The following is a 57,671-nucleotide window of genomic DNA, read 5'->3' as shown; positions in this document are numbered from 1 at the left end:
GATCTTCTCTAAATCATGATTCGTAACAACTTTTTCAGGAACATAATGACCTAAACCTAAAACACCAACATCCATATTTCCATCTCCTTAAAAAATAATCTAAAATTATTATTATCTATTATTATTACTTGGTACTAATTTTAATGTATCGTGATTTTTTTTGCAAGTTACAGGCTGATAATCTTACCTAGCTTTTAAATGATGGTTCGTAGGAAGGTTTCTTTTAATCTTACTACTTTTTCATGGCATTAGCGAAAATTATCTTATCGTCCATTCTTTATAACATCAAACGCTTTGTCTATTTTTCTATGGTTCGTTTAAATTCTCTGTCAATACTTGTTACGGCATAGAAGTTTATGCGAAGAGCTTTAATCTACTGTAGACTTGTCCAATTAAGCGTGATCTTACAGCAGCTTATATTCAGCTTAAAAAGGGGGAGAGGTCACTTTCAATACCGAATAGTAATCGATATGAATAACATAACTACATTTCAGGGAGCAATCCCGTATTTGTATAATGTTCCATTGCTTGGTTCATCTCATATTGATAAGAAAGGGGCACTTGGTCACTAAAAGGCGCTAAAGAAATAGCACCATCTTGAAAATCAAAGCTTTTTAATTGTCCGGTTAATTTGCGATCATTCACATGTTCCACTGCATATTCATACAGTTTCTCTACATGATGGACAGTCGAAGTTAAAACTGTATTCTCTGCTAACTCTGCTTGATTAGTCCTATACCCAATGGCATAAACCTCATCTCTTTTTGCATACTTAATAATCTCTTCACTAAAAGTATCACCTATTGGATAAAATACATCTACACCCGTTGATTTCATTTGTTGGTAAATCCTTTGTGCTGTTTGCACCTCATTCCAGTCATTTAAAAAAGCTAATTCTATTTCCGCTTTCGGGTTTACATTTTTAACTCCCTCAAAAAAGCCTTCAATCTCTGACTGCCATTCATAAGTAGCAATGATGCTCACTTTATTTGCAACTGTCATTTTACCAGATAACATACCAGCAAAATATCCAGCCGCATACGTATCAAATGTAAAACTAGTTACATTTTTTGCAACATATGAACCATTAAAATAAACAAACTGTATATGGGAATAATTCTCAGCAACATCTGTAAAGTGTTTTCCATAAAAAGAACTATGGCCAAATATAAGATTTACTCCTTGATTGGAAAATTCCTCAATCGCTTTAATAATTTCCTTCTCAGTTGCCACATTTTCTTTATAATAAACATCCATTCCATACTTTTCTCCTAATGAAACAAGTCCTTGGTACCCTATTCATTCCATACGTGATCAGAGATGTTTCCGTTTAATAACATACCCACATTCTGTATTCGCTGTTCTGTTTGCAAGGGGCTACTACAGCTACCTAGTATCATTAACACGCTAATAATGACAAAAACATTTCGCAATAGAAACACCTCCCACTCTATTTTCGTATGAAGACAACCGCCTTTTTTATGCTATAGGAAAGTTTAAAGGTTTATAGTATAAGAAAAACGACAGCTTTCACGATAAAGATTTGCATTAAGACATGTTTTCATAAAATCACTTTACAAATACGTGTACTTATAATTGTTGCTCACCTAACGCTGGCTATGGAACAAAAAGTCCACGTATTCAAAAATTTACCGTTCGCTTACAAGTCCGTTAATCTACGTCCTTTGGTCAGAACCTCTTCCCTAATCGTTGATTTCGAAAGTGTTGAATGACCTGATTAACTGTCGCCTCTTTAGGTCTATTGTCCTTAATATCTATATAATTATCAAGTTTTATTTTGTTTACGTTTTGCTTCTCCTCACCTACCTCGTACATTTCTAACCAATTAAGAAAAACGTCTATAAAATCATGAATATATACGGCATATTGAAGAAAATAATCCGATGAAAAAGGAACAAGTTCTCCTTGAAAATACATACCATTCTCTGACATAGGCATCCATTCACCAAATAAAAGAGGTAATTCAATAAATACGCCATTTAGGCTTGTAGATCCATGTACTGTACTTGGATGTGCTAGTGTTACACATACTTCCGCAGAAATATTGACATCTTCATGGATGGAACCAAGGCAAATGAATTGTTCATATATTTCGTTTTTATCACCTGAATAAAAAGAAAAATTACTATTTCTCCCCAAAAAAAGAGACAGTGAATCATCTTTCTTACAGTCTACAATCCCTTCCACTTTCATGCCTTGTTCCAATAATTGATTCGTGATATGAAAACCAATCCAATGATTACAATTTGCAACCGCCGTAACCAAAGACACCACTCCTGTTCGTAATTTTTTTCATATATACGGTATACAGAAAAGCTTCTAGCAGAGCTCCCCGCAACATTTGAACGGCTGACTTGCAAGGGCAGTACTTCAATTTCTTTCTGCAAATAATGCATTTAAGCCCTGTTATCTCCGAGGAAGCTTCTCTAGCATACGTGTTCCTTACTTCCATTAACTTTCTTTTCAAATACATGACTGGATATAGAATAAGTATTCATTGTTCCATAATATTCTTATGGAGAAAAGAACTCTTCCATTCGTTACATTAATGTTATGATTTTCAATAAATGCAAGTTATACTTTTTTTTTCATCTTTGTTTTGGTAAACTAGAAAGAGATATTTCTATAAAGTTACTGTGAAAAACGAGGTGTTATCATGCGATACATTGTTACACTTTTCTGGTCATGTTTAATTGGCGCAGTGGTTTCCTATGTTTTATCAAGTATGGGAAGTGAACCATTCAACTTAACAGCAACCATCGGATTATCAGTCGTCTTTTTTGTTATGGTATCCGTACTAGGTGACGGTATTTTAAAAGAAGATAACTAAGTCCATTTATAATGACACTGCAACTGTGTGGCAAGCCCACACCGTTGCTTTAGTTTATTCTCCATACATAGCTAGTTTCAGGATTGTACGTTTGTACCGTACCCACAGTTGCCTAATTGAAGAAAAGGGAAAGCCCTTGCCTCTTTTTAACGTATAAGGCAAGGGTTTTTTCTTGTTTCCATTAATACCATGGTAAAATGCTGAGTGCAGCTAAAGCAGTTAATGGTAAAATAAGCCTTCGAAATCGGTTAGGAGGGTACCCATATCCTCCGTAACCATAACCAGGCCCACCGTATCCTGGATAGCCATAACCAAATTGTCTGTGATGTTGGCTATGCCCTTGCTGCATATGTGAGTGATGTTGTTCATGCGCTTCTATTGGTACTGCTAAATATACAGATTCGTGATCCAAACCAGTTATTATCCCGTCAACGCTAGAACCATCTACTAACTCAATAAGCACATAAGCATGCATATGATCCTTACAAACATCGTATATATGTTGATGACTGTGACTCATATTATCTGCCTCCTCACCACACAGCCTATTCATTTGCCCATAGGTTGGTGACTTGTATAGTGGTCAAAATCTACTATTGCAACAAGTTTTATCGCAAGGCTCTGAGGTTTCTTAAAGGGATATGAGTATAAATCGCCCTTCTTAACGTTTTGTTTTCTATAGTACAGCTAAAGAGCTTACAAAATTGTAAGCTTCCTGTAAGGTAAATGAATACCTTGATTTTCCATTTAAGTTTAATCTTACAAAAGAGAAATATTGGAGAGGATTTTTTCATGGACGCTATATCTAGCTTAAGTATCATTTTAAAATATTTATTACTCGGTTTATTTCAAGGTTTCACGGAACCAATACCTATTTCATCAAGCGGACATTTAGTTATGCTTCGTGATCTCCTTCATTTACAAGTCGAATTAACAGGATTGTCATTTGAAATTTTAGTAAATTTCGGATCACTAATCGCTGTCCTGGTCGTTTTCCGTAAAGATTTAATTCGGTTAACAAAAAATGGGCTTCGATTTGTTTTACAAAAAGATAGAGATAATGAAGCAACGGCTGACTTTCAATTTATCGTATTTCTAATTGTAGCAACCATTCCTACGGGAGTTTTAGGCTTCTTATTAAACGACTATATAAGTGACATTAAAGCTGTTGCTGTCGGATACACCTTGCTGATTACTGGGGCAGCTTTATGGATAATTCGTAATCTTCACGGGAAGAAAAATGACGGAGATTTAACGATAAAAGACGTACTTATTGTCGGTGCAGCACAAGCCGTCTCATTAGTTCCTGGGATTAGCCGTTCAGGTGCTACTATTGTTGCTGCTATGCTTGTCGGCATGAAGCGGGAAACTGCTTTTCGTTTTTCATTTTTACTTTATATTCCCGTTAGCCTTGGGGTAACGATTTTAGGAGTAAGTGATATTGTCAAAGATGAAAGGTTTAATGAATTAATGATTCCTTATGCTATTGCCTTTTTAGCTTCCATTATTGCTACATATTTTGCCCTTAAATGGTTCGCTAACATCATGGCTAAAGGCAACCTGAAGTATTTTAGTTTCTATTGTTTCGTAGTTGGAATCCTAGCAATTATTATCTTTACACGATAAAAACACAATGGATTCCATGGAATAAAAAAAGCAGTTGTCTATGTCAGGCAACTGCTTTTGATTTATTTCCACGGTAATAAATTAATCCGGAATACCTAGTGCAATTTTAGCATAACGTGACATTCTTTCCTTGCCCCATGGAGGGTTCCAAACAATGCTAACTTCCGTTTCTTTCACTTCAGGAATATCAGATAATGCGTGTTTCACATCTTGCTCAATATGTCCAGCAAGCGGACATCCCATAGAAGTTAGTGTCATGGTAACCTTACATATACCTTCTTCATCTAATTCTACATCATATACTAAACCTAAATTAACAATATCTATGCCTAATTCAGGATCAATAACATTTTCTAATGCACCAAAAAGATTCTCCTTTAATGCTTCATCCATACATTTTCCCTCCTCCAATATGTTATTACTATTTAAACATATTTTTGTGTATATTTAAAGAAAACAACGCTTGTTACAAACAGTTTGAAAACGGTTTGAATGAATTCCTATGCTTGTAAGCTGGGAATATTTATGTAAAATAGCGTATAACTTGATTATAAATGATCTACAAACCACTTTACCGTTTCAAGTGTGGCAAATCTTCCTACTTTATGACCACGATTTGCTTCTCCTAGAAAAACAATATCTTTAGAGTTAGCATAAGTTGGTGCTACTTGTTTATAAAAAGAGTAAGCATGATTAAACGGTACAATTTCATCTACTTCCCCATGCCAGATAAACAACGGGCGTCCATTTAACTTCTCTGGTTGCTGAGACAAATCATACTTAGATAGCTGATCCAACAAGTTCGTAATTTCTTTTTGTTCTACAGGCAGATCGCCTCTTTGTTTAAACGCATCAATAATTTCCTGAGCAAAGGTTGTAATCTTCGGTGTACCCATTAAGATAGCAGCTGCTTTAACCCATTCATATTGGGTAATGGCAGCAGAAGTCGTTATTCCTCCCATGCTTGTCCCCGCTACGCCAAAGCGATCATCTAATAATAATCCAGCTTCATCTACATAATCCTTTATATATTGTAATTCAGTTACATTTTGTACTACAATATCCCAAAAGGATAGTTGTCTTTCCTCCGCATGAATGCCATTTTCTCGGGCGCCATGATACTTGCTATCTGGCAAAATAACCCGGTATCCTTTTTGAGCAAGTAAAAATGCTAGGGGCAAATTATGCTCTTTTGCGCTGGTAAACCCGTGGAAATAAGTAATTACGGGCAAAGCGACGCCGTTTTTTTCTGCATCCACTATAATTAAGCTTGGAATGGTGTCAATTTTCTCTTCATATATTCCGATCATGCTACACTGTCCCCTTATGTACGTATTCGTATATTTTTCATTCTACTATCACAAAGAATGCCTATCAACTTTTAATCATTACACCGTTCATTCTTTAATTAAAAAACTTACATTATTATTGGATTATAATTGATAAAGCATCTTTCTCCCAATTGTTTGGGCACCGAATAAGCCATCTAAATATATATGTTTTTAATTTTTTAATCTAACAGTACTTTATGTGCAGAATAGAGCAAGACACATAGATGTTAGGACAAGTTTTAACTTTACATTCCTTCGTTTCGACTATACACTATGAACAGATGAGGTGATTGTAAATATGCAAACAAACAGACACTTAATAGCATTAGATCTTGATGGAACACTGTTAACCGATAAAAAAGAAATCAGCCCTAAAACAAAACAAGCCGTTTTAAGAGCAATGGACGAAGGTCATATCGTTGTTATTGCAACAGGCAGACCACATCGGGCAAGTATTGGTTATTATAAAACATTAGGGTTAACTACTCCGATGGTAAACTTTAATGGTGCACTTATTCACCATCCAAATGATAAGAAATGGGATGCTCTGCACAGTCCGATGTCCATTCGAACAGCTCATAAAATTATCGGAACGTGTTATGAGTTAAATGTACGAAATATTTTGGCTGAAGTTATGGATGATGTGTATTTAGATCAATATGATCAGGCCATTATTGATATATTTCATATGTCACAAAATGACCCCCCTTTTACAATAGGGAGTCTGAGAAATAAATTAACAGAAGACCCTACTTCTATCTTAATTCATCCGAAAGATGAACATATTTCCACATTGCGAAAGAATCTCGATGACTTTCATGCTGACCTTATTGAACACAGAAATTGGGGAGCACCATGGAACATTATTGAAATTGTTCGCAAAGGAATGAATAAGGCTGTTGGTTTACAGAAGATTGCTCATTATTTCCATATCCCCGCAGACCGCATTATCGCTTTTGGTGACGAAGATAATGATTTAGAAATGATTGATTACGCGGGGGTAGGTGTAGCTATGGGCAATGCAATTGATGAATTAAAATCCATAAGTAAATACGTGACAGATTCTAATGAAGAAAACGGAATAGCAAATTTCTTACAAACCTATTTAAAACTAGGCTAAAATCTGTTTCTTATGGCGTTGTTATTCTTTTACAGTGGCACTTTTACTGCTTAAAAATATCTTATTATCGCTAAAAATTCAATTATTTCCATTTATAATTATGGAGAACAAGATCACACTAAGGGTGAGCACAATTCATGTGTTCACCTTTTTTGCTTTCGAATAGCAGGAGACGTAATAAAACGCCTAGGATAACTTCAATCATGATTTTTCAAAAAGTGCATATGCACAAAGGAGGAAATATCGTGAGTAAAGCAAGTAAATCAAAGCGTTTTGCCCAACAGAGCGCAGATTCTGTAAAAAAGCATGCTGAACGCTTCCCTTATCGAAGCAGATTCTCTGAGGTGCAGAGAAAACAAGATGAAGCTGATAACCATACAGTAGGAGGGTTTTAGGTTGGAAAACAATCAAAATAATTTATTTCAACAAGCAAGAAATGCTGTGATGAACTTTATGAATCAGCAAAACAATGCTTCTAATGCAGAAGATAAACAAGCTGCACAAAATGCGATTCAAGCTGCTTATCAGGATGCTACACCTGAAGAAAAACAGCAATTACAGCAATTGGAAAATCAATTGAGACAACATAATCAAATACAGTAACCTCTGCAATTAGTAACTTGTATTTGGTTAACCCCCTCTAGAAAGTCCCTTAACAGGGGCTTTCTTATGGATAAGTTAATAACTCCCATTACCAATTTTAGCTTCGAACTGCCTAACATACATTGATGTTACGAACAAAATACGAAAAGACACGCCTTTAACACATATGCTTAGCGACAAAATACTTTTTAATCCTTCTTATATCTGCTATTATTGAGAATAAGTATGATTTAGGAGGGATGAAATTTGAGTATTCGTGCTGAAGCCACCCCGAATCCAAATGCAATGAAATTTACTACAGATAAAATAATATTTGAAGGAACAAACAGTATATCCATAATGCCTGGAGATACGAGTGAATATGACATTTTAAATGACTTAATGCAAGTAGAAGGTGTAGATAATGTTTTTGGATATCAAAACTTTATTACCGTAAATAAGCAATTCGATACAGAATGGGATGATTTAATACCAAAGGTAACGGAAGTAATAGAAAAAAATGGATTTTAAAAGGCCAGCATCCTTATTGCTTGGCCTTTTCTTACATGATAGAAATATAAAAAAGTTTTTGCTGCTTTCGCCATATTGGCTTGGCGACAAGCCAAGTTTTTCTAACTTACACGCCCTTTTGGTTATTTGTTTTCAACATCTACAGGGAAATAATTCGGGTTTATTTTTTCACCATCATGATTCTTTCCATATATAACAATTACTGGAGGTTCCTCCGCATTCAATGTTTCCTCTGGCAGTTCAACCTCTACCATAAACTTCTCCCATTGCCCTTTCTTCTTCTCTAAAGGTAAAGCCGTTTCGTCACTAAGAGACTCTCCTTCATGTTCCAATTGGTAGAATACATTCGTTTCATTCGCATGCACTTCACCTTGTAAAACAGCTATTCCACCTTTCACTTCCATATCCAAGTTTTCAAAACGAACGCCGTTTGTCTGTGCTTCTCGTGTTGAAGTGTCTTTGGCTGTAGTGCCAGCCTTTTCATTCTTCGTACTACATCCAAAAAGTACTAATGATATAGCTAAAAACAAGAAAACTTTTTTCCACATAGCTCCCGCTTCCTCTCTTGTTTAATCTCTGCGAAAAAAACCAAATATACCTGTCGTTTGAACGATATTTGTAAATGCGTTCGGGTCTACTTCATTAATAATTCTTTCTAAATCATACAATTCATACCGAGTGATGACCAGATAAAGCATATCCTTATCTGTTTTCGTATAAGCTCCTTTAGCTGGAAGAATCGTAATACCACGTACCATAGTTTGGTGAATAGCAGCCTGCAGTTCATCCGCTTTACGAGTAATGATCATAGCTGTAACCTTTTCATGACGTGTATGAAGAGCGTCAATTACACGTGTCGTTACGTATAAAGTAAGTAAGGTATACAAAGCATTTTCTGGTTCATATAAAATACCAGCGAATGCTATAATAATCGCATTTAACATTAAAAAATACGTACCTATCGGTTTATCTTTCATTCTCGATAGAACCATCGCCACAATGTCCATTCCTCCAGTGGAAGCACCGACTTTAAGTGTAATCCCTACACCAGTACCACCAACAACACCACCAAAGACAGCATTTAAAATAATGTCTTCTGATATTTGAACCATAGGAATAAATTCTAGAAAAAGAGTCGTGCAAAATACAGAAACGACACTATAAATCGTAAACCCTTTACCTACTTTAAACCAACCCAATATAGCAACAGGGATATTAAATAGAGCTAATAAAATTCCCGTACTAATTCCGATGCCAACGAAATCATTAAAAACGCTAGATGCTAATTGAGCAGCACCAGTAAACCCACTAGCATACACATTTGCTTCAATTAAGAAAAAGTTCAGAGATATTGCATTAAGCAACGCTCCAAAAATGACTACTGCAATTCGTTTTGCTTCAAAAATGAACATAGAGGCCTCCTTCTTCGTTTACAGATAATTAGTCTGTCATCATACACACACCCAAACGCTAGATGTCATTAACTTTTTTATTTGAAAATTATTAAAATTAAACATTCCTTTTTTTTGACTAACTACATAAACAACTATAAACTAAAAGAAAGATTACTAAAAGGAATGTAGGTGAATAAACGATGGATATTAAAATCCTTGCCGATTCAGCTTGCGATTTAACAGCAGATTATTATAATAAATACGACATAGCATTTATACCATTAACCGTCCGGCTTGATGATAAGGATTACGAAGATGTCAAAACAATAGATCCTAAAACAGTTTACCACGCAATGCGTGATGGGAAAACCCCAAAAACATCGCAAGCTTCAGCTCAACGTTTTAAGTCTATTTTTACATCTCATGCTGAAGCAAATCAACCTTTAGTTTACCTTGCTTTTTCTTCTCAACTATCTGGTACATATCAAGCAGCAAAAATGATGGAACAAGAAGTAAAAGAAAGCTATCCCGATGCACCTATTCACGTAATTGATACGAAATGTGCTTCACTAGGGTATGGGCTTGTTGTACTTCATGCAGCAAAGCTTGCCAAGCAAGGAGCGGCGTTACAAAGAATCGTAGAATCAAGTAAGTCCTGCGCTCTTCATATGGAGCACATCTTTACTGTTGATAACCTAGAATATCTATATCGAGGTGGCCGTGTAAGCAGAACAGCAGCGTTTGTTGGTTCTTTGTTAAAGATTAAACCAATTCTTCACGTAGAAGATGGGAAGTTAATTCCTTTAGAAAAGATACGCGGTTCAAAAAAATTGTTCCACCGTATGCTAGAAATCATGGAAGAACGCGGTGATGATTTATCAAACCAAACCATTGCAATCTCCCATGGCGATGACTTCGAGCGAGCAGAACAACTTGCTTCCATGATTAAGGAGAAATTTCACGTAAAAGATGTTATTATTGAGATGGTTGGGTCGGTTATAGGTGCGCATTCAGGGCCTGGAACGATTGCACTCTTCTTTTTAAATGATACCGATTTTGATCGCCCTGCATAAATGGAAGCACCAAGCAGAAAAGGGACTTTACATCCCTCTTCGCAAAGTAACAATACGAAGAGGGCAAAATCCCTTTGTGAAATGCGCAAATAAAATATTCGATTTTTTCTATTGTAATAAATGTCACCAAGGATCGCCTGCTTTGTAGTCTCCTTTACCCCTCATTTTTCTTTTGTTTTCTAGATAACACCACTATCCCAACGATAAACAATAAAAATATACCGATTATAAAACCAATAAACCACCAGTTAAGTCCTGTGTCTTCTTCTACAGAGAATATTTCTACCATCTCTCTATCTAAACCAACCCGATATTCTCCGTTGCCATTAGCTCGAAAGGTTTGATCACTTAAATATCCTCGCAATTCTTTTCCTTCTTCTACATCTGAAATGGTAACAGAACGTGTTTTTACATCGTTATTAATAGCAATATACATCGTTTGCCCATCATAAGTACGTTTAAACACACTCATTGCTCCATCTGTCCCTACCATTTCGTAGTTTCCTCTTCGTAAGGCGGGAAACTCTTGACGTAAGGAAGATATCCTATTAAAAAACTCCGTTAATTCTTTATCTCCACTGTTAAACTCTACCATCCGTTGTACTTCATCCAATGTGGAACCATACATCGGCAGATGAGAACCTTGATAGATGACGGGGACATCTGGCATGGAATATAAAAAGGTTAAAGCTAATTTCCAAGCTGTCAATGGATTTCTGCCATTTTCCGCTAAAGTTTGTGTAAAACGCTCCATGGATTGGTCATCCATAAATAGCATATCAACAACACTATCCTGCATTGTTGCTTCAAATATATTTTCCGGTGAGACACCGGGTTTAGAAAAAACATCACGCATTGCTTGCTGTGCATTATGGTTCTCAACAGCATCAATATGTTGATTTTCCTGTAAAGTAGTTACATCAGATTTTCCCTCTAGTACATCTGCTAACAAATAAAAATTTTCATCAGATTGTTTTATTTCATTTGAAAGTAGTTTTAAAAACGATGGTGAAGCTTGGTCTGCAGCGTGTAATTGGAAACCGTCAACATCCGTTTCTTCTTTCCAATACTTTGCTACATCGACTAAATAATCTTGTACTGCTTCATTTTCTTGATTCAATGCAACAACATTTTCCCCCCAAGCTGTGTTTACTTGTGCATCTCGATCGATCCAATCCGCTTTAGATGGATTAGTAACAATCGGATGGCTTTTAGCAACATACTTCGTGACAAGCTCCAAAACAACTTTTATCTCTCTTTCATGAGCTTCATCAATTAACTTTTGCAAACTTTCCATATCACCAAATTGCTGTTCTACGTTATAAAAGTCTTCTATCCAATAACCATGATAACCGTCTGGTGCGTTTGCCATAATAGGTGACAGGATGATGGAAGTATACCCCAATTCCTCAAAAGTATCCAACCTATCTGTAATCCCTTCCAAATCACCACCATGATATGCTTTTGGATTATCAAGATCAATTTGTTTATCACGTTCAACATTTAAATTATTATAGCGGTCAACTAAGATACGATAAAAAACTTCATCTTGAATGCTTGTTTCATCAGCTTGAACCATAGTTGGTACATAAATAAAAAACATGAAACTAACTATTAAAAAAGCAATTACTTTCTTCATCACTTCTCTTTCCCCCGTCCATCTTTTTCTTGTCCGATTATTTTTCGCTTTATCCAGTTAAAACTTTATGATGAAAAACTGTAGTTTCGCCTATTCTAAAGCCATTATAGTATAAAAAAGGCTGTCCTACGTTCATAAGGACAACCTTTTATTTTTGTTCATTCTTAACCTAATTGAATTCCCATAGGTAAACGAACGAATCCTAATACAAGCAGAATAATAAGCGCAATGACAAACTGTATCCACAGTACTTTTAATGGTTTCTCCTTTGGTAAGCGAACGAGTATCATTTCCATAATAGCAATCATCCATATACCCGCAACCCCTTTAACAATTGCTTCTGCCATTAACGATCCACCATTAAAGTAAGGGGTGATTAAGTCTCCTCCAGAATATAGTATAAGTAAATAATCCAAGCGCAAAATCATATGTACGATTTTCCCTGCTTTTGTATTACCTTTCTTATACATAGCATAAGAGATTGCTAATAAAATAAACCCTAATACCCATCCCGTTATATGCAAATGTGTCATGAAACAATCTACCTCCTATTTCCAATTCAACTAATGCTATCATATCATGATCCTAGTAACTTTTCATTTTTAACACTCTATCGTTTAACAAATATGTAACAGCTACTCTATTATGATAAAAATTACTTTCTAATTAGGAAAGCTTCCCATCTATCAGCTAGGTTTAAATTTAATAGATTCATTTTTTTATAGCTGGCAGTTGCAATAAAAACTGTTATACTGTATTTGTAGATTATTTTTAAAATTCGGAGGGATCATATGGGACAAACAAGTCAACAAATTATTGATCAAACACAGGAATACGGTGCTAAAAATTACCACCCTCTGCCTGTGGTCATCTCTAAGGCAGATGGAGTGTGGGTAGAAGATCCTGAAGGAAACCGCTACATGGATATGCTCAGTGCTTATTCAGCTGTTAATCAGGGACATCGCCACCCACAAATTATTAAAGCGCTAAAAGATCAAGCAGATCGCTTAACTTTAACATCCCGAGCTTTTCATAATGATCAGCTTGGGCCTTGGTTTGAAAAAATTTGTAAGCTTACAAATAAAGAGATGGTATTGCCGATGAATACAGGCGCAGAAGCAGTAGAAACGGCTATTAAAGCAGCTAGAAGGTGGGCTTATGACGTAAAAGGAGTGGCGGAAAACAAAGCTGAAATTATTGCTTGTGAAGGTAACTTCCACGGTCGAACAATGACCGCTGTCTCTTTATCATCTGAAGCCGAATACAAACGTGGCTTCGGACCAATGTTACCAGGTATTAAAATTATCCCTTACGGAGATGCAGAAGCTCTAAAGGCTGCAATCAATGAAAATACCGCTGGATTTCTATTTGAACCAATTCAAGGAGAAGCTGGTATTGTTATCCCACCAGATGGGTTTTTACAAGAAGCATATCAGATTTGTAAAGAAAACAATGTACTATATATTGCGGATGAAATTCAGTCTGGACTAGCTCGCACAGGAAAAATGTTTGCATGTGACTGGGAGAATGTAACACCTGACGTACAAATTCTTGGAAAAGCCTTAGGTGGAGGCGTCTTTCCAATCTCATGTGTAGTTGCTAACAAAGATATTCTCGGTGTATTCAATCCTGGTTCTCACGGTTCCACATTTGGAGGTAATCCACTAGCATGTGCTGTCTCTATTGCTGCATTAGATGTATTAGAAGAAGAGAATTTAGCTGATCGTTCTTTAGAATTAGGAACATACATGATGAATGAATTAAAGTCCATCCCTAATCCAAAAATAAAAGAAGTTCGTGGTAAAGGGTTGTTTATCGGTGTGGAGCTTACCGAACCAGCCCGTCCATATTGTGAAGCGTTAAAGGAAAAAGGACTGCTTTGTAAAGAGACACATGAAAACGTCATTCGATTTGCACCTCCATTAATTATTAAACAAGAAGATTTAGAATGGGCTGTTTCTCATATTAAAGAAGTATTAACACCATAAGAACAAAGGCTCGGGGCGCCCGGTTAGCAACGTAGCGAGTGGAACGAAGCAACGAAAGTTTTAGGAATCATGCTCCTGCAACAGGAGTATGCCGGCGCCCTCCGGTAAACCCGTCTTTAGTCGGTCTTCCTACTTAGAACGAACCGATGATGATTTAGCTTCGGGCAATGGAGTGAAGTCGCCTAGTTGCTGGCGCTGGAGCCGGACGTGGCTAAGTTTATCCATAGATATAAAATTTTATGATATACCAGACCATAAAAAAGCAGCTTGGCACTGTTCCAAGCTGCTTTTTCAGTGTTTCATGATTTATTTGCCCATAAGTTGCATCTTTCCATAAGTAAGACTTCTCCATAACCACTCCAAAGGCCCATAACGGAACTTCCTTAACCATATACTACTATATATCATTTGCAAACCATAAATAATAATGGCTATACCTACACCTTGTAACGGGGGAGTTTGACCATACCAACCTAATCCAATCCCATAAAACAAGAGAACACAAAGGATAGATTGCATAATATAGTTGGTAAATGCCATTCTCCCAACATAGTTAAATGGTTGCATCAATTTAGCACCTAATTCTGTTTGTCCCAATAGTGTAATGGACAAAATATAAAACAAGGCAGAGAACAAGCCTCCAATACTATCTTGGGCAATTTCAAACCACAATGGGTTACCAAAGAAATACGGCCCTAATTTAAACACTAAAAACAAAATAAGCGAATACACCCATAACTTTTTTAGTACTGATTTATGTTGCATTGGATGATGTAACCAACGTTTTCTTGCAAAATACATACCCACTAAAAATAATGGCAAGAGTAAAAAGGGAAGAAAGAAGAGACCTAATCCACTCCCAAACAGCCAATCTTGCGCATTTTGTGACCAAATAGTAGTAAAGGAGTTACTTTGATAATTTGCAATAATAGGTTCAACTGGCTTTAATGGCTCTTGTCCATACATAGCTATCCATGTTCTCGCCAAATAGGAAATAAATGTAATAAAGCCAACAAACCCTCCTAATAGCCCCACAGCCCAATAAATTAAAGTCCTCTCCTTTACTTTCAAAAATAACAATGCAAGTAAACCGACTAGAGCATAGGTAATTAAGATATCACCATACCAAATTACAAATGCATGAATCACTCCAAATAATAACAAAAATAAAAGTCTTCGAGTTAGAAGCGGAACAGCTTCTAACTTTTTTAATTGGAGACGATCCGTCATTAATTGGAGGCCAAATCCAAATAAAAAAGAAAATAAACTGTAAAAGCTCGCTTGAAAAACGATATCAATAACAGCAAGCGTTACCTCATCTTCAGGATTATTCCAAACTAACCCTTCTCCTCTGTATGTAAAGTAAGGAGAGCTAAATGACAGCATATTAACAATTAGTATGCCAAAAATGGCAAATCCCCTTGCAGCATCTACCCAATGCAGTCTGTCTTTTGTTTGCACAGGTGAAGCTTGTTGATTCATAAACACATCCCTTTCCTTTATTAGTTTAATTGTCATTAGAAAAAACAATCATTCTTTATGGTGAAAAACACCTATAATACCTTAAACAATAAAAAATCGCTTGTGGGCAAATCAAAAACATTTTATGTATTCTTAACACAAGAAGCTTCGAAATGGATTTACGAATGTTCCTTTTATTTAACTATAAGAAAAGAAACAACAAATCACAAGCTAAATTTTTAAACAAATGTAACATATTTCTTCTTTTAATTCCTCAACAATTTATTTTTTATACATAACTTAATAATAAGCGAAATTACCTAAAGTAAACTTCTCCTTATTGTTAGAAAAACTTAATTCATACTATAAAGCGAAAGTTGTACACTTTCCTATAGTGAAAAAAAGCTTTGTCTCGTTAAAGAGGAGGTATTGAAATGCCAGCGAAAGTAGGGGCAGTGAAAGTCGTTAACTTATCATCTTCCAGTATTTTTAATATTGGTGACGTTTACTCGATGTCTCCGAATAGTACTGCTAAAACATTTGCTGGTGGAGGGTCCTTTAATACCGGCAACGGGATTCGCGTAAACTTAGGAAATGCTAAAACATATATATACGATTCAGATAAAGTAGATATGTCTTATAACTAAAAGGTGACAGGAGTGATGTAAATGCCTTTAACCGTGCATCAAACCATAAGTATTTATATGATTAAAGTTGGAGCTATTACGAATTCATCTGTTCTACAAATTGGTAGTACGGGAAGTGTTCAATCCCAATCTGACATTTACAATACCGGTGGTTATACGGAACCTGCGCCAACAGCCGAAGTTATTCAAGAAGCAGTTCCATTGGTTCCTTTAGCTCCCTAAACTGCACATTTCTCGACTTTTAGCATATAGTAAACATAGGCATTCGTCTAGGTATGGCAGAGGAGGGAGTTCCATGAACCATTCAAACTGGTCCGCTTATATGTACGATATACATGAATACATGAGACAGCAGGAAGCGTTAATTCAACAATTAACAGCACGAGTAAATGAATTAGAAGAAAAGCTACAGAACACAAAATCTAATCATATCGAAAAAGTAGAATATCATTTTGACCAACTAAAAATTGAACAATTAGATGGAACACTTCATATTGGTTTATCTCCACAAGATTTGGCTAATCTAGACGGCAGCTTTATTGATCAACCGAAACCTCCAAACTATCAAGCCCCTTTAAAACAAACGATACAAGCAGAATTAAATGATTATTTGCATCAAAACGGCACAAATATAATTAATCAAATGGCAGCAGAATATAATGTAAATATGGATGACGGTTATCCTCCCATTTTGATTCAAGATATGATCAAACAGTTACCAGGACGAATTGCCTTTTACGAAAACGAAGCATATAACGAAAAAAACTTACAAACAAGAGATGACATCCACCAATTTATATCCGACAACGTAAAACATGAAATTAAACAATCGCTACGAAAATATATGGATACCCAAAGATCTAAAGGAGAATAGCTATGAATATGGAAGTTCATAATTGGGGATTAAATATTGGTAATGTTCAAGTTGACAACGTATCCTCATCATCTGTGTTTCTAATTGGGGACAATGAGCAATTTCTTCTTTCATCCTTTTTCGATACACCGCCCGAAGCATTTACGTTAGGAAATATCGTACCGTTAGCACTTACGTAAAAGGGGGGAGGGAAATGAAAAAAAGAACATCCATTGTTGATAATTTGTTTACTAACTCTGTATCCACAAGTAGTATACTTTCCATTGGGGATACAGAAAATGCTGCGTTAAAATTTAAAGGCATTGCTATTCAAAAACAAACCCCTGTTTTTTCTAAACGTGATGAAGAAACATTCAATTACCCACTATTTAAGCGAGATACGTATTGGCCAGTAACAAAAATGCTCGTAAACAAGTCAACGACCCACCACAAAGGGAGCATTCATGTGGCGAATGTTGCAAGTATCGGCGTAAGTAGTTCTTCTTTACTACAAATTGGTAATTTAACAAGAGTCTATGCAGAGGCTCGTGTGAAGCATTTCCGTAAGCTAAAAGATACAAGTGAATCTTATGAATAAAAATTGGGGATTTAGCTGCTGTTATCTCCCGTTTAGATTTATCAAGGCAAAATCTTTCCATTTTTGAAGAGTCTTACAGCATCTTATATCCGAAACAAACCATACGCACCAATAGCTAATAAAGTCATACGCTATAGAAACAGAATTTTTTCAAAAGGTGGTTTCCTATGCCTTCTATTGTTGGTCCGATTAAAATTGTTAGTGTGAGTGGTGGGGTCGTAAATTTTGGTGATTCCTTTTATGTTGCTCCAAAAGAATCCACAAAAACAAATGCTGGTTCTGGTTCCTTAAACACTGGAGATTTCACATGCACAAATAATGGTGTAAGTTCAACCAATCCATTTGACCCAGATATAAACGACCAAAATTTAACTGCAAATGCTTAAAGACTATGCCGTGGATGTAGCAAACTCCACGGCATAGTCTTTCATCGCCCGCGGATCAGTAGTACTAATCCGCATGCAATACAAAATAGAGTATCTAAGGGCTATTATTTCTCACCATTGCTTGTCCATTCTACAAAGAATCTTAGAATAAATAGGAGCAACGTTTATAAATATCATTATCTTCTGGACGGCACCTGAACAAGCGCCTGTTTTGTAAAGAAATAAAGATATGTTTCCAATACTGGCTGTCTCCAAATCGTTTCAACTGCATGGCGGTAAAGATCCATTTGTGTTTGATATCTTCGCAACAACTTTTCCTCTACTAACTCGGACCATTCTCCGTGAATGGAGTCCGTTTTATAGTCCAGTATAATCCAACCATCCTTTGTCGAAATAATCGCATCGATTACACCTTGTATTAATACATCATCTTCTTTTCCTTGCCAATCATGATATACTTCTGTGGCTGGAATGGTTAAACTAAACGGAATTTCTCGTTGCACATAAGGAGCTGTTGCCATTTTCTGAGCAATTGGCGTTTGATAAAAATGTTCAATAGCTGTAATATCTATTTCTTCGACAGCCTCTCGACCAATCATTTCTTTTTCCACCATTTTTTCTAATTCCGCTTCAATCTCCTCATACGTCAACGAACGATGCAGTGGTAAATGTTGCATTACTTTATGCATAAAGGTACCCTTTTCAGCAGCTGATACTTTCTTTTCCTTTTGCATAAAAACAGGGCGTTTCATAATTGGTCTTTGCCTAGGTGTAATTAAATGATCACTACTATATTCATCTTTTAGTTCCTGCTGCCGCTTTAATTCGGTTACCGTTTGTTTCGCTCTGGATTGCGCAGCGTGTATATAAGGATACGTATCACTCAAACGTTGTTGCACCTTTTTTGCTAACTTGTCGCTGGATAATGTAAACGGAGTCCATTCAGAAATGTGTTGATAAAGCTGATCTAATTCACCATCAGCTTGCTTCCCTGTTACTTCAAGCTCGTTAGCGTGAATGATGTGAATTTCCCAACTAGAAGGGTCTTGTTGAATTTCTTCTTTTACTTGTTCTCCTATTTCTCCTAGTCGTAATACTTCATTTTCATGATGCCGTACTAGTGCAGGGGCAACCCAATCAAGGTATGTTTTTGCTTCTATTCGTCCATGAGTCGGTAGCACCCAGTAAAGATGGTTTTGAACGGCTTGCCATTTTTCCTTTTTCTTATCAAAAGATGCCACACTTCCAATCATAACAAGCTTTTCTTTGGCTCGAGTTAATGCGACATATAAAACGCGCATCTCCTCCGCTAATTGATCACGTAACATTTCCCGTCTTAATGCATGATAATAAAGCGTAGGATAGGATAGTCGTTTAACTGGATCAATATACTTGCTAGCAAAACCATAATCTTTATGCAATAAATATTTTTGATTTAAATCACTTAAATTAAATTGCTTATCCATGCCACCTAGTAACACTACAGGAAATTCCAAACCTTTACTTTTATGGATCGTCATAATCCTTACAACATCTTCCTGTTCACTCAAAGCTCTTGCAGCGCCTAGATCTTCCTTCCTCTCTTCCATACGTTCTATAAAGCGAAGAAAACGGAATAACCCACGGAAAGAGGTTGCTTCATACGTTCGTGCCCGATCATACAATGCACGGAGGTTAGCCTGCCTTTGCCTACCTCCTGGCATACCACCAACATAATCATAATATTTCGTTTCTCGATAAATTTGCCAAATTAACTCCGATAAAGCTACTTGTCTTGTGGCTTTACGTAATCGTTGTAACGATTCTAAAAACATGGTGATTTTATCAGCTAATGCATTGGCATGCTCTTTTTCGTAGGATAGTAATGCCTCATAATAGGTTTGTTTTTTTCTCGCTAACCGAATGGTAGTTAATTCTTCTTCATTTAGACCGACAATTGGTGAACGCAAAACAGAGGCTAAAGGAATATCCTGCCGTGGGTTATCTATCACTTTTAAAAAACTAATCATGACTTTTACTTCAATCGCTGCAAAATAGCCTGTCGACAATTCTGCATAAACAGGAATTCCTTGTTTTTTCAGCTCATCTGTAATCACAGGTGCATCCGTCATGGAACGCAGCAAGATAACAATATCTCGATACTGCACGTCACGTTGTTGCTCTGATTTTTTATCTACGACTTGTAAAGGTTGACCATTTTCTTGCCCAATCCATTGCTTTATTTTTTTTGCATACATTCGCGCTTCTAGTTCTGCTTTCTCGAAGTCCATGGAATGATCCAAGTCTGTTTCTTTACGCTCATTCGTTTCCCGATCAATAATAATTAATTCTGGATTTAGGGTTGTATTAGGAAAGTTGTCATACATCTTATTTCCATAAATGAGCTCTGCATTTGCATCATAATTTATTTCTCCAAGCGATTCATCAATGATTTGTCTAAATAAATAATTTGTTGCCATTAAAACTTGGCTACGGCTTCTAAAATTACGCGACAAGTCGATTCGTTTAGCAAAATGTTCAGATTGAGCAAAACGATTATACTTTTTTATAAACAAAGACGGCTCTGCGTGGCGAAAACGATAAATGCTTTGTTTAACATCCCCCACCATGAATCTGTTTCCCGCACCTGTTTGATTGCTTATAAGTGATAAAATAGTCTCTTGAACAAGGTTTGTATCTTGATACTCATCAATGAGTATTTCTGTATACTGCTCTTGCAAACTTTCTGCCACTTTTGATGGCTTTGGCTTATCCACATTTCTATCTTCAAGCAATATTTGCAAACATAAATGCTCTAAGTCGGAGAAATCGACGAGAGCACGTCCTTTTTTTTCTTCTTGAAACTTCGCTTTAAATGCTTTCACGAGGAAAGCTAACTGTTTCATAATCGGAGCCATTTCCCGCATATCTTCTAGGTGGCTTTTTAAATCTCTAGCAAACCAACTTTGCTTCATTGCTGTCCAGCGTTTTTTATAACTTTCTCTTAATTTTTTTACTTGTTTTTTCTTTTCCTCATTCACCTCTACTTTTTTACTAGATAGCTTAGCAAACGTACTCGCTTCAATCCAATCATGCAATTGTTGCCAGTCATTCAAATGAGCGCTCGCTTCATGAACGAGTACCAAATCCTTCTCGAGTGTATCGGCATAATGATAAGGCCCATCACTTTCTCTTGTTACGTTCATTGCTTGCTCTATTTCCTCTTTCATGGCGTTTAACTGTTCTTTCACTTCACGTTTCAAAATCTTAAGCCAGATTAGCTCACTTTCTCGAACCGTTTCTGGTATATCATAAGCTTCCGCTAATTGGTCTAACCATTGATCGGGCCAAGGGTTTTTTACTGCAAACTCATATAATTGTAAAATTAATGTCTCTACATCTGCATCGCTTCGATCACTGGAAAAACGGTCAACAACTTGAAAAAAAGCTTCTTGCTCTTCTGCATCCGTTCCATACCAGCTTTCAAATAAGTCGTCTAATACTTCCTGCTTTATCAGTTCTGCTTCCATATTATTTGCAATCCGAAAAGCTGGATCAATATCTAACAAATAAGCATATTGTTTAACAACATCTAAACAAAATGCATGTAGTGTGGAAATAGATGCCCGTTGCAATAACGATAATTGTTTTTTCAAGTGTAACGAAGCTGGGTTTTCTTCTAAAGCTTTTTCTAAGGCATCCCCAACTCGATTACGCATTTCTTGTGCAGCAGCATTCGTAAATGTAACCACAAGTAAGGAGTCAATATCTACAGGTTGCTCCTTATCTAACAGTTTTTGAATAATTCGTTCCACCAAAACCGCTGTTTTCCCTGAACCTGCAGCTGCTGCAACAAGAATATCCGACCCTTTTGTATAGATAGCTTCTTCTTGTTCCGTTGTCCAGCTTACCATGTTGCGTCCTCCTCTGCTTGCATCCGTTTGAGTATTTCATCCTGCTTCATATCTGCTAGTTTACGGTAATCATTTGTTGGTATCGTCGGATCAAATTGACATACAGATTGAAACGGGCAGTGGGTACAAGCATTTTGTTGTTTAAAATAATATGGATTTAAATCAATGGCACCATGTGTCATATCTATCCCCGCCTGCGTCATCAGTTGATGAACATGTTGCTGTAAATGCTTCATGGTCCTTTCATCTGCTACTTTAGAATAACTGTAAAATCCACCATTCTTTTTAATTGCGGCTGGAATAATTTGGCTTGCACCTGATTCTAAAGCTTGGTCCATGAGTTTAGCAATATCTTCATCTGCCAACAACAGCCCTTGCATCTTATACTTTTTAAACAATTCTTTTTCAATCGTGGCATCATCAAGCTTGTCTTGTCCTGTAATCATCGGATTATGGACGTGGAAATACAGAATACCTGCTGGTGTTGCTTTTACGCCTAACCATTTTTCCGAATGCGTAATAACTACATCAAGGTATGTTAACATTTGCAATGCAAGTCCGTAGTACACCTCAAGCAAATTTAATTCCTTTGCACTTGATTTGTAATCAATAATTCGTAAAAATAGCTCGTCATCTTTAACAGCCTTATCGACACGATCTATCCTGCCTCTAAGCATCAATTCAAATCCGTTTTGCAAAGGAACAGTTAACGGCGGTAGATCTTGATTGTTCCCAAATCCTAACTCCAAACCAACTGGAGAGAAGTGACTTCTTCTAGCTTGCTCACTTAATACATACGTTGCCCTTGCAATTACTTCTTCTAATTTCTGTTGAATATACTGATAGCGATTCGAACTGTGCAAGATTTGGTGCTGTAATATTGGAGATAGCTTGGTAATTGCTTGATGTGCGTATGAAACCGCATCAGCTTGTGTAAGTTGAGAAAATTCTTTATTTCCTTGTTGAATCCATTCGGTTATCGTTTTTAACGCCTCATGGAATAACTGACCAATATCTGGTGCATCTAGCTTATATGTTCGCCTTTCCTCTAAACCAAGGCTATATTTGGCGAAATGCTGATAAGAACATCTGTAATATGTCTCCAGTCTAGAAACACTTGCTTGAATCTGTTTTGGATATAGCTGCTCAACGGTTTCTGACGATAGATTACTAGGTTTATTTTGATAATATAGGCTCTGTAAAATACGGTATGTCGTTCCGTTCTTTTTTTCCTGCATGATATACCAATTGAGTACATGCCACCAAATGGGTTTTATTGGATACCCCTTACGATACCTTGCTAGTTGTGCTGTTAAGGCAGCTCTTGTTTTATGAGGTGTTGTCACAAAACGATCTGCTTCTAACAATTCATCGGGCTCTTGCAGCAATTGATGTTCACAACAGCTTGGGAATAAGTTCTCTATTCGCTTAATAAGTTGTGATGGCATCTTCGTATTTCCCTCTTCATCACTTAGTGGGTAACTAATCCATAACTGATCACTTGCTACTGTAAAAGACACATACATATAAAACCAGTCGTCTAGTAATTGACGTTTACTCGTTTCAGCAAGCTGTACGCCATGATCAGCTAATAAATTACGCTCTTGTTCATTAATTAAGCCATCCACGGGCGGTTTCATCGGCCAAATTCCTTCATTTACACCTAATAAAAAGGCACAACGAATATCGCTTATTCTTGAGCGATCAATAGAACCGACAATCACATGATCTATACTTGGGGGCACATGAGCAAACTTCAATGTTTCTAAACCAGCTTCCAATGTTTTACGGAATACAGGTAAAGACATCGTTTCTTCGCCTACCATTTCTACCATTTCATCCAACAGTTGAATAATCGCATCCCAAACCTGTTCCTGTTCTCGGCCCTTTTCAATTTCAGCTTGTTCATCGTATTCAGCTCGCAATTGTTCTAACTTTGTAGGAACTTGAAGCTCTTCCATTAATTCATACAAGCAAACACATTTTTCCTTCACCGTTTCTGCTTCTCTTAACTGCGTATCAAAGCCTTCAAAGGCTTTGACTACTTGTTGGCGATAACGATTAATACGTAATTGTGTTTCCCGTTCTGTATCAGTTTGTGACAGCTGGTCAAATCCACGAAATCGTTGAAAAATCCAGTCTTTCTTAGAAAACCAGCTTGCGCGGGATCGAACGCCATATTCCAGTACATAATTTTCTAATTCATCAATTGCATCTGCTGTTAGCGGATATTCCTTGTCCAAAATCGGCACAAAACTTGTTTTTAACAGACGAAACACCGCATCGTAACGCCAATTTCCTTCAACGACATCTAATGCTGAACGAATAAATTCCATTAACGGATGGTTTAACATCGTCCGCTTCTCATCAATAAATACAGGGATATCGTAATCATGAAAAATCGTCGCGATTAGATCATGATACATGTCTGTTTGCCTTATAAATAGGGCCATATCTTGATAACGATATCCTTCGTCTCGCACCAAATGAATAATTTGCTGTGCAGCACCTTCCACCTCTGCACGAGGATGAACGGCCTCAGCAATTTGTATAGGTACTGGTTGTTCATATGTTGGTGCTGGACGATGATCAAAGTACTGTTCCAAATGAGCAAAGTATGGGCGATTACGAAAGCGCCCATATGCAGGATCTAGTTTCATCGTTTCTTCTACCGTTACATCTATAGACGCAGCCAATTGCTTTAATGCATAAAACGTTTCTTTCGTTTGATAAAACAAATCAACTTCTGAAGTAGGTTCTTCTTCTGGCTTATCGACCGTTAACGCAACGGTAACTTGCTTACATTTTTTTAATAATGCTTCTATTACAATAAGTTCTGTAGGTGTAAAACGATAAAAACCATCAATATAGATTTCTGCATGTTCTAATAGCCTGGAATGAGCAATTTTATCTGCAAGTAATTGTAATTGATCTTCCCCGTCTATATATTTTCCTTGTAATGAAAGCAACAATTTTTCATAAATATACAACAAGTCTTCCAATTTATGAAGAAGACTTTCTTCTCCTGTTTTCTTATGTACATAGCTATTCATATGCTCCATTTTAGCTTGTAATAATTCAGGTGTAATAGCATAGCGTTTAAATTCGGTAATCATCGTTTCTAATTGTTCAATAAACCCATGCTTTTCCATAGCATGTTGAAACACATGCCATTCTCCTTGCTTTTCTTCCATAATTTTTCGTAGCATCATTTGCATTCCTATGGTACTAATAAAGGGCTTATTTCCTCCGCCTGTTTCTTGTAACACCCTCCATGCTAAACGCGAAAAACTAACTACTTGTGCCCGTATACTGCCACGAATGTCTTTATCTTTAAATAGATTATATTCTTGCTGAAAAGTCATCTGATCAGGTACAAGATAAAATATAGCTGCGCCTTGTGGCTGATCTAGCAATTTTTCTTTTATTTCATCAAATATGCGACCGCTTTTCCCTGTACCTACGCGACCTGTTATAAAACGGAGGCCCATCACTCACTTCCCCTTTCATGGTTAAAAATTGATTTATCGACAGCTTTATGACAAAAAGGTATATGATCAGATTTAAATCCCTGCAATGATCATAGATCATGGGGGATTAGCCTAACGTCCACGATCTTCTCCTATACGTATAAAATAGAAAACGGACAGAAGACCCTTTCCTTAGATGAAGACCGGGATCGTCCGTCCGAACTGACTTTATAATTGTTGCTTATGTCTTTACCATTCTAGTATATCATGTTTGAAAAGAAGCGTCTTGCTGTAGATGAAGAAGGTGTGACTGGCATCCATATTTGCACAACATCTTGTACAACTATCATAATGACACCAATGACGCTATTTCCCACTAGTTACCCAGACTTAGACTAGCTTGAGAAATAGGCCAATATTTCACATCTACTTTGCCTACCAACTGTGTCTGTGCAATAAATCCAAATACACGGCTATCCAAACTTTCCCCACGGTTATCTCCCATAACGAATAGCTTCCCCTCTGGCACTTTTGTCTCTCCAGTTATTTCTTCCAGCGAGAAGTTTTCTGTATATGGTTTATTACTTAACGTAGCTTGCGCATATTCTTGCAAAAAATCTTCCTCAACATAATTCCCATTTATATATAATTTGTCATCTTGGTAATAAATCGTATCCCCTGGAATTCCAATTACTCTTTTCACGTAATCTTCTTTCTCATTAGCACGAAAAACAATCACATCAAACCGATCGACTTCCGTTAAATCATACACAAATTTGTTTACCATTAGCAGGTTCCCATCGTCCAAAGTTGGCTCCATCGATTCACCTTCTACCACATAGCTGGCAAATAAAGCTGACTTGCTAACAAACATAATCATGGCCCCAAATAAAATAACAAAGACCACTTTCCGATATTTATTTTTCATTTTCATCTTCCTCCAGAGTAAATTCTACTAATAGCTTACCCTAGAAACAGATGTTTTAATCTTTTCTCATATCAGATTCTTCGCGCAGCTCCGCTTTTTTCTGTAATCGCTTTTCAATATATTTACCAATCATCCAAAATAACACGATACATATTCCAACAACAATCGTTTTCACCGGATTCTTGGCAAATTCCATAATACTTGAGCCAACATAAGCAATGGAGAAAATCATGACGGATTTCCCCATAATTACGGCTAAGATAAATTGTTGGGTACTAATTTTAGACAATCCAGAAACAACATTAATAACAGATGACGGAGAAAAAGGAAAACACATTAATAAAAACAGTGGTCCAAAACCATGCCTTTCTAGCCATGCAGTTACTCTCTTTACCTGTTTATTTTTACGAATTATTTTAAATACTTTTCGATCACCTAACTTACGAATAATTAAAAAGACGAGAATAGCACCTATTGCTGCACCTGCCCAAGATAAAATGAACCCTTCAAACAGCCCATAAGCAGCAGCATTGGCAAAAACGAATACAACTAGCGGCAAAAATGGAAAAAACGCCTCAATAAATGGCAACAGGATGCCAGGGATAGGGCCTAGATTCTCATAATTTTTTAATAGTTGCGTAATGTAATCATCAAAAGTTTCACTATCAAAAATCATTTCCCAATCGGATAGTTGGATGTCTAATAAAAGCATGTAGTAAATCTCCTCGATAATATGAATGTTATTTTTCTAGTTTTTTCACATAATAATGATATCTCCATGTTTTCCTATAACAGACGATTTCATACTTTAGTGTCTTTTTCTCCCTAAACACATGAGAAAAACGTCGGTTATACGATAAACTTAAAACTTTACACATTCCTATAGTAATTAAAAGAATGAAATGATAGACAAAGTAAAGCTTGAATTAGAGGTGTTCTCTTTAACCCCTTGAAGAATGGTTAGTACTTTCTATTTTAATAGAAAAATCGCCATGTGCAAAGTCCTATCACTTATATCGCCACTTTCTTTTCTTTATGAATTGAATTTTTTTATGGTTATCGCATATACTAGCAACAAAGGAACGTACGTTCTTTATAGAGGAGGAATTCTTTTTGCGTTACTTAAACGAAGATGAGTTAACATTGGCATCACGCTTCCTGTTTCTTTCCATGACGATCTTAGTAATTCAACAAGATATTTATTTTCTACAGACTGGTTCATTCAAAGCATTTAAAATAAAGGAATCCTATCTACAAGTTTTAACAAGAATGGAACAGCTTGCATTTCAGGAGCGAAAAAACTTACGGAAAACGATGCAGAAAAAACGAATACAAGTTGTAAAGTTGGAGAAAAATGATTCTTTTTCCTCTTATTTGTTTATTTGTCGAGGGCGTGAGGAAAAACGCAATTATTTCAACCCTGCTATCCGAAAAAAAGTGAAACTTATATTTGAGGAGTTGATGAAAAAGTCGATTCTGAAGGAGCAATGTGCTTCTTTAAAAACTTGAGTCGGTTATTTAATAAATACCGAAATTGAGCTGTTCGCTGTATTTGGTTTATCATCGACCCATAGGAAATGTCTAATTCAATAATTTTTCCATTTAGAAAGATAATTTCCGTCCCATATTCATGCTTCCTTTGAACTTGTTCGATATGGGAATGGGCGATCCATGTACACTGAGAGCTCGAAGGAGAAATCGTTGGAAAAAAATACATGCCGCTTAATGGATCAATTGTAATGGGGGCCTTATGGGTAATACCGCAAACATCACGCGTTCCATCCTGTCTTCCTTTTAAACTGCTGCCAAAATACTTACAAGCGTGATCCATCACCTTACTTGGGGAGCAGCCGACTGCATATTCTTCCTGATCTTCAAGCACCATCGTCATTGCTTTGTTGTTGGAGTCTCGTCGAGCGACCAAAGCAGCAGTAAAAGGGGTGATTTCGGGAGGATCTGTATAGAAGTTAAACATGTTTTCATCCTTTCTAGAAGAAAAGAAAGTGGCTTCTTTACTAAAATACCAAACTTCTTCAAAAAAAGAAACAACAAAACTCATTTTCTGTCTAATATTTTATTTTGTTTGCCAATTCTTTTCACCATTTCATCAACAAGAATAGAATAATGTCTATTAAAAAATGCCATGTCGTTAGAAAAACTTAGCAACTTGCCACCTGTTTAATGGCAAAAGCTGCTAAGTTTACACTTATCATTGAAGTACTTGTTCCCGTAAGTTTTTCCTTAAAATTTTTCCAGTAGTATTCTTTGGTAATTCATCTAAAAAAATGATGTTTGTAGGGATTTTATATTTTGCTAAATACGTCTGGCAAAATGAAATTAATTCCTCCGCGGTTACGCCATTTTCATCTGTCACAACAAAGCATTGTACCGCCTCACCAGTTTCTGGATCAGGCGTACCTATTACAGCTACTTCTATTACATTTGGATGCCTATAGAAGACTTCTTCCACTTCACGAGGATACACATTATAACCACCTACTAAAATCATATCTTTTTTCCGGTCAACGATAAAGAAATAACCTTCGTCATCCATTCGTGCCATATCTCCCGTATATAACCAGCCATTTTTTAAAGCAGCTGCTGTTTCTTCCGTAAGCTTATAATAGCCTAGCATTACATTGGGACCGCGAACGATTAATTCCCCAACCTCGCCAACAGGCACTTCTCCACCCCATTCGTCTACAATCTTGTTTTCAACCCCTTGAATACTGCAGCCGATGGACCCCGGTTTACGTGGTCGATCTAACGGATTAAAGCAAGTTACCGGTGAAGCTTCAGATAATCCATAGCCTTCAGATATGGTGACATCAAAAGCTTGCTCAAATCCCTTTAACAAAGCTACTGGCATGGAAGCTCCTCCAGAAATACAGAACCGGATCGTTGCAAATGGATTTTCTTTATCTTCGCGCTTTGCTTGCAATAAATAATTATACATCGTCGGTACCCCAGCAAAAATAGTTGCTTGATAGGTTGTACTTAATTCAAATACGGTAGAAGGTGAGAATTTTGGTAAAACGATAACTGTCCCGCCATTCATCAAAGGTGCATTAAGGGAAACCGTTAAGCAAAACACATGAAACATGGGTAAAGCAGCAATTACTTTGTCTTTATCATTTATACTTAAATAATCTGCAACATCTTTTGCATTGGAATACAAATTGTGGTGAGAAAGCATGGCTCCCTTTGGTGTACCAGTTGTCCCAGATGTATATAAAATAATGGCTAAATCATCACTCTGCAGGTCTGGTTGGTCGAAATACGGATCTCCTAATTGTAGCACCTCAGAAAAAGCGTGCAATCTTTCTCTCTCCATCGGTATTGGTTGTTCTCCTACCCGAGAATTACAAACAATGTAATTAGAAATACTTAGTTCCCCATCTATCGCCTGAAATTTTTCTAGCAATCGGTCTAACGTTATTACCGCCTTGACATCTCCATTATGTAAAATATAACTCAGTTCACTTGGTGTATATAATGGATTAATCGGAATAACCACTAACCCCAGCCTTAGAGCACCATATAAACCAATAATGTAATAAGGGCTATTTCCGACAACTAAAGCAATGTGATCACCTTTTTTATAACCAATTGCTGCTAACCCAGAAGCAAATAAAGTCACAGCTTGATCGAGATCCTTATAACTCGTTGGCTGATGCTCAAAGATATATGCTGGCTTATTCGCATATTCTTGCGCAGTACAAGACAATTGCTTACTTATATTCATAAAACTCCCCCTTGTCTTAGAAAAACTCGGATTGGCGACAGACCTTCGTTTTCCTTTTGCTATAAACCAATCCATTCCATCCTTTTCTCTAGCACAATAAAATGAATGAATAATCATTCATTTTATTGTGAACAAATACATTCTCCCCATATCTAACTAAACTATATGAATCGTTGCATAATTCAATTATATATGAGGTTCTTTATCATTTCAAGAGAAAGCGCTATCGAAGAAAAGAACAGCAAAAGGCATGAGCTCCCTAACTGAACTCATGCCTGAATTTCAGAATATAGTTCTTCCAACATTACAAAGACATTAATAGATTAATTGAATAAAGTCTTCTTTCGATATCTTTCCTAAATAACGAGGAACATCAACATCGGTTAACGCTTCTTCAATTGCTTCTTGTTGATGGCGGACACCAATAAGACTATTTTCCAAAACATTGATCTCTCCCACACCGAAAAAGTCACCATAAATTTTACAATTCTCTATTATTCCTTTCTTGACGTCTAAACGAACATCAACAAGACCTGCATCAAATTTATGGGAAGATTGAATGTTAAACGATGGCGACTTGCCGTAGTTCCAATCCCAATTATTATAGCGGTCACGTGATATTTGTTTAACATTTTCCCAATCTTCTTCTGTTAATTCATAACGCGGAACTTCCGAGATATCCTCCACATCAAATACGTGCCGTAAAATGACGTGTTTAAATTCGTCCATGGATATTTTTTGATTGAGAAATTCGGAAATGTTTGCTACCCGACTCCGGATGGACTTAATTCCTTTGGAAGCTATTTTTTCTTTATTTACTTTAAGTGCTGATACAACTTTATCAATTTCAGAGTCAAGCATGAGCGTCCCATGACTGAACATCTTTCCTTTTGTCGCATACATGGCATTCCCTGAGATTTTACGATCTTCGACAATTAAATCGTTACGTCCTTTCAATTCGGCAGGCACACCTAACTTATTTAATGCTTCTACTACAGGCTGGGTGAACTTAGCAAAATTTTGAAAGCTATTCCCATCATCTTTTGTAATAAAACTAAAGTTCAAGTTTCCTTCATCATGGTAAACGGCCCCGCCCCCTGATAAACGGCGCACAACTTTAATATCATGCTCGTTAACATAATGCGTATTTATTTCTTCAATCGTATTTTGATTGCGTCCAATAATGATGGAAGGTTGATTCACATAAAACAATAAAAATGTATCTTTTTCACCAAAGTTTTCTACAATATACTGTTCCAATGCTAAGTTCATAGCTGGGTCTAAAATACCTTGATTATCAATGAATTTCATACTTGTCATACCCCTTCCAAAGTTTGCAATTTCTTCTAACTGCTTATCCTTTATGCTCTAAACATTCACCTGATATCGTAATGAAGCAACAAAAGAGCAAAGAAACAACATTTTGATCTTCTTGTCCCTTCTTTCTAGTTTAATAAAAAAAACAGATAGAAGCAAAAATTGTGTAAGCCAAGCTTTTCTTGGCATAATTATAACTTCTATAATTCTAGCACTCTATTTATGTACAATTTTTCTGGTTTTTAATACAACCGTTTCGAAAAAACACTACGCTTCCCGTGTTTTTCCTCGCTAGCTTAACAGTATCAACTGCCCTTTATTAGCATGGGAAAATCTAACCACTAACACACTATCACTTACCCACCTGCTTTTTCTATCATGACTGAATGCAAATCGCCCCAAAGGGACAGTTAACCCTCATCTTGCTTTTTAACAAGAATACTTTCCTATAATCTAAATAAGTTATCATACCTTAAAACGGTCAATATACTGTTACATTGCTAAGTCGTTCTTCCACGGCACTACATACGTTTTGCTGCAGCAGATACCAAAAATGGTGATAAAAAATTTTTTGTTGTAACACAGCATTGACTTTAATCATACTGTTATATTACAATAGTGTATAATTACTAACCGAGGGGGGAGGAATTCCAATGCTCAACGTTCTTGAATTTTTCAGAAATTTACCTAAGAAAAAATGTAGTAAATGTGGGAATGATATGTTTGAAAAAGCAGACTGCTATGGAAATTTATGTGACGAATGTGATCATCCAGCAAGATAAATGTATGAGAAAACTACTTTATCTGCCAGCAGTTCAAGTACCATCTTCAAATTAATCGCATCAAGCATGAACGGCCTATACACAAAGGTGCAAGCGCACATGTAGCAACAAAACGAGTGGAACGAATTAACGAAAGTTTTAGGAACCATGCCCTCAACAGGGGCGTACCGACGCCCTCCGGCAAGCCCGTTTTTAGTCGGACCTTCCTATTTAGAACGAACCGATGGTGACTTATCGTAGGGCGACTTCGTGAAGTCGCCTAGTTGCTGAGCGCTGGAGTCGGACGTGGCTATCCTTTGAATCCTTATCCCATAGCAACAAATTTTATAGTTTCTTATCTTTTAAGAAAAGCTGACAATGGACATGTCAGCTTTTTTCCTGTTCAAAGAAAGTTATTTTGCATGATAAAGCGAACCTTCAGTAAGAGGTGGTTTTTTTATCCCCACTGATTGTTAGGTGAACGAATCAGGGATTTAGGTGCTGTTACCTCCAACTTTTGAAGTAGCATTCTTACAGTGTCTTATATTTGAAATGAATACTAAATTTTCTTAAAACACCTATTATTATTCAAGTCATTATAATATAATAATACATACATCCAATAACTACAGGATTGCTTTAGAAAGATAATTCATCTTTAAATCAGACGTCTTATACTAAGTTTGTCAAATCGAACTTACAGCATCACTATTTACAATTTACTAATTTTCAATTAGGAAAGGGGAAGCGTCCATGGAGAAACGACCAACTCGTTCTGAATTATCTGAAAACTTAACATGGGATTTATCAGATTTATTTTCTACACACAAAGATTGGCAAAACGAATTAGAGGCCATTCAAAAGGATGTAGAACAATTTGCGATTTTTAAAGGAGAATTAGGAAAAGAAGCTTCTACATTATATCAATGCCTTGCCACCTACGAAGCTTTTCAAAAAAGAGTTATTTGGGTAGCAACCTATGCTAATTTACGAAACAGTACAGATGGAACAGATCCATCTCGTCAAGAAGATAGCGCAAAAGTAGCCCAAGCTCTAGCAATAATTCAAGCAAAACTATCTTTTATTCAGTCAGAAATACTGGAAATACCTACAGAAACCATTGGGGATTTTGTAAAACAGCACCCCCAATTAGCAACGTACCGCAAAATGCTTGCTGATTTAATAGAAAAAAAACCTTATACATTGTCTTCGCAAATAGAAGAACTACTCGCTTCCCTTTCCGAAGTTCACGATGCGCCATATATGATTTATCAGCGTAGTACATCGTCCGATATGATGTTTGCTTCCATTACGGATGAGCATGGAAATGAACTTCCTATGTCTTCTGCATTGTATGAAGACCGTTATGAGCTAACTGCTGATAACACTGCTCGTAGAAATGCATATAAATCTTTTGTACAAACGCTTCGACAATATCAACATACATACACTGCCGTTTATGCAACAGAAGTTACCAAGCAAGTGGTGATGGCAAGGCAACGTCAGTATGATAATGTCACGGATATGCTATTGCACCCACAACAGGTAACGACAGATATGTATCATAATCAGCTAGATATTATTCAAGCAGAGCTCGCTCCTCATATGCAACGATTTGCTAGACTAAAAAAAGAACAATTAGGATTGGAAGAATTATACTTATGCGATCTGAAAGCGTCGCTTGATCCAGACTTCAATCCGGTCACTACATATGAAGAAGCGACAGCTACAATTGTGGAAGCTCTCGGTATCATGGGAGAAGAATATCAACAAGTTATGAAACAAGCTATTCAAAACCGTTGGGTCGACTTGGCTGATAACATTGGAAAAAGGTCAGGTGCTTTTTGCTCCAGCCCTTATGGCGTACATCCCTATATCCTAATTACATGGACAGATACCATGCGCGGTGCATTTGTATTAGCTCATGAATTGGGACACGCAGGTCATTTTTACTTTGCCGCAAAAGAACAGTCTTTATTTAATACTCGTCCTTCAACGTACTTTGTTGAAGCACCTTCCACATTAAATGAATTACTGCTCGCGAATCACTTATTAGCTAAAACAGATGATGAGCGAATGAAAAGATGGATTATCACCCAGTTATTAGGGACATATTACCATAATTTTGTGACGCATTTACTGGAGGCAGAATTCCAAAAAAGGGTGTATACGTTAGCCGAAAATGGGACGCCTTTAACAGCAAAAGTTCTTTCTGAACAAAAGAAAGAAGCTTTAGCGAATTTCTGGGGAGATAAAGTAACAATGGATGAAGGAGCCGGACTCACATGGATGCGTCAACCACATTACTACATGGGACTCTACCCTTATACGTACTCTGCCGGTCTGACCGTCTCTACTGCTGTAGCACAGACTATCCAGCAAGAAGGGGCTCCAGCTGCCGAACGTTGGATGAACGTATTAAAATCTGGAGGAACACTAAAGCCGCTTGATTTAATTCAAAAAGCTGGTGTGGATATGTCTTCGCCTGAACCTATTAAGCAAGCTGTCGACTTTGTAGGATCACTTGTAGATCAATTAGAAGCAAGTTATCAGAAAGAAAAGTAACGACATGATGCCCCCTATAATGGCAATAATTATAGGGGGGTAAGGTTAACGTAAAACAAAATGTAATGCTTCCTGAGCTGTTCTTTCTCCTTGTTCAATGCAGTCTGGAATACCTTGACCATCATAGGAACAACCTGTTAAAAAAACACCAGGTAACTGCAGCCTAGCTTGTTTTCTAATTTCAGCAAGTCGTTCCAAGTGCCCGACTGTATATTGCGGTCTTCCATTTCGCCAACGTGTAACAACATTAAATATCGGATCACCTTTTAATTTCATTGCTTTATGTAAATCTTTTAGCACAATGTCTGTTAGAGCATCATCTGACGCCTCGACTATTTCTTCGTTATCTGGTCTTCCAACATAACAACGCATTAAAACTTTCCCTTCTGGGGTTGTTAACGGCCATTTTTTATGTGTCCATGTACAAGCAGTAATATGGTAATTGCTGTCCTTGTTCACAAGAAATCCTGTGCCATCTATATCTTTTATTTTCACCTTATCAAACGCCAACACAATATTAGCCGTTGATGTGGCAGGTACTTCTGTAAAAGGTTGAAAGAAATCATACTGGCTAAATATTTTCGGCACGGTAAAATGTGGTGTAGCCATAATAACAGCATCTGCTTTATAAACATTTCCATCACTTAGCAGTACATGATAGCCGTGTTCCTTTTTTTCGATATGATCAACGGCTGTCTGAAGCTTCATATTCTCTTCTCCAATTTCTTCTGCTAAACGATCTACTAAAGTACCTAAACCGTTTTGAAAGGAAAAGAAAGCACCATGTGCCGGTCCTTTTTCTTTATCTTTGGTAGCTTTTGGAATGGTTTGGTTTAATCCTTTCATTAAACTTCCATACTCTTGCTCCAATTGACGAAAATGTGGGTAAGAAGCTGTTAAACTCATTTCTTCTATATTCCCAGAATGAATTCCAGATAACAGCGTTTCAATCTGATTATGGAGTAATTCATCTCCGAAGCGACGTCTAAAAAAAGCTGCTAAAGACTCATCTGTTTCGTCTTTTCCTTTTCCCTTCCAAAAATCTGCCAAAGCTCTTAATTTTCCTTTTGGAGAAATTAATGTAGAAGCCCATATAGAACGCGCATTTTTCGGAATTCCCATGTAGGTATCCTGTGGCATACGGTGGAACTTATTCCCCTTCAAAATATAGGATTTCCCCGTAGCATTACGAACAATTTGATCTTCAAGATGTAGCTCTTGTACTAATTTCATAGCCGGCTGTTTACGAATTAACATCGAGTCGGCACCTTGTTCAATCGTAAATCCATCCCGGTGCAACGTTCTTATTTTCCCCCCTAGATGACTACTTGCTTCCACAAGCTTCACCTTATAAGGAAGTTGCTTTTCAACAAGCTGTTTTTGTAAATAATAGGCAGCAGATAAACCTGTTATACCGCCGCCTATAATGACAATTTGTTTTGAATTATTCATTCGGTTCACGCTTTACTTGCTTTAGTACAACATCGCTTAATGTATGAATAAATTGTGGATGTACGTTTGGCATCTCTGGTCGATAATAGGATGCACCTATTTCATCACAAACTACTTTGCATTCGTAATCATTGTCATATAACACTTCTAAATGGTCGGCTATAAAACCTACAGGTGCGTAAACAAAAGCTTGGTATCCCTTTTGCTCGTAAAGATCTCTTGTAAGATCCTGTACATCTGGTCCTAACCAAGGATCTGGTGTGTTGCCTTCACTTTGCCAACCAATTTCATAATTCTTAATCCCAGTTGCTTCTGAAATTAGTTTGGCGGTTTCTTCTAACTGTTGTGGATAAGGGTCACCATCCTGTAAGATTTTCTCAGGCAAACTATGGGCAGAAACAATCAGCACTGCTTTTTCCCGTTCCTCGTCTGCCATCTTGGCATAAACGTCGGTAATTTGATCAGCCCAATATTTAATAAAACCAGGCTCATCATACCAGCTTTCCACAGAAGTAATCGTAATACCATATTTTTCAGCTTCATTTTTTGCTCGTTTATTATAGGATTGTACGCTAAAAGTAGAAAAATGTGGTGCTAAAACAATTGACACCGCTTCTTCCATACCATCTTCAGCCATTTGTTGCACAGCATCTTCAATAAATGGCTCAATATGTTTTAACCCAGTATATGCTTTAAAGTCATATTCGTTTTGAACGGCATTTAATGTTGCCTCCAGCTTCTCCACTTGCTGATTCGTTATTTTTGCCAATGGAGATATGCCTCCAATTGCTTTGTAACGATCTTTTAAGTCTTGCAATGCTTCTGCTTCAGGCTTTCTGCCGTGGCGAATATGTGTATAATACCGTTCAATGTCCTCTTCCTTGTATGGTGTTCCATAAGCCATCACTAATAATCCCATTTTCTTTTTCCCCATGATTCAACACCTCGCAAATATAATTTTTTCTTTTTACCTATTACGCTGGCTATACTCATGAATAAACGCAGTTAATCTTTTTAATGTAGCCGGTTGAATATCTGGCGTCACGCCATGACCAAGATTAAAAACATGGTTTCCATCTGCTAAGCCTTCATCCAATATAGCTTGTGTTCGCTTCTCTAGCATTTCCCACTCTGTTAACAAAATTGCTGGGTCTAAATTTCCTTGCAACACTTTCGTAACTCCCATATTCCTTGCTTCTTGCACGGAAGTCCTCCAGTCTAACCCAATCACATCAACAGGTAAATTGTTAAACTCCATCAATAAATGCCGTGCGCCGACACCAAATAGAATGAGTGGGACGTCGTGTCGTTGCAGTTCAGAAAAAATTCTTGTCATTACTGGTTTAATAAAAATACGGTAATCAGACGCATTTAAATTACCTACCCAAGAATCAAAAATTTGAATAGCCTGTGCACCATCTTCAATCTGAGCTTCTACATACGTAATGGTCATATCAGCCAATTTATCCATTAGTAAAAACCACGCTTCTCGTTGCTGATACATAAATGCTTTCGTTTTACTGTAGTTCTTTGACGGTCCTCCCTCAATCATATAGCTCGCCAATGTAAAAGGAGCGCCACTAAAACCAATTAAGGGTACTTGTAACTGTTCTTGTGTCAACAGGCGAATTGTCTCCAATACATACGGAACGTCGGATTGTGGATCAATTGCTCCAAGCTTTTCTACATCACGAAGAGAGGCAATTGGATTATCAATCACTGGACCAATACCTGATTTAATTTCCACGTCCACCCCTATTGCTGGCAGCGGAGACATGATATCTTTATACAGAATTGCTGCGTCTACATTGTAATTTTCTACTGGTAATCGCGTTACATAGGCACATAATTCTGGTTGATGTGTAATTTCAAATAAAGAATACTTCTCTTTTAATTTTCTATATTCAGGTTGTGACCTCCCAGCCTGACGCATAAACCAAACTGGTGTATAATTCGTAGATTCCCCTTTATAAGCTCGAATAATCGTATCATTGAATTTGTTTGCCATGCCCATCCATCCTTTTCAACGTTCTATATTCCCAATCTTACTATAACGATCATCTGGAATTGTGTACAGTAAGCGCTACTATTTGTCATTATTTTGTCTAAATCATGCTCCCCAGCTAAGCGTTACTGCGTTAGATGAAGAGCCTTCCGTTTTTGTCAACGGGTCATAAGGGACAACATAATATTCTTTTTCGTTCAACAATGCGTTTTCAACTACAAATTCCGTTTCTCCTTTGACTTGACCAACTCGTTCATCAATACCTTCTTTTTTTCGGTAAATTCGATAGATAACGCGGTCATCCTCTGACCCTTGCCAAGTAATCTTCCCCTGAAACAAAGACAAACTACCAAAAGCATAACTGGCTTGTACATTTTTAATTTCTGGTAGTATGATAGGTTCCGGTAAAGCATCTACTTCTGCAGGTTTTGCAAACGAATCCGCTAATGGCTCTTGCTGATCGAGCTCTGTTAAAATAGATTTCACTAACCTCGTCGGATAGGCGCTTCCCCCCGTTAAATAATGCTCCTCATCCGTTTGATCGTACCCCATCCATAATGCCATTGCATACGTTGGAGTATAGCCTGCAAACCACGCATCTTTTACTTTTCCTTCCACTTGCGGATGCTCTGTAGATCCTGTCTTTCCAGCTAATGCTTTTGCAAAACTTCCCGCAGACGCTGTTCCTGATTTAACGGTTTGCTCTAGCATTTCTGTCATATTCCAAGCTACTTGTGGATGAAATACTTTTTCTGCCTTGCGATTCGCTTGGAACACTTTTTGGTGGTGTCGATCCTTAATTTGATCAATAGCTTGAGCTTTAACGACTTTTCCACGCTGAGCAAAACTAGTATAAGCTTCCATTAATTCAGCTGGTGTTACGCCTTTAGATAAGCCACCTAAAGCAATCGCTAATCCTTTATCCTCGACGGGAAGATGGAGCTTTTTTAAATACTTCTTTGCATCGGTAATCCCAATTTCATTTAATAACCATACAGCAGGGGCGTTTTTAGAATAAATAATGGCATCATAAATGGAAACAAAACCACCATACTGATCATCGTAATTTTCCGCTGTATAACCATCATAGGCTTGTTTTTGATCGGGTATTAAAGCATAAGGGTGATACTTTTCTTCTTTCATAAGTGCTGGACCATAAACCGCTAGTGGTTTGAAGGTAGAACCTGGTTGCCTCGATGCAGTTGCTCGATTCAAGTCACCAAATGTAAAATCACGTCCACCAATTACCGCTACAATATCCCCTGTTTTGTGATCCATCATCGTAAAAGCGCCTTGTACATCATCCGTGCTCCCAGGAAAAAAGGAATCTTGTTTAAATTGTTCATAAGCAACTTTTTGTACAGCAGGATTAACGTTAACAATTAAACGATAACCGCCTCGCTTTAATTCTTCTAACGATAAATGATGTTCTTGAGCGGCTTCTTTCATAACAAAATCACTATAGTCTGTCCACCATGGTTCAGGTTCCCATTTATTTACTTTCAGATCAAGTTTCTGCTTTTTTGCTTTATTTTGCTGTTCTTCGCTTATAACGCCAATATCTTTCATTGCCAAGAGTACTGTATTCCTCCGATTTATTGCCTTTTCAGGATAGTTAATGGGTGAATATCCATTAGGTGCTTTAGCAAGGCCAGCTAGCAATGCACCTTCTGCAATAGACAGATCCTCTACATCTTTGGAAAAATAATAATTAGCAGCTGTAGCTATGCCATAAACGCCATGTCCAAAGTAAATTTCGTTTAAATACAATTCCAATATCCGCTCTTTCGGTAATGTGCGTTCTAAATAAACAGATGCCATGACTTCTTTGGTTTTACGAAGCCATGTTTTCTCATGACTTAAAAATAAATTTTTAACAAGTTGTTGTGTAATCGTGCTAGCGCCTTCTACTTTCTGCATAGCCAAAATATCTTTATACACCGCTCGAAAAACAGAACGAAAATCAACCCCTTGATGGTCATAAAACCTGCGATCTTCAATAGCAATAAATGCATCTCGCACATGCTCAGGTATGTCATCTAAATTAGCTAAGGTGCGATTTTCATGATAAAGCCTGCCAATTACCTTGCCATCTCTTGTTTCTACCGTTGTCGTTGCGTCCAAAAAAAATTGTTCATCATCAACAATCAACCGACCACCAAAAATAATGGAAGCATAACTAACTAATCCGATGATTATCATGAATAAACAACTATATAAAATTATTTTCCATTTTTTCAACAAGCGTGAACGCTTCTTCTTCCTTTTTTCTATTCTGCTCATTGGTTCACCTCTATATTGTCACTTCTACATTATACGACAGAATGATACAATCTTAAAGTATTTATATTTCATATTAAATAATAATTGTTTCAATTTCCCTTCATAAGATGGTGCAGAACGCTTCAAAAATGGCTGTGCAAAAGGCACCTATACTTTATTTTCAGTTTTTGAAGTAAGTGAGAGTTTTACAGCCTATCTGGAAAAAAGAGAAATGATTTGACTTAGCTCCTGTTCACTAAGGTAGTATAGTAGGTAAGAGATACTTACTATAGTAAGTCAAGCATCTACTGTCTAATTTCACTTCATAAAGACTTCACTTAGCGCCAAGTCTTTATGGGAAGGTTGAAGGTCGAAACGCACACGGAGAAACAGTCTTCGTAATACAGTTACGCCCGCAGAAGGAAAAAAGAATTGTCCCAAATGATCTAGGAACATCGCGGAACGTCCAAGGTATTTGACATATTATTTAAAGCTTTTACTCTTTCATGAATTCTAAACCAAGTTACTTGAAACGGAAGGCGGCGACTCCAGTGGGGAAAGCATGAGTCTTGAGACCCCACAGCGAACGGTTTTTGTGAGCAAGGAGGTTCAAGCAGCCTGGGTGCACTAGCAGATTAATTTTTATGAATGAGTTAAGATTGAGAAGGCGAAAGTAATGCCTAAACATACTATACGAGGAGGTAATGATTATGTTTGCTCATATGACAAATGGAACCGCTGAATTTTTACAAAAAATCATTGATAAACACCCAGAAAAACATATATCCCTTATGCATGGTGAATCCAGTTCGCTTGCCTATTATGAGGATAAAGCTAAAAGCATTTTCAATTCTGGAAGAGAATATGTAATTTTAATTACAATTGGAGCGGTACAAGAAGAAGGATATGTTGTTATGAATAACATACCCGTAACAGAAGAAGGGCAACCCGTTTTTGAGCATCATTTTCAAAATCGCAAACATGAGGTAGAAAAAATGCCAGGATTCCAAGCATTCCGCCTGTTAAAACCAAAAAAAGGAAATACCTACATTGTTTTCACCCAATGGCGCTCTGTGCAAGATTTTGAGAATTGGAAAACGTCAGATCAGTTTAAACAGGCACATAAGAATCCATCTGTGAAAACTCCCGATTATTATGCAGATCGACCATTTATAACATCTTATCATATGGTGACAGAAGAGAAATAATCGTATGTTCCTATGTCGCGATCAGGGTGTAGTAGCTATCGAAATAAAACGGAAACGGTAGCCAAAAATCTCAGTATGGATAATCATTCAGTAATTTGATAATACAGGTGGTACAAATCCTGTTTAGTTAGTATTTGAGGGACTGGTTATAATGGATTTGCTTCCTTTAGAGCCCTTTCTACTATTTTAGGGATAACACCTTTATCAATTGTAGCTATTTTTTCAGGGATACCCATTGCTTTATTCATTCGTTTTATTTCCCTGATCATCCAAAGCGCTTTCTCTTTATTAGATGGGAATTGGTTGATAGGCTGTACTGTATCTGCAAGTTCAGCCAATGAATCATAAACCGCATCATCATAAAATTCCAGAACATAAGGCGTACTTTTTCGAAAGTAGCAGGATTACTACCAACAACTGCTAACGTTGCTTCACTCCCAGACCCTGCAGTAATCGGAACAGCATATAATGTTGGTGTCTCTTTACGAACCTTTAATTGACCCTTCATTTTAGATATAGGTTTACTCGGATAACAAATCTAGCTCCAACTACTTTTGCACAGTCTATAACGGATCCCCTTCCTAAAGCAATCATTGCTTTACATTGTTGGTCGCAAAATAAAGTAAGTGCTTCTTCAATATTTCTAACAGTTGGGTTAGGGACTGTTTTATCGTAAATAGCGTAATCAATGTTAGCACATTGTAAAGCAGCACATAAATTATCAAGTAACCGTGATTCACTTTCTTATCTATTTAGAAAAGCCAACTATTCAATAGTTGGCTTTTCGATGCTACATAATAAACTCTATAACATGTTACTGTTTTATCTATTTACATATTCATCAAAGAAGGTTTGAAAATTCGCTTCCCCCTGATCACCAACAATACGTGAAACTTCTTTGCCATCTTCAAAATGGACTAAAGTTGGTACAGAATCTATGCTGTAAACTTCCCTCTCATTATTAAACTCAAGTAAGTTCATTTTTTTCATATCGATGTCATTATCTTCTGCTAAAGGCACAAGATACGGAGTAGTTGACTGACAGTGTGAACATGTTGGACTATAAAAATAAACCGTTACAGGATCTCCACTATCCACTTTCTTTTTGAGCTCATCTGGCATAATCTGATTCTTATAGTTTGGATCATCTAATTGATCAATTGTGCCCTGCTCCAGCTCTTTATCTCCATAAGGGTTGTTGTTATCTTCAACAGCTTGGTTATTTTTGTAGTCGACAACAAAATATAGACCTGCAAATAAAACGACAATAACACCAATAAAAATGGATATTTTTTTAGCCATAATTTCAGCTCCTTTTGAGAAAGACTCTTCGACATTATATACTACAATATCATTCTAGTAAATCACTATTTTCTTTGCCCCGTTAAAACAATGGACATCTTTAACTGTCATTTCCTTACCATCCATTTCTTTTAGCTACTATTTTTCACAGCTATAACATCCGTCTAGATCGTATTAATATTATATGTAATCCAAATATAAAAATAAATGCTATACCTGCTAAAAAGGGAATTGTCACAAAACCAAACCAATTAATATAGATAGTATTGCATGGGATCAGACCACATGCATCGCCAGCCTTTTGTAAGGCTGGGAGTTTTTGCGTTAGATAATGGTATATGGATACAAGCATTCCTATCCCACTCAAAAACAAACCTGGTAACGCAATGGAGATGTCTTTCTTCCATAAGGCTGTACCGTAAATAATAACAAGTGGGTACATGAATATTCGCTGTATCCAACATAAATCACAAGGCGGGTACCCCATTATTTCAGAAAAAAACAGACTTCCAAGTAGAGCAACTACAGACGGCGCCCAAATAAGTAATAACAGATTTTCTTGTTTGTTTGAAAGTTTCACCATAAATAATCCTTTCCCCTATCCCCATCGCTATTGCGACTAGATTTTCTCATCTCATATGTGTTATTAATAGTATACAAACAGCAGAGAAGATTAGCAAAAAGAAAAAATGGCATGTATCCAATGGCTGCTTAAAAGTTGTTAAGCTATGTAGTACAGTCAGTATAACAAATAGACCTTATTTTTGCTGATACAATCGATTACGGTGTACATAAACTGCAGCTTGGGTTCGATCGTTCACTTCCAGTTTTGATAGAATATTACTCACATGCGTTTTTACTGTCATAGAGTTTGTAACGGGGTAACTAAAAGCATCAGCGATCCCAAACAATGCGGCTAAAATGATTAAATGCCAAACTGTTACCATATCAAGATAGAAGAATAACAAAAGCGCAGCAATGAACAAAGCCCTAAGCAAATCAGCAATAAATAAAATGATTCGTTTATTAAACCTATCAGCAACAACCCCACCAACTGCCAATAGTAACAATCGTGGAACAGAAGCTGCGAAAAACAGCATGCCAAAATAAACTCTATTTTCACTGATCGTTAACATTAACCACTCTGCTGCGATTAAATAAATGTAGTAACCAGGTGCAGAAAAAAGAGAGCCAATAAATAATAACAAAAAATTTCTATTCTTTAATACTGGTACTGCTTTACTTGTTTCAGATATTACTTCCATCTTCATTTCTCCTCTCATAAATAACGAGATGCTTAGAGCAATGAAGCCTTTCATCCATTGGAAGTTGCTAAGATAGTTTAAATAGAAGGCTAGCAAAAGCTTCACGAAACGCATCAGCATCTCTGTCATTTTTATCCTATCAATATAAGTGGGAGAGGAGAACATCCTCGGGACTGCTTTAACCTCAACCTCTAGACGGAGAAATTTGTCTGCTCGTTAACTGATAAAGATATACCAAACCAATCAAGCATAAAAAACCGATAAAGAACCCTGCAAGAACATCTGTTAAATAATGGACATTAATGATATATCGACTCATGCCTATTAAGAGTATCAAACCGGCAAAAAAGACTTGGATGAGCCATTTTTTTGTCTTTTGTTTTAGACGATTGGACAGGAAATACGCAACTAATCCGTAGCAAACCATTGATATCATAGCATGACCTGAAGGAAAACTATGTCCTTCTGCATTTGCTGCAACGAGTACACTCGGTCTGTCTCTTTCCACCAAATGTTTAATGACTATGTTAAAATAATGCGTTGAAAGTGTCCCTAAGCTAAAAATCAGCGCAGGTATTATACTACGGTACATCCACCAAAAAACAAATGCCATTACAAGGACAAACGGAATTGTAAAAGATGATGAACCTAGCTCTGTAATCCAGCGAAAAGCAGTATAAATGGCTGTATCATCTAATCTCTCTACTACATCACGTGTCCATTGATCAATATATGGCATTGTTTGATTTGCCACTTTATAACCCCATAACAATGTGAGAACAACTCCAATGAAAAATACGGTCGCATACAAGTACATCATACTTCTTCTCATAACCAGATCCTCTCCTTTATTTTTGTCTTTTTTCACATCATACCCGAATTTACGTTTTAAAAAAACAGAGAAGGGTAATAGATATGTGGAGTATTCAAGAAGTTTATGAAAGGATGGATTGCAAATGGAACAAGACTTACAAACATTAATTGATGGTTTAAATGTAGACTTAGCAAATGAATATGGGGCAGCTATTCAATACACGTATAGTGCCTCCGTAGTTAGCGGACTATATCGTTCTGCATTAAAACCTTTTTTTGAAGCAGAAGTGACAGATGAATTAGGACATGCTTTATACCTTTCAGAAAAAATCAGCTCTTTAGGTGGCACACCTACGACTAAAGCAGCTGACGTTCCACAACCTACAGACGTTAAGGATCTATTACAAGCAACATTACAAGCAGAAACAGATACAATTAAACGTTATGAAAAAAGGAAAGAGCAAGCTGAGAAATTAGGCTACACGGAACTTGTTGTAAAATTAGAAGATATGATTGCTGATGAAACACATCATAAAGAAGAAATTGAGCGACTATTAGCTGATCCACGCTTGGCATAAGCATAATCGATCCTAATATTTAAACAAAGGTTCGGTTATTTCGTTATACAGAAGCACCTTACTTTTTACTTTCTTATCTTTTTAGAAAAGACTTGGTCTATCATACCACCAAGTCTTTTCGGTATACTTTCCTATCTTCCAAGGGAACGATTTCCGCACGCACCTTCCACACCTTCTACTTTTATGTAACCAAAATATGACGCAGCATACTTTTGTACTTTCATCGAGCAAGTACATACATCACTTTTGTTTATTTTTTCAAAAAATAGATTCTTTTTATACACTGCTAATGGTATAATTACAACTAAAAACATTGGAGGTACGTTCTTTGTTAAAACAAATATATCACTCCATTGAAGCGTTCTATGAAGAAATGGTACATATTCGGAGACATCTTCACCAATATCCAGAGTTATCGTTTCAAGAAACAAAAACAGCTGCCTATATTGCTAATTATTACGAAACACTAGGTATACCTTATGAAACAAATATCGGAGGCAATGGTGTCATTGCAACTATAAAAGGTGGAAAGCCAGGAAAAACAATTGCGCTGCGAGCCGATTTTGATGCGCTTCCCATTCAAGATGAAAAAGATGTCCCCTATCGTTCTAAAGTAAAGGGTATGATGCACGCATGTGGGCATGACGGTCATACAGCTACATTGCTAACTTTAGCTAAGGCATTAATAACGTACAAACAAGAATTGCCTGGGACAATTGTTTTTTTACATCAACATGCAGAGGAATATGCACCTGGAGGAGCAAAACCTATTATCGATTCAGGTGCCATTGATCATGTTGACGCTGTTTTCGGTACCCATTTATGGGCCACAACGCCAGTTGGGGTGTTACAAACATCCAAACAGGCTTTTATGGCCGGAGCAGATTGTTTTACAATAGAAGTCCAGGGCAAGGGTGGCCATGGCGCGTATCCACATGAAACAAAGGACGCCATTGTTATTGGATCACAAATCGTGTCGCAATTACAACAAATTGTCAGCAGACGAATGAATCCGTTAGATACAGCCGTTATAACCGTAGGCATTTTCGAAGCTGGTAAAGCATTTAATGTAATAGCTGACAAAGCAAGTCTTGTAGGAACGGTACGATATTTGAACCCTGACTTACAAGCAACAATTATGAAGGAAATGGAAGCAGTCATTAAAGGAATATGTATGAGTCAAGATGCCACCTATAGATTTGATTACATCAAAGGGTACCCCCCTTTAATTAATCACAAGGAAGAAGCAGCACTCTTGTTACAAATGGATCAACATATTAAAGAGATTACAAAAACAGAAACGATTGAGCCTTCTATGGCTGGTGAGGACTTTGCATATTATCTGCAAAAAAAACCTGGAGCGTTCTTTTTTACAGGCGCTCAAAAAGATAAACAACCATTTCCACACCACCATCCAAAATTTGATTTTAATGAACAAGCTATGCCAATAGCTGCCAAAACACTCATAACTGCTTATTTAGCTTATCAAACTAGATAATGTTCCCCTCTTTAAAATAGATGTTGAAAGTATAATGATGCTATACAAAATCTCATACGACCTCTGGTAAACGACGACTTTAGACATAAATCAGCCGTATTATCTCTTGCATAGCTGTTAAAAATGTTAGACTAGTGCAACGTAAAAAACACATGAGGTAACATACCCCTCATGTGTTTTTACGTAAGCTTTCGTTTCACATAGCCATCTACAAACAACCAAGAGAATATAATCCCACCTGCAAATGTTATCATGGCCCCTATATATATACCCATTACAATAAACAATGCCGTAAATAGAATCACTTGTACAATACTTAATTGCAATAGTAACTTTAATAATGATTGTTGGCGAATTTGCAAGGAAACCGGGTAGAGATCCAGCCACAAAATCGTACGGTGATGCTGGTATAAGGTCATCATTTGAAAACTACTTAAATATAAAAACAATAAAGCAAAGATAATTTTCAGCCATAATGGTGGAATCACATAAATAAGCACCCCACCTATAACGACTAATCTCATATAGATACCGAGGTAATCACCACTTCGTATCAAAGTGATTCGATATAAATAATCGTAAGTAGCTGTTCGAGTAAAAGGAACTTGACTAACGATACGGACCAACCAATGCCGTTTTTTCACTCGACTTTTTAAATGAGGTACATCTGCGAACATATTTGCTAATCGGTAAAATGCTTGCATACGACTTTGGTCTTTTTCCACCAGTAAATCCCATAGTAATCCAGAACGTTTACTCGCTATTTGATAATCATACAAAAACACAATGGCAAAAAGCAATGTTGTGATACCGGCTAATAACATGCTGCCAGATATAAAAAAATAAAAGACAGCTATATTTAACACAGTACGAACGACTGTATCAATCAACCGAGAATCACGTTCCCTCACTTTGAGCATCCACCAATTCGCAATTAGATTGGCGAATTTAAATACAAGCAACAATGCAATGGTTATGAGATATACAACCCCAGCACGATTAGCGAAAACAGTTGTATATAACGGGCCCAAAGCTGCAGCAGCTAAAAATACTAAATACAATTGAATCGTAAAGCTGTATGCAATAGCATTACGAAAATAAGCTTTCATTTTCTGTTCTGCTGGAATTAAAAATACAAGATCTGGTTCTTTTAACAAGGTGCGCACCGGACTATAACTTGCTATCAAGCCAAAAACAATGGATATAACCCAAGCAGCAGGAAAATCATCTGGGATCTCTTGCAACCACTTTTGGTAATAAACAGCTAACGCAGAGATGAAAAATAGCATTGCAATAGCTATATGACCATTAAATATATAGCGTAAATAACGACTTGTCTCTTTTAAATGCGCTGAAAACCGTTCCTTGAAAAAATGGTGAGAATTAAACATGGTCATTTTCTTCCTTTGTTAATTGTACATACAAATCATCTAAAGTAGCATGGGGCATTTTAAAGCTCTCTCTTAATTGATCCAGACTGCCATCAGCTCGTATCGTTCCGTCATGTAATATAACAAAGCGATTACAATACCGCTCTGCTGTTGCTAAAATATGGGTAGACATCAGCACACCCGATCCATTTTCTTTCATCTGATTCATTAGCTGTAAATAAGATTGAATACCTAACGGATCAAGCCCTACAAAAGGCTCGTCTACAATATATAATGGTGGCTCAATTAAAAATGCACACATTATCATAACCTTTTGACGCATACCCTTGGAAAAATGGACAGGGAACCAGTTTAACTTCTTCTCCATTCTAAATTCTTTTAATAAAGGCTCTAACCTTTTTTCAAATATATCTTGCGGAATATCATAAGCCATAGCTGTTAAACGCAAGTGTTCATACAATGTCAGTTCATCATATAAGATAGGCATTTCAGGAATATAAGCCATTTGATTCCTGTATGTCTCCGTATTTTCTTGAAATGTTTTTCCGTTTACAGTAATCGTCCCTTTTTTTGGTTGCATTAACCCGATAACATGTTTAATAGTAGTGCTTTTTCCAGCTCCATTTAAACCAATTAACCCAACAATTTCACCTGTATGTACCGTAAAGGAAATACCTTGTAACACATGCTTATGCGTATATCCTCCATAAAGGTTTTCAATATGTAGTAAAGATTCCACAAATGCCCCTCCTCTTCTTGTTTATATTTTAGCACTTGCTCAATATAAAAAACAAAGTAAACAGTATGCTTTTTTTCGACAAATATAAGTTTGCCTTTGTCACGAAAAATTTCACAGTAAAATGTTACCTTCTCCATACATGTTGTCATAATGGTTCTTATAGCTCAAAAAATATTTTTTACGTACGTATATTTTGTAGATTACTGCTAATAATAAGTAGCGAAGGAGAAAAAGTTCTTATAAATATCCTCCAAACAATTTATTAATACAAGAAAAATGTATACAGTCTTAACTGTCTGCACAGATTCTTTTTAGTAATTTGTTTCTTAAAGGATACGTTGTCCAGTCTTTATGCTGTTCCACTAGCTGGAACTAACTAATGATCATGTAAACAACTTTATGAAGCAAACCCCGCTCTATGAAGTGTACTGTTTACTTCACAATGCATAAGAACTCTCTCCTTCAAAAGAGCTGGTCCTTAAATAAGGCCAGCTTTTCTATATCTTCCTCTCTTTTTTACGCATTCCTACTATTAATTCAAAAAAACTTTAACATCCATTCGACAAAATTCGATATTTGTATTGACTCTTTTTATGTACACGTTGTATATTTATTATGATAAAACGTTTTATCATAAGATTTTTTACGTAAAGGAGGGAATATATTGAAAAGAGTACTTACTTTTGGAAGCTTAAATATGGACCTTTCCATTTATACCGATCGCATTCCAAATAACGGAGAAACGATACAAGGAAAAAACTTTTTCCTATCTCCTGGAGGTAAGGGGGGAAATCAAGCTGTAGCTGCCGCTAAAAGTGGAGCAAATACTTGGATAGCAGGAGCAGTAGGCACAGATTTATATGGGAACAAATTAGTAGAAACGCTAACAAAATATAATGTGAATTGTGATTATATAAAGATGAGCCGACATATAACGACCGGAATTGCCATGATCATTAGAAATGATGGAGACAATCGAATTATTTTAGACAAAGGAGCGAATGACGACGTTGATTTCCAAGACGTCAACAAAATGCTTCAAGATATCGGTCGTCCTGGAGATATTTTTTTAACGCAATTTGAGAACGATTACGAAACGACTTTGCACGCACTAAAAGCTGCAAAGAAAAAAGGACTTTTCACTATATTAAACCCTGCACCAGCTAAACATATTACAAAAGCCAATTATCTTCATATTGATTTACTTATCATTAATCAATCAGAATGTGAATTTTTATCGGGAATATACCCATCCGAAGAAAGCGAATACAGAAAAGCAATACAATACTTTCAGCAACAAGGAGTTCATGCAGTACTGATTACCTTAGGAGCGGAAGGGAGTATAGTTGGTGAAGGTACAACCATCCATTTCGTGCCTAGTCTCTCTGTAAATACTGTAGATACAACCGCTGCTGGAGATACTTATATTGGGGCGCTTGCCTGTGAACTTTCTCATGGAAAAACAATTCAAAAAAGTATGGAATATGCTACGTGTGCCGCCGCGTTAACCGTATCTAAAGCCGGTGCGCAGAAATCCATACCTACTAGACAAGATATAATTGATTCCAAATATGTAAAGGAGTAGATATTGATGAATGACAACCAAACACCTATTATTATTGATACAGATCCAGGAATTGACGATGCTGTAGCCCTTGCTGCCGCATTATATAGTAAAGAATTAGATATTAAATTGATTACGACAGTTGCTGGTAATGTAAGTCTCGAAAAAGTAACGTACAATACGTTACGACTTTTACAATTTTTCAAAAAAGAAATTCCTGTTGCTGCTGGTGCAGCGCAACCACTAATTAAAGAACCGATAGATGCGAGTAATGTTCATGGTGAAACAGGTATGGATGGTTATGATTTTCCAGAGCCTAACGAAAATCTCTTATTAAAAGAGCATGCTGTTAACGCGATGTACAAAACCATTCTTCAAAGCAATAAGCCAATTACGCTTGTACCCATTGGACCATTAACCAATATCGCATTACTTATAAGATTGTATCCAGAAGTGAAAACAAATATTAAAGAAATCGTATTAATGGGCGGATCTACAACGCGAGGGAATTCTGGAGTCATGGCTGAGTTTAACATTCATGCTGACCCCGAAGCCGCAAGTATTGTATTTAACAGTGGCGTGCCCATTGTAATGGTTGGATTAGATGTCGGTTGGAAAGCACTCGTTTACCCTGAAGACAGTGAAAAATTGAAAACATTAAACGAAACAGGTCATATGATTTACCATTTATTCCAAAAATATCGTGGCGGTAGTATGAAAACTGGACTAAAAATGTATGACAGTTGTGCTATAGCCTACTTGCTATGTCCAGAGATGTTCACGACACAAAAAGCTTATGTAGGTATTGAGCTAAATGGCTCCTTATCAAAGGGGTGTACTGTTACTGACTTGAAAGGATACTTAAATATGCCAAGTAATGCGACCGTTTGTTTAGACATTGATGAAAAATTATTTAAAGGATGGTTTTTGGATAGTTTACAAAAATGCAACTAAACAACTCAAACAGGAGGATACACCATGACAGATAACTTAATTATGTATAGCTCAGCAATCCTAGCTGTTATTATCGTCATTTATATGCTAGTAAAGAAAATGGACATAAAAGTCGCTTTATTTTCGATTGGTATACTTTTAATATTTATAGGGACGAGTATGGGCAATGAAATTCCTATAGCCGACTTTGAAACAACCGGTTCTACATTACTAGACCCATTGCAAGTTATTGTTCAGCAATTTAAGGAAACCTTTACGAAAGCAGGACTTATTATCCTCATGCTTGGCGGATATACAGCATATATGTCTTCAATTGGTGCGAACGACGTTACTGTACAAGTTCTAACAAAACCAATTAGTAAGATTAAATCTGTTTATTTTTTAGTTCCAGCAGTGTTTTTGCTCGGAAACTTATTATCGCTCGTTATTCCAAGCGCTTCCACATTAGCTATTTTATTATTGGCTACTTTATATCCTGTGTTAAAGCGAGCTGGAATGTCGGTACTAAGTATAGCTGCAGTTATCGCTACTTCAGCTACAATAATTCCAACACCATTAGGAAGTGATAACGTCGCCGTGTCGGAAGAGTTGGCGAAATTCGCTGCTTTTACTGACTTATCTGTAACCGATTACGTGTTTCAATACCACGCTATTATCTCTATACCAACGTTAATATTCATAGCAATAGTTCATTATTTTTGGCAAAAACGGATGGATAAAAAAACGTTAGCTTCTCAAGCGAAAGAGGAAGTGGAATTAGAAAATATAGAGGAAATAACTGGTGGTAAATTATTCAAAGTTGTATATGCATTACTACCTATCTTTCCAATTGTCCTTTTGCTTATTTCTTTTATCTTGGAAATGACTATAAATGCAACGATCTCCCTTAGCGTAGAAAATTCCGTGCTTTTTTCGCTAATCATCGCTGTTGTTTGTGAATTAATACGTAAAAAAGGTGATAAAGCGGTTTTATCAAACACAGAGAAGTTTTTCGAAGGGATGGGGAAAGCTATTCCTATCGTAGCGCTTATTGTTGCAGCTTCCGTGTTTGTTACTGGTTTAAAGTCCATCGGCTTGTTAGACACGTTACAGACGGCTATGCAAAACTTTCACGGACAAGGGTTAGATTTTATCTTACCACTAATTTTAGTGCTTTTTACTGCGCTTATCGTCTTATTAAGTGGAAGTGGTATTGCATTATTCTTTGCAATGATTCCTTTAATGGTTCCATTAGCAGAAGCAGCAGGAATAAGTCCAGTGGCTATTTCCATACCAATGGGACTTGCTGGAAACCTATTCCGTGCAGTATCTCCTGTAGCAGCTGTTGTATTAATTATTGCCGGCACATTAAAAGTAGATCCATTAGATATTATCAAACGTACATCTGTGCCAATGATTTCCGGCGTCGTTTTCATGTTCGTTCTTTCAATGGTCATCTTTCTATAGGCAATTTTTTATAGTAGAAGCTGTCGTTTTTTCTTAGGCTATAAATAAGACATTCCCTGTTTTATTTAGTAAAATGATATTAAGGTGAAGTGTCCTTAAACAGATGGTAATATAGCGATCACTAGATTTAAGGGGGAAGTAGCGCACAGAGAGTATTCGAAAATGAATGTTACAATTTCTTTGTGTGATCTCTCTGAAGCAAATTCCTTGCAAATGCGACAAGTTTAACAAGAAGAGGATAGCAAAATGCTACAGATTAACCTTGAATTGAACTCACAAGCTCACTTACATCTAGTTATTCCATCAAAGTTTTTGGTTCAAGCCAAAATTAAAGCGATTAAATTTATAGGGGATGTATTTTTAGTGAAAGTAACTATTAAAGATATTGCCAAGAAAGCTGGTGTCTCTCCAAGCTCCGTTTCATTAGTATTAAATGATCGACCGAGCCGGATTTCCGACCAAAAAAAAGCTGAAATTAAACAAATTGCCAAAGAGCTGAACTATACTGCAAATCAAATAGCAAGAAGCCTTGTTACAAAACAAACAAAAACGTTCGGTTTAATTATACCTGACATTGAAAATATATTCTTTTCTTCTTTAGCCAAACATATCGAAATGCAATGCCGTATGCACGGTTACACATTAATTATTGTGAATTCCAATGACCAATTTGAAAATGATATCGCATTACTGGATTTATTATTATCGCGTGCTGTAGAAGGTATATTTCTTATCCCGGCCAGTGAATCATGGCTAAAAAAACCAGAGCTCATCGAAAAATTAAAGCAACTCACTGTCCCTTATATTTTGCTGGATCGTGTGTTTTCTGACCTATCTTGTGATAAAGTTTGGTTTGATAATGAATATGGAGCTTATATAGCTGTGAAATACTTATTGGAAAATGGCCATCGAAAAATCGCCTGCATTGCCAGTTCCAGTTTTATTAATGGACAATTTCGTTTAAACGGGTATTTGCGGGCTTTAAAAGAATTTAATATTCCAATCGATTATAACAACATTGTAACTGGTGATTATAAAAAAGAAAGTGGTTATCTAGCGGGCCAAAAAATAATAAACAAGGATGTAACAGCTATATTTATTACAAATGATATGATGGCGCTTGGTTTCATTCATAGCATTTATGAGAAGAACAAAAAAATACCCGACGATTACTCTGTTATCAGCTATGATAACACCATTTATCCTTACTTATTTGGTGTTGAATTATCATCTGTTAAACAAGATGTAAAGAAATTAAGTGAAACTGCTTTCAAGCAATTGTTTCAAAAAATACAAAAAAAAGATACTGTTGCCCAAAATACTTGTCTACAGCCTGAACTTATCGCAAGAACAAGTGTAAAAACCATACATGCTTAGCATCAAAAAAATTTTATTTTTCCTATGTATATTTCTTAGCACATTGCACAGACTAATCATTGTAGGCAAAAGGATTAAAAAAGTTATTAAGCAAACAATTTGCGTGTTTAATGAGAAATGAGCTAAGTTTCGAACTAACCTTCATGAAAATGAGGTGTCTGCGATCGATATTTAACTGTGTTTCAAAAAATAACACAAATGAGGTGTTTGCAAACGGCAATTAACATGCCATATTAACTCATTAAGCCACTTCTTCTGAGAAGTTCATTAAAGGAAATTGTAAAACATCAACCATGCTGAATTGCTTATTGCCTTTACAATCTGCCTTTAAGCAAAGGCTTTATCCTTTATGCCTTCAAACCAGTCTCCTCCTAGGGGGCTGGTTTTCTTTTTTCATATGATAAAGTGAATCTTCGTGTGCGTTTTTTATCCTTCATTGATTTTTTAGATAAAACGAAATGGAAGTTTAGGTACTGTTATTCCTACTTAAACTTGTTCAGCTCACAGCTTCCAATTATTGTGGGACCTTATATTCCGGATAAATATGTATTTTATTAGAAAGACTTGGCGACAAGCCTTTGTTTTTCTTATACTATAAACAAAAAACCTTATACTTTTCTATAGTGTAAGAAACCAGCAGTGCTTCTTACTCTTACTAAGACTCGCTTAGATAACGTTATACATCATGTTCTAACAAAAAGTTCTTAGCGAATTTTTGCTAGTTAACATTCCTTAATAAGTTAAAGGGTTTGCTTTACAACCTCATCCATTCCTATATACAATAGAAATAATATCGAAAAGAAAGGGGAGATCATAATGAGTCATGAAGATTGTATATTTTGTAAAATCATTAATCAAGAAATTCCTTCAGCTAAAGTGTATGAAGATGAGCATGTATATGCCTTTTTAGACATCAGTCAAGTTACAAAGGGGCATACATTAATTATTCCTAAAGTACATGTTAAAAACATTTATGAAACTCCATCTGACGTTGCCGCAGCTCTTTTTGAAAAGGTGCCGAAAGTGGCGAATGCAATTAAATCAGCTTATGAGCCAATTGGGATGAACTTACTTAATAATAATGAAAAGCCAGCCGATCAATCCGTTTTTCACTTACATATCCACCTTCTTCCACGATACGGAAAAAACGACGGCTTTTCCTCTAATTGGAAAGTACACTCCGATGATTATAGTGCGAGTGATTTGCAAGAAATCGCCGGAACGATAACAAACCATATGGATTAAAATCGTAGAACCAGTGAGCCTCCTACTCACTGGTTTTTAAACGTCTGAGTATATAAGGTTATTTAAGACGTACTTCCACCATATTTATTATCCTTCCATACTAAGGATTGCATTTTAATAAGGAAATAAGTGTTTTTTACAGCTTTTTATTTTATAAATTCTTTGTTATAATAAACGTAAGTTCTTGCAATTGGCAAAGAGTTGTACAATTGAGGAATGATAGTTTGAGAAAAGTTGAGTAGAGGAGAGTTTACAAATGAATATTCGAATTTTAATGATTTTATCGCTACTGATAGGGATTGGCGCTGTGTTGCATGCTATTGTACCACCAGTTATTTTTGGAGTGAAGCCAGATATGTTGCTTTCTATGATGTTTTTAGGAATTTTATTATTTCCTAAACTGAAATACGTCATTATTCTTTCCATTGCTACTGGAGCTATATCTGCTTTAACAACAAGTGCACCCGGCGGTCAAATAGCTAACATGATTGATAAACCTATTACTGCTATTATTTTCCTTAGTTTATTCTTCGTTATCTCCAAAACATTGCGCCCGCTTTCACAAGCAGTTATTTTAACTGCAATTGGGACAATGATCTCAGGTGCGATATTTTTAAGCGTTGCACTCTTTTTAATTGGAATTATGGAGGGTTCATTCATAGCGATGTTTAGCATAGCCGTATTGCCAGCAGCATTTTTAAACTCTATTCTTATTGCTGTTGTTTATCCAATTGTACAAAGGATTTTAAAAAGAACACCGCAATTAATGATGACATGAATTAAAATCCTCTGGCATACTGGATTGTCCAGGGGATTTTTTAAAAAAGATAAAAAAGCATAAAATTTGGTGCTATGGCGTAACCAAATAACCGAATAGGCTCCGTCCGGCTCCAGCGCCCAGCAACTAGGCGACTTCACGAAATCGCCCTACGATAAGTCATCATCGGTTCGTTCCTCACCGTGATTCCTTTATCTCAGTTGATTCGTTCCACTCGCTACGTTGCTAACCGGGCGCTTGCGCCTTTGTTTTCAAAACATACGAAGTTTAACGATATTTGTTCGTAGAAAACGAAACCTATTGCCAAACTTTTACGATGACGTCCACCACTTTTGTTGTACGATAAACCTTTAAAAAAACTTGGCTTATACTAAAGACACTTAAAATTTCATATTTTCCTCTAGTATAAAAAATTATATTTTATACTTTTCTACAGTACAAAATATACGAAAGTCCCTTTTAACTCTTAAACAAATAGAAAGGAGCGATAAATGAATGACAAATGCGAAATCACTATGGTTAGGAATTGCAGTCGGTGGTGCTGTAAGTGCAACTGTTACGCTGCTAAGTGCACCAGCTTCTGGAAAACAACTTCGGGTGAAAATGAAGGAAAAAGGTATGGAGTGGAAAGATATGCTTTTACATTTAAAACAGGATGGTGTTCGATTAAAGAATCAAATTAAAGAAACTTCACAGGAAGGCGCCATATTAATTAAAGAACTCACGCAAGATATGAAAAAATCGGTATCGGAATGGAAAACAACTGTAGAGCCTCATCAAGAGAATATTCATCAATATTTGGCGCAAATTGAATCCAGCCTAAATGACCTTGAAAATAAAATAAAAAAACAATAAACGTTAGGATATTTGGTGGGAAGCTTTCTCAAAAGGGAAAGCTTTTTATATGTATATGCAAAGTGGTGAAATTTCCAGCATGGGCTTTAAATAAAAATACATTTTTTTCCATAAAGTTTGTTTACTAACCAAGTTTTTCTTATATTCCCTTGTCTAGACTGGAGTACATCCTTGTTTCAT

General features: G+C 36.6%; 59 protein-coding genes (1 of these 59 running past the window's edge). 27 read left to right on the top strand and 32 right to left on the bottom strand.

Going from position 1 to position 57,671, the window contains the following annotated elements; all coding sequences use genetic code 11:
- The 4 genes from BUB45_RS05710 to BUB45_RS05700 all read right to left on the bottom strand — a co-directional run.
- A protein-coding gene (locus BUB45_RS05710) for a beta-ketoacyl-ACP synthase III (RefSeq protein ID WP_073006179.1) crosses the window boundary here: on the bottom strand, nt 1-75 show its beginning. The gene continues 867 nt to the left of window position 1, outside the view; 75 of the gene's 942 nt are visible here — the first part of the coding sequence; it begins with the start codon at nt 73-75; its stop codon lies beyond the left edge, outside the window.
- A gap of 408 nt (nt 76-483) precedes the next feature.
- Entirely contained in the window at nt 484-1,257 is a 774-nt protein-coding gene (locus BUB45_RS05705; RefSeq protein ID WP_084723548.1) for a BMP family ABC transporter substrate-binding protein, read from the bottom strand.
- A gap of 38 nt (nt 1,258-1,295) precedes the next feature.
- Nucleotides 1,296-1,433 (bottom strand): hypothetical protein, encoded by a 138-nt coding sequence (locus BUB45_RS19760; protein WP_170861711.1) that lies wholly within the window; start codon nt 1,431-1,433, stop codon nt 1,296-1,298.
- 256 nt (nt 1,434-1,689) lie between these two features.
- Entirely contained in the window at nt 1,690-2,286 is a 597-nt protein-coding gene (locus BUB45_RS05700; RefSeq protein ID WP_073006177.1) for a hypothetical protein, read from the bottom strand.
- A 391-nt stretch (nt 2,287-2,677) separates the two neighbouring features.
- Here BUB45_RS05700 and BUB45_RS05695 point away from each other — a divergent pair, with 391 nt between their 5' ends.
- Nucleotides 2,678-2,851 carry a DUF2929 family protein gene (locus BUB45_RS05695; protein WP_073006176.1) on the top strand — a complete coding sequence of 58 codons (174 nt, stop codon included), beginning with the start codon at nt 2,678-2,680 and terminating at the stop codon, nt 2,849-2,851.
- A 181-nt stretch (nt 2,852-3,032) separates the two neighbouring features.
- Here BUB45_RS05695 and BUB45_RS05690 read toward each other — a convergent pair whose 3' ends face one another.
- Nucleotides 3,033-3,371 (bottom strand): hypothetical protein, encoded by a 339-nt coding sequence (locus BUB45_RS05690; protein WP_073006174.1) that lies wholly within the window; start codon nt 3,369-3,371, stop codon nt 3,033-3,035.
- Between the two features lie 281 nt (nt 3,372-3,652).
- Here BUB45_RS05690 and BUB45_RS05685 point away from each other — a divergent pair, with 281 nt between their 5' ends.
- Complete coding sequence (locus BUB45_RS05685; RefSeq protein WP_371413727.1) at nt 3,653-4,477, top strand: undecaprenyl-diphosphate phosphatase; 825 nt, start codon at nt 3,653-3,655, stop codon at nt 4,475-4,477.
- Between the two features lie 81 nt (nt 4,478-4,558).
- Here BUB45_RS05685 and BUB45_RS05680 read toward each other — a convergent pair whose 3' ends face one another.
- Both BUB45_RS05680 and BUB45_RS05675 read right to left on the bottom strand, forming a co-directional pair.
- On the bottom strand, nt 4,559-4,870 hold the full coding sequence (locus tag BUB45_RS05680; RefSeq protein WP_073006171.1) for a metal-sulfur cluster assembly factor: 312 nt from the start codon (nt 4,868-4,870) through the stop codon (nt 4,559-4,561).
- 155 nt (nt 4,871-5,025) lie between these two features.
- The gene (locus tag BUB45_RS05675; RefSeq protein WP_073006170.1) at nt 5,026-5,787 is read right to left on the bottom strand and encodes a prolyl oligopeptidase family serine peptidase; all 762 of its coding nucleotides are present in this window, start codon (nt 5,785-5,787) and stop codon (nt 5,026-5,028) included.
- A gap of 319 nt (nt 5,788-6,106) precedes the next feature.
- Between BUB45_RS05675 and BUB45_RS05670 the strand changes: the two genes are divergently transcribed.
- The 4 genes from BUB45_RS05670 to BUB45_RS05655 all read left to right on the top strand — a co-directional run bounded on the left by BUB45_RS05670 (nt 6,107) and on the right by BUB45_RS05655 (nt 8,041).
- Nucleotides 6,107-6,928 carry a Cof-type HAD-IIB family hydrolase gene (locus tag BUB45_RS05670; protein ID WP_073006168.1) on the top strand — a complete coding sequence of 274 codons (822 nt, stop codon included), beginning with the start codon at nt 6,107-6,109 and terminating at the stop codon, nt 6,926-6,928.
- 245 nt (nt 6,929-7,173) lie between these two features.
- On the top strand, nt 7,174-7,323 hold the full coding sequence (locus BUB45_RS19755; RefSeq protein WP_162985778.1) for a hypothetical protein: 150 nt from the start codon (nt 7,174-7,176) through the stop codon (nt 7,321-7,323).
- Between the two features lies 1 nt (nt 7,324).
- Nucleotides 7,325-7,531 (top strand): DUF3813 family protein, encoded by a 207-nt coding sequence (locus BUB45_RS05660; RefSeq protein WP_073006165.1) that lies wholly within the window; start codon nt 7,325-7,327, stop codon nt 7,529-7,531.
- Between the two features lie 246 nt (nt 7,532-7,777).
- A complete protein-coding gene (locus BUB45_RS05655) occupies nt 7,778-8,041 on the top strand; it encodes a NifU N-terminal domain-containing protein (protein WP_073006164.1) in 264 nt (87 codons plus the stop codon).
- Between the two features lie 122 nt (nt 8,042-8,163).
- Here BUB45_RS05655 and BUB45_RS05650 read toward each other — a convergent pair whose 3' ends face one another.
- The gene (locus tag BUB45_RS05650; protein ID WP_073006162.1) at nt 8,164-8,589 is read right to left on the bottom strand and encodes a hypothetical protein; all 426 of its coding nucleotides are present in this window, start codon (nt 8,587-8,589) and stop codon (nt 8,164-8,166) included.
- Nucleotides 8,590-8,610: 21 nt separating this feature from the next.
- Entirely contained in the window at nt 8,611-9,453 is an 843-nt protein-coding gene (locus BUB45_RS05645; protein ID WP_073006160.1) for a YitT family protein, read from the bottom strand.
- Between the two features lie 182 nt (nt 9,454-9,635).
- Between BUB45_RS05645 and BUB45_RS05640 the strand changes: the two genes are divergently transcribed.
- Nucleotides 9,636-10,508: a DegV family protein gene (locus tag BUB45_RS05640; protein ID WP_073006158.1), complete on the top strand. Its 873-nt coding sequence runs from the start codon at nt 9,636-9,638 to the stop codon at nt 10,506-10,508.
- Nucleotides 10,509-10,662: 154 nt separating this feature from the next.
- On the opposite strand, the gene BUB45_RS05635 is transcribed toward BUB45_RS05640, so the two are convergent.
- Both BUB45_RS05635 and BUB45_RS05630 read right to left on the bottom strand, forming a co-directional pair.
- Entirely contained in the window at nt 10,663-12,147 is a 1,485-nt protein-coding gene (locus BUB45_RS05635; protein WP_073006235.1) for an alpha-amylase family glycosyl hydrolase, read from the bottom strand.
- Nucleotides 12,148-12,311: 164 nt separating this feature from the next.
- Nucleotides 12,312-12,680, bottom strand: coding sequence for a YisL family protein (locus tag BUB45_RS05630; RefSeq protein WP_073006157.1), 369 nt, complete (start codon nt 12,678-12,680; stop codon nt 12,312-12,314).
- A gap of 258 nt (nt 12,681-12,938) precedes the next feature.
- Between BUB45_RS05630 and BUB45_RS05625 the strand changes: the two genes are divergently transcribed.
- Complete coding sequence (locus BUB45_RS05625) at nt 12,939-14,135, top strand: ornithine--oxo-acid transaminase (protein WP_073006155.1); 1,197 nt, start codon at nt 12,939-12,941, stop codon at nt 14,133-14,135.
- Nucleotides 14,136-14,441: 306 nt separating this feature from the next.
- Here BUB45_RS05625 and BUB45_RS05620 read toward each other — a convergent pair whose 3' ends face one another.
- Entirely contained in the window at nt 14,442-15,653 is a 1,212-nt protein-coding gene (locus BUB45_RS05620) for a DUF418 domain-containing protein (RefSeq protein WP_244527662.1), read from the bottom strand.
- Nucleotides 15,654-16,030: 377 nt separating this feature from the next.
- Here BUB45_RS05620 and BUB45_RS05615 point away from each other — a divergent pair, with 377 nt between their 5' ends.
- The 6 genes from BUB45_RS05615 (at nt 16,031) to BUB45_RS05590 (ending at nt 18,080) form a co-directional block, all read left to right on the top strand.
- Entirely contained in the window at nt 16,031-16,243 is a 213-nt protein-coding gene (locus tag BUB45_RS05615) for a spore germination protein (RefSeq protein ID WP_073006151.1), read from the top strand.
- Nucleotides 16,244-16,264: 21 nt separating this feature from the next.
- The gene (locus tag BUB45_RS05610; protein ID WP_073006149.1) at nt 16,265-16,465 is read left to right on the top strand and encodes a spore germination protein GerPB; all 201 of its coding nucleotides are present in this window, start codon (nt 16,265-16,267) and stop codon (nt 16,463-16,465) included.
- A gap of 73 nt (nt 16,466-16,538) precedes the next feature.
- Nucleotides 16,539-17,117, top strand: a complete 579-nt coding sequence (gene gerPC, locus BUB45_RS05605) for a spore germination protein GerPC (protein ID WP_073006139.1) — start codon at nt 16,539-16,541, stop codon at nt 17,115-17,117.
- Nucleotides 17,118-17,119: 2 nt separating this feature from the next.
- Nucleotides 17,120-17,296, top strand: a complete 177-nt coding sequence (locus tag BUB45_RS05600) for a spore gernimation protein GerPD (RefSeq protein ID WP_073006137.1) — start codon at nt 17,120-17,122, stop codon at nt 17,294-17,296.
- 14 nt (nt 17,297-17,310) lie between these two features.
- Complete coding sequence (locus BUB45_RS05595; protein WP_073006135.1) at nt 17,311-17,694, top strand: spore germination protein GerPE; 384 nt, start codon at nt 17,311-17,313, stop codon at nt 17,692-17,694.
- A 167-nt stretch (nt 17,695-17,861) separates the two neighbouring features.
- Entirely contained in the window at nt 17,862-18,080 is a 219-nt protein-coding gene (locus BUB45_RS05590) for a spore germination protein (protein WP_073006133.1), read from the top strand.
- 176 nt (nt 18,081-18,256) lie between these two features.
- Here BUB45_RS05590 and addA read toward each other — a convergent pair whose 3' ends face one another.
- The 4 genes from addA to BUB45_RS05570 form a co-directional block, all read right to left on the bottom strand.
- Entirely contained in the window at nt 18,257-21,973 is a 3,717-nt protein-coding gene (addA, locus tag BUB45_RS05585) for a helicase-exonuclease AddAB subunit AddA (protein WP_073006132.1), read from the bottom strand.
- The gene (addB, locus tag BUB45_RS05580) at nt 21,967-25,464 is read right to left on the bottom strand and encodes a helicase-exonuclease AddAB subunit AddB (protein WP_073006130.1); all 3,498 of its coding nucleotides are present in this window, start codon (nt 25,462-25,464) and stop codon (nt 21,967-21,969) included. Before addB ends, addA begins: the two co-directional genes overlap by 7 nt.
- A 355-nt stretch (nt 25,465-25,819) precedes the next feature.
- Nucleotides 25,820-26,371 (bottom strand): signal peptidase I, encoded by a 552-nt coding sequence (gene lepB / locus BUB45_RS05575; RefSeq protein ID WP_342068339.1) that lies wholly within the window; start codon nt 26,369-26,371, stop codon nt 25,820-25,822.
- Nucleotides 26,372-26,426: 55 nt separating this feature from the next.
- Complete coding sequence (locus BUB45_RS05570; protein WP_073006127.1) at nt 26,427-27,083, bottom strand: TVP38/TMEM64 family protein; 657 nt, start codon at nt 27,081-27,083, stop codon at nt 26,427-26,429.
- 401 nt (nt 27,084-27,484) lie between these two features.
- Here BUB45_RS05570 and BUB45_RS05565 point away from each other — a divergent pair, with 401 nt between their 5' ends.
- Entirely contained in the window at nt 27,485-27,880 is a 396-nt protein-coding gene (locus BUB45_RS05565; protein WP_073006125.1) for a YhjD family protein, read from the top strand.
- Here BUB45_RS05565 and BUB45_RS05560 read toward each other — a convergent pair.
- The 3 genes from BUB45_RS05560 to lplA all read right to left on the bottom strand — a co-directional run bounded on the left by BUB45_RS05560 (nt 27,816) and on the right by lplA (nt 31,427).
- Nucleotides 27,816-28,430: a competence protein ComK gene (locus BUB45_RS05560; protein WP_244527661.1), complete on the bottom strand. Its 615-nt coding sequence runs from the start codon at nt 28,428-28,430 to the stop codon at nt 27,816-27,818. The genes BUB45_RS05565 and BUB45_RS05560 overlap by 65 nt on opposite strands.
- Nucleotides 28,431-28,580: 150 nt before the next feature.
- Nucleotides 28,581-30,116, bottom strand: coding sequence for a fatty acid--CoA ligase family protein (locus BUB45_RS05555; RefSeq protein ID WP_073006123.1), 1,536 nt, complete (start codon nt 30,114-30,116; stop codon nt 28,581-28,583).
- A gap of 315 nt (nt 30,117-30,431) precedes the next feature.
- A complete protein-coding gene (lplA, locus tag BUB45_RS05550; protein ID WP_073006121.1) occupies nt 30,432-31,427 on the bottom strand; it encodes a lipoate--protein ligase in 996 nt (331 codons plus the stop codon).
- Between the two features lie 659 nt (nt 31,428-32,086).
- Here lplA and yhfH point away from each other — a divergent pair.
- Together yhfH and pepF are read left to right on the top strand one after the other, a co-directional pair.
- Nucleotides 32,087-32,215 (top strand): protein YhfH, encoded by a 129-nt coding sequence (gene yhfH, locus BUB45_RS05545; RefSeq protein WP_073006120.1) that lies wholly within the window; start codon nt 32,087-32,089, stop codon nt 32,213-32,215.
- Nucleotides 32,216-32,947: 732 nt separating this feature from the next.
- Nucleotides 32,948-34,759 carry an oligoendopeptidase F gene (gene pepF, locus BUB45_RS05540; RefSeq protein ID WP_073006118.1) on the top strand — a complete coding sequence of 604 codons (1,812 nt, stop codon included), beginning with the start codon at nt 32,948-32,950 and terminating at the stop codon, nt 34,757-34,759.
- Between the two features lie 45 nt (nt 34,760-34,804).
- On the opposite strand, the gene hemY is transcribed toward pepF, so the two are convergent.
- The 4 genes from hemY to BUB45_RS05520 form a co-directional block, all read right to left on the bottom strand.
- Nucleotides 34,805-36,211 (bottom strand): protoporphyrinogen oxidase, encoded by a 1,407-nt coding sequence (gene hemY / locus BUB45_RS05535; RefSeq protein WP_073006116.1) that lies wholly within the window; start codon nt 36,209-36,211, stop codon nt 34,805-34,807.
- Entirely contained in the window at nt 36,204-37,145 is a 942-nt protein-coding gene (gene hemH / locus BUB45_RS05530; RefSeq protein ID WP_073006114.1) for a ferrochelatase, read from the bottom strand. The genes hemY and hemH overlap by 8 nt, the downstream gene beginning before the upstream one ends.
- Nucleotides 37,146-37,178: 33 nt before the next feature.
- A complete protein-coding gene (gene hemE, locus BUB45_RS05525) occupies nt 37,179-38,219 on the bottom strand; it encodes a uroporphyrinogen decarboxylase (protein WP_073006112.1) in 1,041 nt (346 codons plus the stop codon).
- 102 nt (nt 38,220-38,321) lie between these two features.
- On the bottom strand, nt 38,322-40,499 hold the full coding sequence (locus tag BUB45_RS05520; RefSeq protein WP_084723547.1) for a transglycosylase domain-containing protein: 2,178 nt from the start codon (nt 40,497-40,499) through the stop codon (nt 38,322-38,324).
- A 683-nt stretch (nt 40,500-41,182) separates the two neighbouring features.
- Between BUB45_RS05520 and BUB45_RS05515 the strand changes: the two genes are divergently transcribed.
- Entirely contained in the window at nt 41,183-41,686 is a 504-nt protein-coding gene (locus BUB45_RS05515; RefSeq protein WP_244527660.1) for an antibiotic biosynthesis monooxygenase family protein, read from the top strand.
- Nucleotides 41,687-41,832: 146 nt separating this feature from the next.
- Here the strand turns inward: BUB45_RS05515 and BUB45_RS20755 are convergent, their stop codons facing one another.
- The 7 genes from BUB45_RS20755 to BUB45_RS05485 all read right to left on the bottom strand — a co-directional run bounded on the left by BUB45_RS20755 (nt 41,833) and on the right by BUB45_RS05485 (nt 45,085).
- Nucleotides 41,833-41,955 carry a hypothetical protein gene (locus BUB45_RS20755; RefSeq protein ID WP_425303954.1) on the bottom strand — a complete coding sequence of 41 codons (123 nt, stop codon included), beginning with the start codon at nt 41,953-41,955 and terminating at the stop codon, nt 41,833-41,835.
- Nucleotides 41,952-42,194, bottom strand: coding sequence for a hypothetical protein (locus tag BUB45_RS19330; protein ID WP_084723546.1), 243 nt, complete (start codon nt 42,192-42,194; stop codon nt 41,952-41,954). The genes BUB45_RS20755 and BUB45_RS19330 overlap by 4 nt, the downstream gene beginning before the upstream one ends.
- A complete protein-coding gene (locus BUB45_RS20750) occupies nt 42,191-42,364 on the bottom strand; it encodes an iron-containing alcohol dehydrogenase (RefSeq protein ID WP_425303955.1) in 174 nt (57 codons plus the stop codon). Before BUB45_RS20750 ends, BUB45_RS19330 begins: the two co-directional genes overlap by 4 nt.
- Nucleotides 42,365-42,508: 144 nt before the next feature.
- Nucleotides 42,509-42,988: a thioredoxin family protein gene (locus tag BUB45_RS05500; protein WP_073006106.1), complete on the bottom strand. Its 480-nt coding sequence runs from the start codon at nt 42,986-42,988 to the stop codon at nt 42,509-42,511.
- A gap of 151 nt (nt 42,989-43,139) precedes the next feature.
- The gene (locus tag BUB45_RS05495) at nt 43,140-43,571 is read right to left on the bottom strand and encodes a disulfide oxidoreductase (RefSeq protein ID WP_073006104.1); all 432 of its coding nucleotides are present in this window, start codon (nt 43,569-43,571) and stop codon (nt 43,140-43,142) included.
- Nucleotides 43,572-43,746: 175 nt separating this feature from the next.
- Entirely contained in the window at nt 43,747-44,253 is a 507-nt protein-coding gene (locus BUB45_RS20370; RefSeq protein ID WP_280157338.1) for an MFS transporter, read from the bottom strand.
- Nucleotides 44,254-44,437: 184 nt separating this feature from the next.
- Nucleotides 44,438-45,085 carry a phosphatase PAP2 family protein gene (locus tag BUB45_RS05485; protein ID WP_244527659.1) on the bottom strand — a complete coding sequence of 216 codons (648 nt, stop codon included), beginning with the start codon at nt 45,083-45,085 and terminating at the stop codon, nt 44,438-44,440.
- Nucleotides 45,086-45,209: 124 nt separating this feature from the next.
- Between BUB45_RS05485 and BUB45_RS05480 the strand changes: the two genes are divergently transcribed.
- Complete coding sequence (locus tag BUB45_RS05480) at nt 45,210-45,644, top strand: ferritin-like domain-containing protein (RefSeq protein WP_073006102.1); 435 nt, start codon at nt 45,210-45,212, stop codon at nt 45,642-45,644.
- A 328-nt stretch (nt 45,645-45,972) separates the two neighbouring features.
- A complete protein-coding gene (locus tag BUB45_RS05470) occupies nt 45,973-47,142 on the top strand; it encodes a M20 metallopeptidase family protein (protein ID WP_073006098.1) in 1,170 nt (389 codons plus the stop codon).
- Between the two features lie 179 nt (nt 47,143-47,321).
- Here BUB45_RS05470 and BUB45_RS05465 read toward each other — a convergent pair whose 3' ends face one another.
- Together BUB45_RS05465 and BUB45_RS05460 are read right to left on the bottom strand one after the other, a co-directional pair.
- Nucleotides 47,322-48,533, bottom strand: coding sequence for an ABC transporter permease (locus BUB45_RS05465; protein WP_073006097.1), 1,212 nt, complete (start codon nt 48,531-48,533; stop codon nt 47,322-47,324).
- On the bottom strand, nt 48,526-49,272 hold the full coding sequence (locus tag BUB45_RS05460) for an ABC transporter ATP-binding protein (protein WP_073006095.1): 747 nt from the start codon (nt 49,270-49,272) through the stop codon (nt 48,526-48,528). Before BUB45_RS05460 ends, BUB45_RS05465 begins: the two co-directional genes overlap by 8 nt.
- Nucleotides 49,273-49,936: 664 nt before the next feature.
- On the opposite strand from BUB45_RS05460, the gene rbsK reads away from it, so the two are divergent.
- The 7 genes from rbsK (at nt 49,937) to BUB45_RS05425 (ending at nt 57,491) form a co-directional block, all read left to right on the top strand.
- Nucleotides 49,937-50,857 carry a ribokinase gene (rbsK, locus tag BUB45_RS05455; protein ID WP_073006093.1) on the top strand — a complete coding sequence of 307 codons (921 nt, stop codon included), beginning with the start codon at nt 49,937-49,939 and terminating at the stop codon, nt 50,855-50,857.
- Nucleotides 50,858-50,863: 6 nt separating this feature from the next.
- Nucleotides 50,864-51,790, top strand: coding sequence for a ribonucleoside hydrolase RihC (gene rihC, locus BUB45_RS05450; RefSeq protein WP_073006091.1), 927 nt, complete (start codon nt 50,864-50,866; stop codon nt 51,788-51,790).
- A 24-nt stretch (nt 51,791-51,814) separates the two neighbouring features.
- Nucleotides 51,815-53,236: a C4-dicarboxylate transporter DcuC gene (gene dcuC / locus BUB45_RS05445; protein WP_073006090.1), complete on the top strand. Its 1,422-nt coding sequence runs from the start codon at nt 51,815-51,817 to the stop codon at nt 53,234-53,236.
- A gap of 246 nt (nt 53,237-53,482) precedes the next feature.
- Nucleotides 53,483-54,613, top strand: a complete 1,131-nt coding sequence (locus BUB45_RS05440) for a LacI family DNA-binding transcriptional regulator (RefSeq protein ID WP_244527658.1) — start codon at nt 53,483-53,485, stop codon at nt 54,611-54,613.
- An 816-nt stretch (nt 54,614-55,429) separates the two neighbouring features.
- Nucleotides 55,430-55,858, top strand: a complete 429-nt coding sequence (locus tag BUB45_RS05435; protein WP_073006088.1) for an HIT family protein — start codon at nt 55,430-55,432, stop codon at nt 55,856-55,858.
- Nucleotides 55,859-56,114: 256 nt separating this feature from the next.
- Nucleotides 56,115-56,636 carry a tryptophan transporter gene (locus BUB45_RS05430; protein ID WP_073006086.1) on the top strand — a complete coding sequence of 174 codons (522 nt, stop codon included), beginning with the start codon at nt 56,115-56,117 and terminating at the stop codon, nt 56,634-56,636.
- A gap of 495 nt (nt 56,637-57,131) precedes the next feature.
- Nucleotides 57,132-57,491: a YtxH domain-containing protein gene (locus tag BUB45_RS05425; protein WP_073006085.1), complete on the top strand. Its 360-nt coding sequence runs from the start codon at nt 57,132-57,134 to the stop codon at nt 57,489-57,491.
- Nucleotides 57,492-57,671 lie beyond the last annotated feature (180 nt).

The sequence above is a fragment of the Virgibacillus chiguensis genome (assembly GCF_900129865.1).
GTDB lineage: Bacteria > Bacillota > Bacilli > Bacillales > Amphibacillaceae > Virgibacillus > Virgibacillus chiguensis.
The sequence above is the reverse complement of the archived record's forward strand: the minus strand, read 5'-3'. Positions and strand labels throughout refer to the sequence as shown.

What these genes read in the sequence shown, in the direction of transcription:
- BUB45_RS05705 (WP_084723548.1), bottom strand. Translation starts at nt 1,257, where the DNA reads ATGGATGTTTATTATAAAGAAAATGTGGCAACTGAGAAGGAAATTATT.
- BUB45_RS05695 (WP_073006176.1), top strand. Translation starts at nt 2,678, where the DNA reads ATGCGATACATTGTTACACTTTTCTGGTCATGTTTAATTGGCGCAGTG.
- BUB45_RS05690 (WP_073006174.1), bottom strand. Translation starts at nt 3,371, where the DNA reads ATGAGTCACAGTCATCAACATATATACGATGTTTGTAAGGATCATATG.
- BUB45_RS05680 (WP_073006171.1), bottom strand. Translation starts at nt 4,870, where the DNA reads ATGGATGAAGCATTAAAGGAGAATCTTTTTGGTGCATTAGAAAATGTT.
- BUB45_RS05675 (WP_073006170.1), bottom strand. Translation starts at nt 5,787, where the DNA reads ATGATCGGAATATATGAAGAGAAAATTGACACCATTCCAAGCTTAATT.
- BUB45_RS05670 (WP_073006168.1), top strand. Translation starts at nt 6,107, where the DNA reads ATGCAAACAAACAGACACTTAATAGCATTAGATCTTGATGGAACACTG.
- BUB45_RS05650 (WP_073006162.1), bottom strand. Translation starts at nt 8,589, where the DNA reads ATGTGGAAAAAAGTTTTCTTGTTTTTAGCTATATCATTAGTACTTTTT.
- BUB45_RS05645 (WP_073006160.1), bottom strand. Translation starts at nt 9,453, where the DNA reads ATGTTCATTTTTGAAGCAAAACGAATTGCAGTAGTCATTTTTGGAGCG.
- BUB45_RS05640 (WP_073006158.1), top strand. Translation starts at nt 9,636, where the DNA reads ATGGATATTAAAATCCTTGCCGATTCAGCTTGCGATTTAACAGCAGAT.
- BUB45_RS05635 (WP_073006235.1), bottom strand. Translation starts at nt 12,147, where the DNA reads ATGAAGAAAGTAATTGCTTTTTTAATAGTTAGTTTCATGTTTTTTATT.
- BUB45_RS05630 (WP_073006157.1), bottom strand. Translation starts at nt 12,680, where the DNA reads ATGACACATTTGCATATAACGGGATGGGTATTAGGGTTTATTTTATTA.
- BUB45_RS05625 (WP_073006155.1), top strand. Translation starts at nt 12,939, where the DNA reads ATGGGACAAACAAGTCAACAAATTATTGATCAAACACAGGAATACGGT.
- BUB45_RS05620 (WP_244527662.1), bottom strand. Translation starts at nt 15,653, where the DNA reads ATGACAATTAAACTAATAAAGGAAAGGGATGTGTTTATGAATCAACAA.
- BUB45_RS05615 (WP_073006151.1), top strand. Translation starts at nt 16,031, where the DNA reads ATGCCAGCGAAAGTAGGGGCAGTGAAAGTCGTTAACTTATCATCTTCC.
- BUB45_RS05610 (WP_073006149.1), top strand. Translation starts at nt 16,265, where the DNA reads ATGCCTTTAACCGTGCATCAAACCATAAGTATTTATATGATTAAAGTT.
- gerPC (WP_073006139.1), top strand. Translation starts at nt 16,539, where the DNA reads ATGAACCATTCAAACTGGTCCGCTTATATGTACGATATACATGAATAC.
- BUB45_RS05600 (WP_073006137.1), top strand. Translation starts at nt 17,120, where the DNA reads ATGAATATGGAAGTTCATAATTGGGGATTAAATATTGGTAATGTTCAA.
- BUB45_RS05595 (WP_073006135.1), top strand. Translation starts at nt 17,311, where the DNA reads ATGAAAAAAAGAACATCCATTGTTGATAATTTGTTTACTAACTCTGTA.
- BUB45_RS05590 (WP_073006133.1), top strand. Translation starts at nt 17,862, where the DNA reads ATGCCTTCTATTGTTGGTCCGATTAAAATTGTTAGTGTGAGTGGTGGG.
- addA (WP_073006132.1), bottom strand. Translation starts at nt 21,973, where the DNA reads ATGGTAAGCTGGACAACGGAACAAGAAGAAGCTATCTATACAAAAGGG.
- addB (WP_073006130.1), bottom strand. Translation starts at nt 25,464, where the DNA reads ATGGGCCTCCGTTTTATAACAGGTCGCGTAGGTACAGGGAAAAGCGGT.
- lepB (WP_342068339.1), bottom strand. Translation starts at nt 26,371, where the DNA reads ATGAAAAATAAATATCGGAAAGTGGTCTTTGTTATTTTATTTGGGGCC.
- BUB45_RS05570 (WP_073006127.1), bottom strand. Translation starts at nt 27,083, where the DNA reads ATGCTTTTATTAGACATCCAACTATCCGATTGGGAAATGATTTTTGAT.
- BUB45_RS05560 (WP_244527661.1), bottom strand. Translation starts at nt 28,430, where the DNA reads ATGAGTTTTGTTGTTTCTTTTTTTGAAGAAGTTTGGTATTTTAGTAAA.
- BUB45_RS05555 (WP_073006123.1), bottom strand. Translation starts at nt 30,116, where the DNA reads ATGAATATAAGTAAGCAATTGTCTTGTACTGCGCAAGAATATGCGAAT.
- lplA (WP_073006121.1), bottom strand. Translation starts at nt 31,427, where the DNA reads ATGAAATTCATTGATAATCAAGGTATTTTAGACCCAGCTATGAACTTA.
- yhfH (WP_073006120.1), top strand. Translation starts at nt 32,087, where the DNA reads ATGCTCAACGTTCTTGAATTTTTCAGAAATTTACCTAAGAAAAAATGT.
- pepF (WP_073006118.1), top strand. Translation starts at nt 32,948, where the DNA reads ATGGAGAAACGACCAACTCGTTCTGAATTATCTGAAAACTTAACATGG.
- hemY (WP_073006116.1), bottom strand. Translation starts at nt 36,211, where the DNA reads ATGAATAATTCAAAACAAATTGTCATTATAGGCGGCGGTATAACAGGT.
- hemH (WP_073006114.1), bottom strand. Translation starts at nt 37,145, where the DNA reads ATGGGGAAAAAGAAAATGGGATTATTAGTGATGGCTTATGGAACACCA.
- hemE (WP_073006112.1), bottom strand. Translation starts at nt 38,219, where the DNA reads ATGGCAAACAAATTCAATGATACGATTATTCGAGCTTATAAAGGGGAA.
- BUB45_RS05520 (WP_084723547.1), bottom strand. Translation starts at nt 40,499, where the DNA reads ATGAGCAGAATAGAAAAAAGGAAGAAGAAGCGTTCACGCTTGTTGAAA.
- BUB45_RS05515 (WP_244527660.1), top strand. Translation starts at nt 41,183, where the DNA reads ATGATTATGTTTGCTCATATGACAAATGGAACCGCTGAATTTTTACAA.
- BUB45_RS20755 (WP_425303954.1), bottom strand. Translation starts at nt 41,955, where the DNA reads ATGATCAGGGAAATAAAACGAATGAATAAAGCAATGGGTATCCCTGAA.
- BUB45_RS19330 (WP_084723546.1), bottom strand. Translation starts at nt 42,194, where the DNA reads ATGAAGGGTCAATTAAAGGTTCGTAAAGAGACACCAACATTATATGCT.
- BUB45_RS05500 (WP_073006106.1), bottom strand. Translation starts at nt 42,988, where the DNA reads ATGGCTAAAAAAATATCCATTTTTATTGGTGTTATTGTCGTTTTATTT.
- BUB45_RS05495 (WP_073006104.1), bottom strand. Translation starts at nt 43,571, where the DNA reads ATGGTGAAACTTTCAAACAAACAAGAAAATCTGTTATTACTTATTTGG.
- BUB45_RS20370 (WP_280157338.1), bottom strand. Translation starts at nt 44,253, where the DNA reads ATGGAAGTAATATCTGAAACAAGTAAAGCAGTACCAGTATTAAAGAAT.
- BUB45_RS05485 (WP_244527659.1), bottom strand. Translation starts at nt 45,085, where the DNA reads ATGAGAAGAAGTATGATGTACTTGTATGCGACCGTATTTTTCATTGGA.
- BUB45_RS05480 (WP_073006102.1), top strand. Translation starts at nt 45,210, where the DNA reads ATGGAACAAGACTTACAAACATTAATTGATGGTTTAAATGTAGACTTA.
- BUB45_RS05465 (WP_073006097.1), bottom strand. Translation starts at nt 48,533, where the DNA reads ATGTTTAATTCTCACCATTTTTTCAAGGAACGGTTTTCAGCGCATTTA.
- rihC (WP_073006091.1), top strand. Translation starts at nt 50,864, where the DNA reads ATGAATGACAACCAAACACCTATTATTATTGATACAGATCCAGGAATT.
- dcuC (WP_073006090.1), top strand. Translation starts at nt 51,815, where the DNA reads ATGACAGATAACTTAATTATGTATAGCTCAGCAATCCTAGCTGTTATT.
- BUB45_RS05440 (WP_244527658.1), top strand. Translation starts at nt 53,483, where the DNA reads ATGCTACAGATTAACCTTGAATTGAACTCACAAGCTCACTTACATCTA.
- BUB45_RS05435 (WP_073006088.1), top strand. Translation starts at nt 55,430, where the DNA reads ATGAGTCATGAAGATTGTATATTTTGTAAAATCATTAATCAAGAAATT.
- BUB45_RS05430 (WP_073006086.1), top strand. Translation starts at nt 56,115, where the DNA reads ATGAATATTCGAATTTTAATGATTTTATCGCTACTGATAGGGATTGGC.
- BUB45_RS05425 (WP_073006085.1), top strand. Translation starts at nt 57,132, where the DNA reads ATGACAAATGCGAAATCACTATGGTTAGGAATTGCAGTCGGTGGTGCT.